The following is a 57,671-nucleotide window of genomic DNA, read 5'->3' as shown; positions in this document are numbered from 1 at the left end:
CTGCGGATTGAATCGCAATTTCGGCAAGTTGCTCGGCATTCGGGTCTGGGTTAATCGCACAATCACCATAGACATAGACTTCATCTGGCAACAACATAAAGAAAATGGATGATACCAGTGAGTAATTCGGAGCGGTCTTAATCAGCTGGAATGCCGGACGCACGGTATTGGCGGTAGTATGGATTGCACCTGAAACGAGACCATCGACCTGATCTAGAGCCAACATCATGGTGCCAAGCACCACAGTATCTTGCAGTTGTGCTTTGGCTTGTAGTGCATCAAGTTTACCTTTACGCAGCTCCACCATTGGCTCGATATATTGATCACGGATAGTGTCTGGATCAATGATTTGTAAATCTGCTGGCAATTGAATACCGCGTGCTTTTGCAACCTCGGCAACCGATTCAGGTTTCGCCAATAAAATACATTGTGCGATACCGCGGGTTTGACAGATGACAGCAGCCTGTACGGTACGAGGCTCATCACCTTCAGGCAGGACGATCCGTTTTTTCGCAGCAATGGATTTTTGTACCAACTCATAGCGGAATGCGGAAGGTGACAGACGAGGGTGCAGATTGTTCTGGGTATGTTGATCCAGCCAGTTGCTGTCTAAATGACTTGATACAAATCGCGTGACTTGCTCGGCACGTTCAGTATCATCAATTGGAATTTCATTACCAAAACGATGCAGTAGTTGTGCTGTTTCCAACGTATCTAACGGTGTATGTAAGATCGGTAAACCGTGTTTAATCGCAGTTTGGCAGAACTCAAGCACATTGTTTGCTGGAGCTGCTTGCTCAGTCAGCACTAAACCCGCTAAGGGCGTACCATTGCTGCTGGCAAGACTAGCAGCCAAGATCGCATCAGTTCGTTGTGATGCGCTAATGATCAGCTCACCTGCAACGAATTTATGCAGTTCAGATTCAATATTCGAAGCGATTAAACTGGTATGCAGAATACGGCGTTGTTTAGCTTCACCTTGATGTAACCACGTGCCTTTGATAATGGATGCGATATCCAAACTACGCGGGACGCTGAGTGTATTACTGAAAGGAACAAGTCCAATAATCGGTAACTCATCAGTTCCCATGAAGCGGTTATAGCGTTGCAATTCTAAGGCAAATGCATCGATTTGCTGATCGAGACGCAGACTTGGATCAAGTGTGAGTGGAATTGCAGCAGTGCCTTCTGGTAGTCCCTTGGTACGCATAAACAGGACACCTGTGGTGCGTGCTGATGCTGCGCCGCCAAACTGGCGTAAATGTGCATCAACTCTTTCTGCTGTTTTACGCGGGTCTGCTAAATCAGCTGTGCTGACCAAAACCACTTGGGCATCGAGTGCTTGCGCAAGTGCGGCATTGATTTCACTGACAAAATGATCTTGTCCATTCGGTACCAATCCTTCAACGATAATCACATCATGATCCGCTGAAATTTGACGATGTAGCGCAACCGCCTCCTCAAGGAGTTCATCGGTTTCACCTAAAGCAATCAACTGAGTTAATCTTTCATAGGTAATGGGTTCAGCGGATGAGTGCTGAAATAAATGACGATATAACGTCGTGGTACGGTCAACAGTGGTATCTGCAATTTGAGAGTAGGGTTTTAAGAAACCGGCATTGATGCCTTTACAGTCAAGCGCGTAAATCATGCCTAGACAGGCTGAAGTCAAGCCAACACCTTCACCTGTCGGGATGAGTAAAATCGTATTCATAGTGACCTTAAAATTATCTAATATTTTGATTAAATCGTGTGTTCAAGCACTTGGCGTGTTTCTTTGGCAATACGACCCTCTTCATCGGTCGGAATCACCCAAATTTGTGGACCTGAACCATTGTCGATACGGCCTTCCGTGCCACGCGGCAATGCATTATTTTTCTCTTTGCTGAACTTTAAACCAAAGTGCGCGAGGTAGCCCAAGGTTTTTTCACGCACATAGGCTGAGTTTTCGCCAATACCACCAGTAAATACTAAACCATCAAGATGCGGTAAACCGCAACTTAAAGCCGATAAAGACTTGGCTAAGCGATAGCAGAACACTTCAATGGCTAGGGTTGCGCCTTCATGGCCATTTTCAGAAGCTTCAACCAGCGTACGCATATCATTAGATAAACCTGATAAGCCCAATAAGCCACTTTCTTTATTTAACATGCTGTCAATTTTTTGAATATCCCAGCCTAAATTACTGGCTAGGAATAAATGCAGGCTTGGGTCGACATCGCCACTACGGGTTCCCATGACGACGCCTTCAAGTGGCGTCATGCCCATTGACGTATCGACACTATGACCATTCCATACGGCACAGGTTGAACTCCCATTACCTAAATGTGCACTGAGCCAGCCGCCGTGATTTTTATGGCCTGCAAGTTCACTGGCACGTTCAGTCACATACGCATGACTGGTACCGTGGAAACCGTAGCGACGCACTTGATGTTCAGTATACAAATATTGTGGCAGGGCATAGCGATAGGCGCGTTCTGGCATGGTTTGGTGGAAGGCAGTATCAAATACAGCAACTTGAGGCAATTGCGGGAACAAGCGCATGGTGGCTTCAATTCCAATCAAATGAGCAGGGTTGTGCAGAGGAGCAAGTGGCGTCGCTGCTTCAATACGCTCAACCAGCTCTGGTGTTAATAGCTCTGCTTTGGTGATATTGCCGCCGTGTACGACGCGGTGTCCAATCGCTTGTGGATTGTAATTGGCTAAACGTGCCAGCAAGGTTTCAAGGGCTTTGGCATGATCTGCATAAGGAATCGAGAGCTCTAATGGTTCGCCACCAAGGGTGACGCCTTTAATGCGGGCGTCGGCTGCCCCTAAATTTTCTGCCAAACCATAAATACGGTCTTCACGATGTTCTGAAATGAGCGCGTATTTGATTGATGATGAACCACAGTTAATTACTAATACAGATATAGCCACGTTTGAACACCTAACAGATTTTAAATTTTATGATGAACACTTTGATCTTGCTGCAACGTATGAGGCAGTGGAATCAAGCGCAATGTTTTAACATGGGATCTCGTATTGGCGAAGATAGACTTTAGCCTATACAACCCGTTTATAAATCAACCTATTCAGTATAGTTTGGAAATGCGTCGTTCTTTTGATTGATCTGTTGCTTTTGTCATTATTTTTTGTATGTAAATATATAAAAACACGATAAAGATCAAATAAATGACCTTTATCGTGTTCTTGTGTCAGAATTCGCTTTTTTGTTATTGGCGGATTTGACCATCACCGAAAACAATCCATTTTTGTGAGGTTAGGCCTTCAAGACCAACGGGGCCACGGGCATGGATTTTATCGGTTGAAATCCCGATTTCTGCACCTAAACCATATTCAAAACCATCTGCAAAGCGGGTTGAGGCATTAATCATCACTGAACTGGAATCCACGCGTGCCAAGAACTCACGTGCTAGACTAAAGTTTTCAGTAATAATGGCATCGGTGTGATGTGAACCATACTTATTGATGTGTTCAATCGCTTCATCCATACCTGTAACCACTTTAATGGCAAGAATTGGACCGAGATATTCGGTATACCAGTCTTCTTCCGTCGCTGTCTTCACAGAGACACCTAAAATACGCTGTGTTTCAGCACAACCACGTAGTTCAACCTGCTTTTCAGCATACAGTTCAGCAATGCGTGGCAAGAACTCTTCCGCAATCGCTTCATCCACCAATAAGGTTTCCATGGCATTACAGACACCATAGCGATGCGTTTTTGAATTGAGTGCGATCGGCAGCGCTTTTTGTAAGTCCGCTTGTGCTTCAATAAACACATGGCAGTTGCCATCTAAATGTTTGATCACAGGAATACGTGCTTCATTGCTGATGCGTTCGATCAAGCTTTTACCGCCACGTGGCACAATCACATCGACAAATTCAGTCATGGTAATCAAATGGCCAACCGCAGCACGGTCAGGGGTATCAATCACTTGAACGGCATGTTCAGGCAAGCCTGAAATTTGTAAGCCATGCTGAATGGCAACGGCAATGGCTTTATTTGATTCAAGGGCTTCTGAACCGCCACGTAAAATAATGGCATTCCCTGATTTTAAGGCTAATGATGCTGCTTCAAGTGTCACGTTCGGTCTTGATTCATAGATCATCCCAATCACACCCAAAGGCACACGCATTTTTCCAAGTTGAATGCCAGATGGACGGTAAGCAAGATCTGTAATCTCACCAATCGGGTCAACTAATGCAATGACGTCTTTTAAACCTTGGAGCATGCCTTTGAAGCGAGCCGGGGTCAGTTCTAAACGATCGAGCAAAGCACTGTCGAGTTGACGTTGACGACCATTGTCCATATCAATTTGATTGGCTGCTAAAATTTGTGCTTGATTATTTTCCAAAGCCGTATAAATTGCAGACAAGGCGTGGTTTTTCAAATGGGTCGACGCACTCGTTAAAACACGAGACGCCTGACGCGCTTGAGTACCAACGTGTTGCATGTAGTCTTGAATAGAGTCTTGCATAGCATTTTGATATTTGCATGTATTTATAAAGATAGTAACAGTCAAATGCTGAACAATGAATAGGCTGAACTGACAATTCAAAAAATTATGAAGCGTTAATTGGCACAAAAGTTTTTATTTTAGTGTGATGAAGATATTGAATATAAAGCCAAGATTACATATTTTGCAAAAGATTAGTGCTTTAAACAAGATAAGTGGTTAAGGAAATGATTGCGTATAAAACGTGCATATGTATAGAATGAAAAAGTATAGGATAAATGTAATACAAATTTTATAAATTTGTTAACTTGCAAGTTGAATTCGCTGAAAATGAGATGCTTGCAACAAAAAAATAAACAAGGATGGAGGAAGGACATGAATTCCATTATCCAAATGGACTCGGATATAAATCATACCTACACAGGCTTTGGTTTTTTCGACATTTACAATAAAAACAGTTTTAAACAGCCAGCGCGTACCACGTGGATCGATGGTTGGAAAATTGAATATATGGCAATTGCAGATCCGAAAACGATCTACAACACGCCGATTGTAATTGTCGGGGGCGCATTTCAAAATTTTAACTCTTATAAGTATTGTGTTGAGCAACTCTTTGAGAGCGGACCCGTTATTCTCATCGATTTACCGTCAATGGGGGCGAATCAACAGATTCGTAATGTTGATACTGGTGAATCTGCTGGAATTCTGGAACTCCCTGAATTATCTAAAATGCTTGGTCAATGGCTGGATATTGTTGGACTGGATAAAGTTTCAATGATGGGCATGTCATTGGGTTCGGTCGTTGCATCTTCATTTGCACACCAACGCCCAGAATTGATTGACCGTATGGTATTGATGGGTGTCATGCAGAAGACACGCAAAAGTTGGCGTATGCTGCTGGAAGAATCATTGCATTTAATGCGTGAAGATCGCATGGATGAGTTTGGTCAAGCTGTGATTTTGTATTTGGTCAATCATGCCAAGCTTGATAAAACCCGCATGTCACCGACCGCTAAGCGTTTATTCTTCAAACAAATGGCAGAATTTAGTTCAACTGAACGTGAGCGTTACGAGATTAACTGCAACCGTTTATTGCGTTTAAGTGATGTGCCAGTACCACAATGTAAAACATTGGTGGCTGCAGGGCAGTATGACAGCTTTACGTTGCCACACGAAAATGCCGATTTTGCTTTGCAATGCCAAGATATGCAGTTTGCTTTGATTGCCAACGCAGATCATGTGCCACAATTGCAGCGCCGTAAAGAAACCATGAATTTGTTCACCTCATTCTTAAAAGGCGAATCCATCGACAATCTAGATGGCATTATCCCGATGACACGTGAGCAAATGCAGAAAATAGAGCGTCGTGGTGAAGAACGTATTGCTGTTTTGCAGCCAGAGACTAAATTGACCCACCGTCATTTAGCGACTGAAGCGGCAGTGAATGTCGTCGATATCACTTTCTTTGGTGTTTATTTAAAACTGAATGACCTTGAACAGCTTGATTTTGTTAGCCAGCATCCACGTGATTTAGCTCTACATTTAGCTGATGAAGAAGGTGAGTTTAAAATTGAATGTTTAACCTTTGATGCAACTGAGCAAGGACTGCGCATCTTGTTTAAACATGGTAGCTTTGATATTGCTGATCGTTTAACACGTTTTATTGAGCGTCAAAAACAAGCTTAATGAGAATCGAAGATTTGAAAAGGGAAGTGGTTATTGGCCATTTCCCTTTTTTATTGAGCTTACGTATTGCTGGCTTGGATGACCCAAACTAAATCACCTAAATGCTGCTGTTTGTTTTCTAAAGCGGTGTGTTCAAAGAATTGCTTCGGTTGTAGAACTTCAACTTGATTAAAGCCTGCTTCATGGAAAAAATGTTCGACTTCGGCAGGTGTTTTAAAATGAAAGCTAAATGCACTACGTGACATCCATTTTAGTAAGCGACTACTGTTCCAGATAATAGTTGCCAATTTATTTTGAGTCGGTTCAGGGTAAATATCTGTTAAATAATGCAGTTCTTTAAAGTTTTGACCATAGGTGGCAATCGCTTGAATCAGTTGCTGCAACATGGGTTTTTCAAAGTAATTGATCAGTCCTTCACTCATAATCACCAGTGGACGTTGAGGATCAAACACCTCAAATACCGCTGCAAAAGCATCGGTAAATAAATCGACAGATAGAACGTCATCCACATCACTTTCGATTTGTTGTAGTGCAGCTTGTTTGGTGGCTGCCATATCAGGTAAATCCAGTTCACGGTAGGTGATGCTTGGATAGTGTTGTCTAAACCACCAACCGCGTGGCGATAGACCACATGCAATTTCAAGCACTTGTAAATCAGGATGTTGCTCAATTAATTCTTTTAAGTGGCTATCCAACATGCTATGGCGTTGTTTTAGTGTGGTACGCATGCTGCCACCAACGTATTTCTCTGCCCAGCTTTCAATTGGATGAACTAAAGCCGCCAGCGTTTTTCCTTTTGCTGTTGCCAGTGCTGGATGTGAGATCCCCATTTGATACCAGATGTAACCTGTATAGTGTGCAGTAAATGAAATATGGCGATGTTTCGAAAGTTGTTGTGTCATCTGTCCTAGACTCTATTTTTCCATAAATTTATCTTTGATATTTTTTATGCCGTAATTTTCATAGCAGAGTCATGCTGTGTTCTCATCTTATTTTAGTCATCAGCCTTCGGCTCGACCTACTTTTCTTTCGGGAAAAGTAGGCAAAACCATTGTCACCCGCAAAACCTGTTCATTTCTTGCATGTGATTAATTTCAACATAGTAGACATAGCATCTATCTTTTTGAAATCACGCAGGTTGCGGATGACTTTACCGAGTATCTAATTGTTGAGAAAATCTTATGCAATAAAGATTTATCAATGATCTTACTAAAGTTAGAATGAATTCTTAAATTCTTCAATGACTTTTCTGACGTTGTGCCAGTTTTCATAGTCTAAAGTCAATGTCGTACCGATTTGGATATTTGGAATTTTACCGCGCATACGCTCTAAACGTTGTTGGTTTGGTAAAGCCAAGGTTTGGATTCCATCCAAGGCAGTACATGCTGCTGCACGGTCATTACAGACTAAGCCCATATCACAACCTGCATTTAAAGCTGCTTGAATACGTGCATCTGCACCGCCTGCAACACACGCAGCTTGCATACTCAAGTCATCAGAGAATAGTACGCCGTCAAATTTAAGTTGTTTACGTAAGATTTCTTGTAACCAAAACGGTGAGAAACCTGCTGGATTTGGATCGACTTGGTCATAGATCACATGAGCAGGCATCAGCGCATCAAGCTGAGGCATCAGCTTAATAAAGCTTTGCATATCTTTGTCATAGATTTCTTGATATGAACGGCTGTCAATTGCTGCGGCAACGTGCGAATCGGCTTTGACTGAACCATGCCCAGGGAAATGTTTGCCTGTAGTTGCCATGCCTGCTTTTTTCATACCACGCATAAAAGCATCTGCAAGTGGTACGATGTCCTGCATATTTTTAGCAAAGCCACGATCACCAATCACATCGCTAACGTCATTGAGGTCTAGAACAGGGGCAAAGCTAAAATCAATGCCGACTGCGAGAACTTCGATTGCCATCAACCAACCACATTGTTCAGCCAATTCAATCGCTTGTCTTGGCTGAGTCAAGTAATGTTCGCCAAGACGTCCCATTGCTGGAAGTAAGGTAAAACCTTGTCTTAAACGTTGTACACGGCCACCTTCTTGATCCACTGCAATCAGGATATCTGGACGGACTTGACGCATATGGTCGGTTAATGCGCGAACTTGTTGTGGGGATTCAATATTTCGTGCAAATAAAATCATGCCACCGACTTGCGGAGCTTGTAATAGTTCAATATCTTCTTGAGTAAGTTCTGTGCCAGCAATATCCAGCATCAACGCGCCGATCATAAGGATTCCGTTTGAATTTTGATGAAAAATTTGATGAAAAAAACGATAGCTAAATTGTGCAATGATTTGCTACATTTTGTCAGTACAGAATATGATAAAACTACATGATATTGATGATAAGTGCTTGTTGGTTATTTATTTATGACGACCAATGAGTTCTACAAGTTGGTAAAGTATCGAATGAAATGTGTTCATATTGACAGTATCAGCGTGTAATAATTGCCATATCCAAGGAAGTACCAAAATTTTATGAAACTTCAAATGATAGCGTGTGCAGTTGCAATTGCGACTGGTGGTTTATTTTTCTCTCATACCATGAATGAGGCATTTGCGGCGACGGAAGCACCTGTCGTTTCAACAGTCATCAAACCATCACAAGAGCAGGCATTGGTCGCACGTCAGTTAGCCACATTGGTTGATCGCCAGCATTATTTAAATATGCGCCTAGACGCAACAACTTCAAACCGTATTTTGAATATGTATTTGGATAGTCTTGATCCAGACCATTCATTATTTCTAAGTGGTGAAGTTGAAGAATATCAAAAGAAATATGGTTCGAATTTTGGTAGCTCATTAAAAGCGGGTAATTTAACAGGCCCTTTTTTGATCCATGGGCAATATCGTGACCGTTTAAAACAATTCTATGAGTTTATGCTGGCAGAATTGAAAAAGCCGCAGAACTTAAACCAAAAAGATGTCTATCTCGATTCCGATCGTGAAAAAGCGCCATATTTCAAAACTGAGGCGGAACAACAAAAACATTGGCAGCAAATGCTAGTGTCGCAGTTGATCAATTTAACCATTAGCAAAGAAGAAGAGCAGGCGAAGCAAAAAGCGTTAAAAGCAGATCCATCGCTTGCCAATGGACAGGATTTAACTGGGCCTGAAGATTTAACCCCAGTTCAGACCTTAACCAAACGCTATACCCGTCAGTTAGAGCGTATTGGTCGTGTGAAAAGTGATGATGTGCTCGATAAAACATTGAATGCGATGTTGGCGACGTATGATCCACATAGTAATTACTATCCACCAATTGATGCGATGGAATTGAATCGCCAAACCACTTTGCAATTGGAAGGGATTGGGGTGTCGATTCGTCCAGAACGTGGCAATGAAGATTACACCAAGATTGAAACCATCGTTGAAGGTGGGCCAGCAAGCAAATCGGGTCAGGTAAAATCAGGTGATCGTATCATTGGTGTCGCTCAAGATGGCGAGAAAATGGTAGACGTGATTGGTTGGCCAAGCTCGGAAATTGTTGGCCTGATTCGTGGTAAACGTGGTACTAAAGTGGTGGTGCGTTTATTGGGTGCTGGTGCATCAATGAGCCAAGCACGTAATGTCACTTTAACCCGCGATATTATTCAAGAAGAAGATGCAGGGGTACGTTCACGTACAGTTGAAATCACGCGTGATGGTAAAAAACATCTATTTGGTGTGCTTGAAATTCCATCTTTCTATTTTGACTATCGCTCACGTCGTGCAGGAACAGAGTATCGCTCTGTCTCTGAAGATACAGCGAAAGCTTTAGATTCACTCAAGGCACAAAAAGTAGAAGGGATCTTGGTCGACTTGCGTAATGATCCAGGTGGTTCTTTGGAAGAAGTGGCACGTATGCTTGGTCAAGTGATCAAGTCTGGGCCAGTGGTACAAATCCGTGATGGTAATGGCAATGTCAATGTGTTCGAAGATACCGATGGCGGCGAGCAAATCTACGCAGGTCCAATGGCAGTGTTGGTCAATCTAGCCTCTGCTTCTGCAAGTGAAATTTACTCTGCGGCAATTCAGGATTATGAGCGCGGAATTATTATTGGTAGTACCACCACAGGTAAAGGGACAGCACAGGTTCAGTTAGATTCGCTGGCTTATGGTCAAGCGACGTTAACCCAGCGTAAGTTCTATCGAATTACCGGTGGAAGTACACAGAATAAAGGTGTGATTCCAGATATCAAACTGGTCGATATCTACAATGAAGAGTTCGGTGAGCGGAAAGCGAAGAATGCTTTGAAGTGGGATACCATTCCAACCGCACCATTTAAACGTGAAGGTTCAGTACAGCCATACGTAGCCAAATTGTCTCAGTCTTCTGAGCAACGTGTTGCGGCAGACTCTCAATTTAAATATTTAGAAGCGCGTAAAGCGATTGCGAAAAAAACCTCTGATCAGAAGAAAGTGGTGTTGGATATTAATCAACGTCGTGCCGAGTTGATTGATCTCGAAAAGCAAACCTTGAATGCTGAGAACCAACGCCGTATAGCAACCAATTTAGCCCCTTATGCAAATTGGGAAAGCTATCAAGCTTCTATTGATGCCTTGGTTGAGTCGCGTGCCAAAATGAAAGCACATTTGCGTCCGCCATTGCCTGAAGAAGAGACTTTCATTAATGAAGCGGCAAATGTACTGTTAGACTATTCGAAGCTGCAAGGTCGTTAAGCCTCACATCATTCGATCAATAAAAAAAGCCCTGTATGTCAGGGCTTTTTTTATGTCTGATTCACTTTAATTGGCACGAATCCAGATTTGACTGCGTCCTAATACAGAGACACCGACATAACCGCGTAGGTGTAAACGTTGCCCATTGGTGCTGAGTTTTGCCGTCAAGCTATACACACGCCCACTATTTGGATCCAAGATTTTCCCACCGGTATAAGTCAGATCTTTTTTATGCTTCAGTTTGGTAATGGCATTTAAACCTAAAATCGGTTTATTGGTATAAGGGGCAGGACAACCAGTACAAAATTCTTTGGGGGTATAGCCTGTACGTGGGGTAATTTTGATGATTTTACCTGTATAAGAACCATCTGCTTCTTGGGTAATTTCAACCTGTCCTTTGGGGGCACCTGTTACATCATCAACGCTTTGCCAGATTCCTGTAATGTCTTGGGCAAAAGTAAAATGACTGAGGGTTAATAGGAAGAAAAAAGAAACCAGTTTTTGCGGGATGTTCATGTGAAAGCCTCCTTGCTGCCATGTATCTCGCTATTATTTCGGATTTCTAATCACAGATTCAATCATTATTTTACAGTTGTAAATTTTTAATAATTGAAGTTTCAACAATTTTTTATACTGATAATGAAAAAGCTTCTTCACTGGATGAAGAAGCTTTTGATACAGAACCGAGATCAAATTGATCAAAGAGAGGTACGCACTAGAGACACATCATCCGCTTTACTCTGCGCGAATCCAGATTTGATTACGGCCCAATGCAGAGACCCCTAAATAGCCACGTAAATGTAAGCGTTTGCCATTTGCACTTAACTTGGCTTTCATACTGTAAATTTTGCCAGTATTTGGATCTAAAATACGACCATTGGTATAGTTTAAACCTTGGCTATATTTCAATCCTGTAACCACATCTAAACCGACGATCGGTTTGTTGGTATAAGGTGCAGGACAATCTACACAGGTTTCTTTTGGTGTATAGCCTGTACGTGGCGTGATTTTAACTACTTTGCCTGCATAAGTTCCATTTGCTTCTTTGCGAATTTCAACTAATGCTTTAGGCGCCCCCGTCTTGTCATCAATACTTTGCCAGAGCCCCGTAATATCCTCTGCAAAAGTAAAACTGCTCACCGCAGATAAAAGTAACGCACCTAATAATTGTTTGCTCATCATTAAAAATCCTTTTAACGTTTAAGCTTACATTATGGAGGATATCTGACAACTAGTTCAATCTTTATGTGATATTTGAGGCAAATATTAAGATAAAGATAGAATAAAGGTCGGTAGCCAAATGGCTGTAAATACACCATTTACTGCCATACCGAAGGCTGCATAACGGCCAGTGACAGGACCACGTTGCCAAGCTTGAGCTGTACCAATCGCATGTGCTGCCAAACCTAAAGCGAGACCCGAAGCGCGTTCATCATGGATATGTTTGAGAATCCATGGCGAGAAAGCTGCACCAATCACACCTGATAAAATGACAATCAGAGTGACCATCATTAATGGCGCATGTAGCAGAGTTGCAATGTTTAAAGCGATCGGTGTGGTCACGGCACGGGTTGCAAAAGCCATAATGGTAGGTTCAGACATATGCAGCAAATAAGCCAGTCCCATGGGTAAGGCAACCGCACTGATGCTGGCAAAGCAAAGAATGCCAATCATCGATTTCAGTGGTAGGTCATCATAGCGCATCGCAGCCAAAGGAATTGCCAAGGCAACGGTCACATAGCCAAGTAGATGATTGAAAACCCCATTGACGTTATCCATGTATTGTTGATAAGGAATACCAAAAATGGCCAAGAAGGCAATCACAATAAACATGCCGAACACAATCAGTGGAACCTGAGGCATTTTTTGATTGAGTGGTTTTGCAATAAGGTAACTAATCAGGGTAATGATGAAGCCATAGATAACCATCGACATAGATCAGCTCCTTATAACCAACGCTTCGCCATTTTGGCATAAATCCATAATGGCAATAATGTACTGAACGTTAAGATAAATAAAAATGCAGGAATTTCTTTGCCCATATGTACCAGCATAATTAATGAACCTGCACAAATGGGGAGAAAGGCAAAGGCACTTTCTTTCAAAATTTTGTTGTTGGTATCAATGAGACGATTAGAGATTTTTCTGAATCTTCTCCAGATTAATAAGGTGAGCAATAAGCCTATAAGTCCAACCAAATTACCCAGCTCAGGGTGACCTAAGGCTTTTGTGATTGCGACAGCCCCTTCACGATAGACGATGATTAATAAAATCGTGGCAAACCAAGCTGTCCAATCAATATGTTTCATTTTCTTTTTACTCTCGTCTATTCGAACGATGGCTGATTGCAATTAAGGTATTGGATGATCGATCTCAAATTCTTCCAAAGGTCGCTGAAATTGGGAAGCTTTTTTTCCAAGAATTTCGTCTAATGGCAAATGTGCCTGTTTAATGAGTTGCTCTAATTTATGTGGAGCAATACATACCGATAAATGCAGGTCGCCTTGCTCATCATAATGTTCAGACTGAATCACATTCAGGGTATAAAGTTGTGTGCGTAGTTTACCGTAAGCAGGTTTGAGCACTAAGTCAAACTGTTGTAACTGCCCCATCAGACATTGTTGTACCGCTTGGCTAAGCAGTTCAAGTCCTTGCCCAGCATGGGCTGAAACATAGACTCGATCAGGTAAGTCCTTTGTCTTATAAATAATTTTGGCAGCATCACCGCTGAGATCAATTTTATTGTAAACATGCAAAATAGGCGCATCAGCACCAATTTCTTTAAGTACAGATTCTACGGCTTCAATCTGTTCAGACATGTTGGGGCTACTGCTATCAATAATGTGTAACAGCAAGGTTGCTTCTAAGGTTTCTTCTAAGGTTGCTTTGAAAGATTCAACCAGATCATGTTGTAAATTACGTACGAAGCCTACGGTATCTGCCAGTACTACCGTACCGACACCATCCCAGTCTAAACGACGTAAGGTTGGATCGAGCGTCGCAAACAGTTGATCGGCAGCATAGACATCACTTTTGGCTAGAATATTAAATAGAGTTGATTTTCCCGCGTTGGTATAGCCGACTAACGAGATGGTTGGAATGGCGGCTTTTTGTCGCGCGGCGCGTCCTTGTAAACGCGTTTGTTGTACTTTAACCAGTTTATCTTTGAGCTGAGTAATCCGCACTCGAATCAAGCGGCGGTCTGTTTCCAGTTGAGATTCACCTGGACCACGTAACCCAATCCCCCCTTTTTGTTGTTCAAGGTTGCCTGTAAAGCCACGAATTAAGCGAGTTGATAAATGTTTGAGCTGAGCCAATTCAACTTGCAATTTACCTTCATGGGTTCGGGCACGTAAGGCGAAAATGTCCAGAATTAAGCCCGTACGGTCAATCACACGGCACTTGAGGATGCGTTCCAAATTTCGTTCTTGAGCAGGGGAGAGGGAATGGTCAAAAATGACCAACTCTGCTTCGAGATATTGGACTAACTCAGCAATCTCCTCGACTTTACCTGAACCAATAAAAAATTTAGGGTCAGGTCTATTGCGTTGCACAGAAATATGTTCAAGGATTTCAGCACCAGCAGATTGAGCGAGCAATCGAAACTCTTCAGCATCAAGATCATCGAGCAGTTGAACAGACACACTGACTAATATTGCCCGTTCACCACTTTGACGCTGCTCAAAATTTTCCACGCTGTTCTGTAATCCTGATACTTAAAGTCTTATTCTAGAATAAACTTCAAGCAAAGGGCAAAGACTTACTCGACTTATATGACATTACGACGTAAAAGCTCTATGAATCCGACCAAGGTTCCCATGTATAAAATTGACCACCCCAAAAACATTCTCAAAGCATAGCCATATGGAATCGTAGTTTGGGATTCAGATGTCGTGGTTTGTGGGTTCATCACATCACCTTATTAATCTATTAATTCGATTTATTTATAATATTTGATCTGATAAATCTTTTAAAATTGAAAAAAATTATGCTCACATTCGTTTTTTGTTATCGTGGAAACTTCTACAAGCTGATATGGTCATGATATAACAGGTGAATTCAATGCATTCGTGCATATATGCGTACGGTTTTAATAATTTATGACTCAACAAGCAACAGCAGTAAATAACACACCATTAAGTTTGTTTTCGAAATTTAGTTTATACAGTAAAAAATTAGCCTCTGGTCTAGAGACGATCGGTGAAGGCTTTTATCTCATTTACCGTCATGGTTTATATAAAGATCCGAATAATCCTGTAAATACACGCTATGTGCAGTATTTCTGTCGTCGCTTATGTGAAGTATTCAATATTGAAGTTCAGGTTCATGGGACGATTCCGCGTGAACCTGCATTATGGGTCAGTAACCATATTTCTTGGTTGGATGTCGCAGTTTTGGGGTCGGGCGCACGGATCTTTTTCTTGGCCAAAGCCGAAGTCGAAAAGTGGCCTATTTTAGGCAATTTGGCAAAAGGTGGCGGTACTCTGTTTATTAAGCGTGGCTCTGGTGATTCAATCCGAATTCGTGAGCAAATTGCAGCGTTTTTAAAACAAGATATTCCTGTTCTATTCTTTCCTGAAGCAACCACGACTGATGGTAGCAAAGTCAAGAAAGTACATGGGCGGTTACTTGGTGCTGCAATCGAAGCGCAACGACCAGTACAGATTTGTGTGATTTGCTATGTCAATCAACAAGGTGAACTGGATTTAGTGGCACCGTTTATTGGAGAGATGACCTTTGCAGAGCATGTACAACGTGTTTTAGAAATGCCGCAAGTGACTGCACATTTAATGACATTGCCTGCCATTCCTGTAGAAGGTCATACGGTTGAGAGTTTAACCAAAGAAGTGGATCGCCAGATGCGAGCAGGTTTGGCACAATTGCAACGGAAAGTACTGACGGTATTGCCAGAAACACTTGAAACTACATAAAACCTTCAATAGGTAACCATGAGATGATTTTCATCCCAGCTCTTTGCCACCATTTCATTTTCGGTTCTTTGGTATAGATCAAAGGACCTTGTGGCGTTTCACGCTGCCAAGTGATGTTCTTGTTGGCATCCAATACCAAGCGATAGGCGTAAGTCTTTAGATTGTGATCCATTGTGGTATGTACGGCTTGTGCCAATGGTGGGCTGTTGAGTAATACCCCAATTTCGGTATTCAAATAAGCCGAGCGTGGATCAAAATTAAATGAGCCAATGAAAACCTGTTTTTCATCTAAGGCCATCAGCTTGGCATGCAGGCTTGAACGGCTTAATCCCTTAAGGTTGACCTTGGCTTTTTTCGCCAAATCTTCGGTATGTTTATCTAAATCATTTTTATCTAAAGCAGGTAAGAATTCATAAAGTTGCACGCCATTTTCAAGTAATTCTTGGCGATATTTACCATAAAATGCATGCACGACGGCAACATCATTGGCTTTGAATGAATTGGTCAACACTCTAACTTCGACACCATCTTGTGCCAAATCACTTAAAATTTTCGTCCCTTTCTTTTCAGGCACAAAATAAGCAGAAATTAAATCGATATTCTTTTCAGGCTGTTCCAAATGATTAATGAGCTGGAAGTTAAGATGCTCTTCTTTTTTGGCTTTTGATTTAATTTTATCGGGTGAGTCCTTAACCACTTCTGCTTTGACCCAATCGAGAGAAATATCACGATCCATGAGAGCATCAACAGCTTGGGAACGACTGGTTAAATCTAAATAGTTTTGTACCGTAACCCGTTTATAGTGCTCATCAAGCTGCTGTTTTAAACTTTCGTAACTCAAGCGATGAGATTTTTCTTTAACCACTTCTTTGACGTCATAGGCATATTCATGATTCCAGTAATCATCAAATGATTGAGAGATATCATTGACTGCGGTGCCAAACAGCATGACATCGACATCAGAAAATTGATAAGTATCACTGACATTGTAATATTGGTTGGTCATATTGCGACCACCAATCAAAGCGACCTGATGATCGGCAATAAAACTCTTATTGTGCATACGACGGTTGATTCGCTTTAAGTCCAATACCATATCAATGGCACGATACTTACGAAAGCGATAAGGATTAAAGAGTTTCACTTCAATATTTGGGTGCTGAGCTAAAGCGAAGAAAATGCCTTCAGTATGTTTCGCATTATTATCATCAATCAGCAATCGAACCCGAACACCACGATCCGCTGCACGAATTAACGCATGCAGTGCCAATGCACCTACTTTGTCATTGTCCCAAATATAGTATTGTAAATCTAAGGTTTTTTCGGCCTTGTCTATCAGGCGAAGGCGGGCTGCCAACGCCTCTAAGGGCTCATATAAAACATGATAGCCTGTCAGGTCAGGATGCTGTTCTTGTAAGGGTTTGATCACTTGCGCTAAGGAGGTTTGTGAGGTGTCAATTTGTGTGGTGGTTTGTATGACAGGTTCAATTTTATGTTTAGGCAAGGTACTGCAACCAGTCGCCGTGAGCGCAATCGTGATATAAATCGCAAGCATATTTTTATTGTAAGCGGTTGTACTTATCTTTGTATGTTTGCTATTTAAATGAGAAAATTGCGTCATAATCGTTACTGATTAAAAGTTGGGCTCGAGTATACCATTTCATCGAAAAAGATAAATATAAGATGAGATGTATGTCCCTAAAGTGAAGTTAAAGAGGGCTGTAATGTCGAATTCAGATACTATCATCATTGGTTTTTACCTTATTTTTGCTGTTCTGGCATTTTGGGCATTTATTCAAGCTTGGGTTCATCAAGCACGGACCGAAACCATTCATCCTTTTAAAGCCTTTGTGCATCTGCTGGCGTTTTATCTGTCTTATTTATTAGTGCCACTTTGGTTTTTTAGCATTTTTGCAGGTTGGGTTGGATATTACAGCTTACATCAAGCTGCATTTATTGGATTGCTCAGTAGTGTACTGATCTATGCTCGTTTTGTAGAACCCCATCAAGTTCATGTTAAATATCATCAATATCGTTTAGATCCTAAACGTGAATTTACCCAGCCAGTTAAAGTGGCTTTAGTTGCAGATATGCATGTTGGGTTATTTTCAGGGCATGAGCGCCAATTAAAAAGCATTGTGAAAAAACTCAATCAAGAACAGCCAGATTTGGTTGTGGTGGCTGGTGATTGGACCTATGAACCTGAAAATCGTTTGGTACAGGAGCTGGAGATTTTAAAGCAAATTCAAGCACCTGTTTATTCGGTACCTGGCAATCACGATGAACAATATCCAGGCCCTCCAATTCAGGCCTTGTTGAGTAAGGCGCTCGAACAAAACAACGTGATAGATATTGAAGGGAAAATTGTTGATTTTGATGAGTTCCGTTTGATCGGAATTGGAGATTTATGGGCAGGGAAGGCGAATATGCGCTTTATGCCAGATTTACCTCAAGACAAGCCTTGGCTGATTTTGTCGCATAACCCAGATACAGTAGATATGGTACCTGAATTACCAACACGGCCATTGATGCTTTCGGGGCACACTCATGGCGGGCAGATCGAGCTGCCATGGATTACCAGTTATATTATGAAGCGGGTGTCTATTTTGGGACACAAGAAAGGTTTCTATACACATGAACATGCGGATGTTTTTGTTACGGTAGGGACGGGGATGGTTGGTGTGCCATTCCGTTTTCGTGTCCCACCAACCATCGATATTATTGAATTGATTTAAATAAAAAAGCCGACTAAATGAAGTCGGCTTTTTTATGAGCTTACAAAAATTAAGGAATGATGATGACATTCACGCGGCGATTGCTGGCACGGTTTTCATCAGAGGTGTTGGGAACAAATGGCTGATGTGAACCACGGCCAACGACAGTTAAGTTATTTTGTTTGAAACCTTGAGCAACAAAGATGGTTGAAACACTTTGAGCACGTTCTTCAGAGAGTTTCTGGTTGTACTCAGGATTACCAATATCATCGGTATGACCTACGATTTTTAATTTCTGTAGGTCATATTTGTTCAATTGAGTTGCCAAACGAACAATTTCTTTTTGATGTTCTGGTTTAATTTCTGCATTATTAAAATCAAATAACAAACGTTCAGGTAGACCAAGTGTCCAGCCTTCATCCGTTAGAACGAAGCCTTCCTTCTTCAGCATTTTGACCTGACGATATTTCAACGGGCCAAAACTTAAGCAGCCAGCCAATGTTAGGCAGAGTAACGCAATAAATGAAATTTTAATGGTGTGAGCGCGCATAACATGTCCTAAATTTCTGGTTTATAAAGAAACCAATGTGGATTTAAACTCTTAGCTTTATACATGGCTTGATCGGCTTGCATAATCAAATCCTCTGGATTCTCTGCAAACTGGGAAAAAGCAACCCCTAAGCTAAAGCCGAAATGAATTGTTTGTCCGTTAAACTCTAAAGGTTGTTCGCAACTTGCGAGCACGCCTTCAGCAATTGTCCTTAAATGATCTGTATGGTGAATTGAATGCAAAATGATCGCAAATTCATCACCGCCTAAACGGGCAATAAAATCTTCATAGCGGACAGAAAGCCTTAAACGAGATGCCATTTCTTTTAAAACAGCATCTCCAGCTAAATGTCCATATTCATCATTAATCACTTTAAACTTATTATTGTCGATAAATAATAAGGCTGAGCTGTGACGGTATTGTGGGTTTTCAAAAATATTAAATAATTCTTGGTAAAAATAATGACGATTCGGCAAGCTGGTGAGCTGATCATGATGCGCCTGGAAAGAAAGCTGTCGATTTTCTTTTTGCAGATGCGTATGCCAAATTTGAATTTCTTCTAAAAGTTCGTTGAATACCGTGTTTAAGTTTTGAAATTCATGGATGTGATTACTGGGGAAGCGTAAATTATAGGCTTTTTGATCACTGACCAATTGTGCGATATGGGTCAAGGGTTTAATCGCTTGCATAATTTGGCGATAAGTAATGTTTACTGACCAAAGTAAAGCAATCACAATAAAAAACATTGAAATCGCAAGACCAATAATAATGGTTTTTAGAAAATGTAGAATATTCTCAGAACTACCATAGAGTACCAGTTCTCCAACTTTCTTTTTATGATGAACGACCATTAATTTAATTGGATCATGTAAAAACCATCGATCCATTAAATCCTGCATCACTGAGGTATGCGCGACTTTTTTGGTACTTTCAGCTAATAATTTTTGCTGAGGGTCATACACATGAATGCTACGGATCGCATGTTCACTTGTATAGTCATCAAGGATTTGATCGATTGCCCCTTTATCTTTAAACACGACTGCAGGTTGCACACGTTCTAAAACAGTTTGACTTAAGAGCTGCAAATTCTGTTTTGCATAGGTTTCCATGGTGAACATCGAAATGGTGGCAAAAGTAAAAGAGCAAATGACAAAAGTAATCGCAAAGATCGCAAATTGTGATTTTCGGAATAATGCGTGTAAGGAGGTAGATTGATATAAGTTTGAAATCACGATGTTTACCCCGCATTCTTCGCTAAGAGTAAAACACGAGGATCAATATGTACTTTGGAATAGCTCAATGCATCCAAGTTCACTTTAAAAGTAGAAAAAGTTTTCTTATTATATAAGCAGAAAATACTTCCAACTTCGCAGGCTGGGTTATTGGTACTTAATGAAAGCAATGAGCGAGACGGATACGCCTGAATTAAATTTTGCTGTTGTTGCGGCGACGTCACTGTGAAATAGGCAACATGACAATCTGTTTTGGGAAAGTCTTTAGCAGTCACAGCCTGAACTTGATACTCATAAGCAAGCTGACGAATATTGGCTTGAAACTGACTTGCTGCATCTTGGTTATCAATCACGCAAATTGTTGGGCGACTGGTGTTCGACCATTTACTATAACTTAATATAGATAAAGCTAACTCATAGAAGTTATGCGTTGAAATGGCATAACAAAGCGGGCTTACGGCAAACAATGCGATAAGCAACAAATGTTGAGCTTTTTTACCACCAAACCGTATTTTCAATCAAAAGTGCCAAAAAATGTGAAGCAAGAGACATATTCTACTGGACTTAATTGTTTAAAAAAAGTTCTTAAACACAAAGAAAAGGCATTAAAAGTAACTGATCAGTTCAAAAAATAGTCGCTTGGATTAATAATTTAAAAGAATTTGAAAAATGGGGTTGCACCCTGTCTGAAATACTGTAGAATGCACATCCATCGGCGGTGATGCAGATAAAAACTTGTTTAGAAACAAGGATTTGGCTTAAGGGTTAAATTTTTGGGTTTGAGAATAAGTTTTGAAAATATCTAAATTACCTGTTGACTTTAAAGAAATTTAGAGTAATATAGCCGACCTAGCTTGATGATGACGAATCATCGAGAAGATCATTAAGAGAATAGAAGAACAACTTGTGTGGATTTTTACTGGTTGATCAATCGAAAATATTTCATTGATTGAATGGTAGAAATTTCTCGAAGTTTATTTGAGCGAATTTTTAGTCAGAAAATTGATGAGCCAAGATTTGTAGCCATAAGCTACTAATGATTTTAAACTGAAGAGTTTGATCATGGCTCAGATTGAACGCTGGCGGCAGGCTTAACACATGCAAGTCGAGCGGAGTGATGGTGCTTGCACTATCACTTAGCGGCGGACGGGTGAGTAATGCTTAGGAATCTGCCATTTAGTGGGGGACAACATTCCGAAAGGAATGCTAATACCGCATACGTCCTACGGGAGAAAGCAGGGGATCTTCGGACCTTGCGCTAAATGATGAGCCTAAGTCGGATTAGCTAGTTGGTGGGGTAAAGGCCTACCAAGGCGACGATCTGTAGCGGGTCTGAGAGGATGATCCGCCACACTGGGACTGAGACACGGCCCAGACTCCTACGGGAGGCAGCAGTGGGGAATATTGGACAATGGGCGGAAGCCTGATCCAGCCATGCCGCGTGTGTGAAGAAGGCCTTTTGGTTGTAAAGCACTTTAAGCGAGGAGGAGGCTACCTAGATTAATACTCTAGGATAGTGGACGTTACTCGCAGAATAAGCACCGGCTAACTCTGTGCCAGCAGCCGCGGTAATACAGAGGGTGCGAGCGTTAATCGGATTTACTGGGCGTAAAGCGTGCGTAGGCGGCTGATTAAGTCGGATGTGAAATCCCTGAGCTTAACTTAGGAATTGCATTCGATACTGGTCAGCTAGAGTATGGGAGAGGATGGTAGAATTCCAGGTGTAGCGGTGAAATGCGTAGAGATCTGGAGGAATACCGATGGCGAAGGCAGCCATCTGGCCTAATACTGACGCTGAGGTACGAAAGCATGGGGAGCAAACAGGATTAGATACCCTGGTAGTCCATGCCGTAAACGATGTCTACTAGCCGTTGGGGCCTTTGAGGCTTTAGTGGCGCAGCTAACGCGATAAGTAGACCGCCTGGGGAGTACGGTCGCAAGACTAAAACTCAAATGAATTGACGGGGGCCCGCACAAGCGGTGGAGCATGTGGTTTAATTCGATGCAACGCGAAGAACCTTACCTGGCCTTGACATACTAGAAACTTTCCAGAGATGGATTGGTGCCTTCGGGAATCTAGATACAGGTGCTGCATGGCTGTCGTCAGCTCGTGTCGTGAGATGTTGGGTTAAGTCCCGCAACGAGCGCAACCCTTTTCCTTATTTGCCAGCGAGTAATGTCGGGAACTTTAAGGATACTGCCAGTGACAAACTGGAGGAAGGCGGGGACGACGTCAAGTCATCATGGCCCTTACGGCCAGGGCTACACACGTGCTACAATGGTCGGTACAAAGGGTTGCTACCTAGCGATAGGATGCTAATCTCAAAAAGCCGATCGTAGTCCGGATTGGAGTCTGCAACTCGACTCCATGAAGTCGGAATCGCTAGTAATCGCGGATCAGAATGCCGCGGTGAATACGTTCCCGGGCCTTGTACACACCGCCCGTCACACCATGGGAGTTTGTTGCACCAGAAGTAGGTAGTCTAACCGCAAGGAGGACGCTTACCACGGTGTGGCCGATGACTGGGGTGAAGTCGTAACAAGGTAGCCGTAGGGGAACCTGCGGCTGGATCACCTCCTTAACGAAAGATTGGTGACCGGTAAGAATCCACAACAAGTTGTTCTTCGAAGATGTATCTGAGGGTCTGTAGCTCAGTTGGTTAGAGCACACGCTTGATAAGCGTGGGGTCACAAGTTCAAGTCTTGTCAGACCCACCAAATCTGATTGCAGTAGCTTAGATTGAAAGATATATCGTTCATTAAATGATAAGCTGGGGACTTAGCTTAGTTGGTAGAGCGCCTGCTTTGCACGCAGGAGGTCAGGAGTTCGACTCTCCTAGTCTCCACCACACATTACGAAGTAATGTAAGAAACTAAAGTTAAATTCCAAAGATAGCTTATAGAATTTAGTAAACAAGAAGATCGCATGGTCTTGGTTTATTAAGTTCTGTGATTTATCACAGTTTACTACGCACCGACGAGGTGGTAGTTAATCATTAACAGATTAGAAAATTGAGTCTGAAATAAATTGTTCAAACTCGATTAGATATAAGCTTAACAAGTAATTGTTAAGAACATATTTAATCTGAGAACTAGCAAATTAACTGAATCAAGCGTTTTGGTATATGAATTAGATTGAAGCTGTACGGTGATTAAATTCACAGGACAACAGATAGTAGCAATTAAGTTTGCAACGATAACACTCACTTGTATGTGTTAACGACTGTTTGGGGTTGTATAGTCAAGTAATTAAGTGCATGTGGTGGATGCCTTGGCAGTCAGAGGCGATGAAAGACGTAATAGCCTGCGATAAGCTCCGGGGAGGCGGCAAATATCCTTTGATCCGGAGATTTCTGAATGGGGGAACCCACCCGCTATAAGGCGGGTATCATAAGCTGAATACATAGGCTTATGAAGCGAACGAGGGGAAGTGAAACATCTCAGTACCCTTAGGAAAAGAAATCAATTGAGATTCCCTTAGTAGCGGCGAGCGAACGGGGAGCAGCCCATTAAGTTGTGTGTGTTCTAGTGGAACGCTCTGGGAAGTGCGAACGTAGAGGGTGATATTCCCGTACACGAAAGGGCACACACAATGATGACGAGTAGGGCGAGGCACGTGAAACCTTGTCTGAATATGGGGGGACCATCCTCCAAGGCTAAATACTCCTGACTGACCGATAGTGAACCAGTACCGTGAGGGAAAGGCGAAAAGAACCCCTGTGAGGGGAGTGAAATAGATCCTGAAACCGCATGCATACAAGCAGTGGGAGCCGACTTGTTCGGTGACTGCGTACCTTTTGTATAATGGGTCAGCGACTTATATTCAGTAGCGAGGTTAACCGAATAGGGGAGCCGTAGAGAAATCGAGTCTTAATAGGGCGTTTAGTTGCTGGGTATAGACCCGAAACCAGGCGATCTATCCATGAGCAGGTTGAAGGTTGGGTAACACTAACTGGAGGACCGAACCCACTGTCGTTGAAAAGCCAGGGGATGACTTGTGGATAGGGGTGAAAGGCTAATCAAGCCTGGTGATAGCTGGTTCTCCCCGAAAGCTATTTAGGTAGCGCCTCGGACGAATACCATTGGGGGTAGAGCACTGTTTCGGCTAGGGGGTCATCCCGACTTACCAAACCGATGCAAACTCCGAATACCAATGAGTACTATCCGGGAGACAGACTGCGGGTGCTAACGTCCGTAGTCAAGAGGAAAACAATCCAGACCGCCAGCTAAGGCCCCAAAATCATAGTTAAGTGGGAAACGATGTGGGAAGGCATAGACAGCTAGGAGGTTGGCTTAGAAGCAGCCACCCTTTAAAGAAAGCGTAATAGCTCACTAGTCGAGTCGGCCTGCGCGGAAGATGTAACGGGGCTAAAACTATGTGCCGAAGCTGCGGATTTACGCATTAGCGTAAGTGGTAGGGGAGCGTTCTGTAAGCCGATGAAGGTGTATTGAGAAGTATGCTGGAGGTATCAGAAGTGCGAATGCTGACGTGAGTAACGACAAAACGGGTGAAAAACCCGTTCGCTGAAAGACCAAGGGTTCCAGTCCAACGTTAATCGGGGCTGGGTGAGTCGACCCCTAAGGCGAGGCCGAGAGGCGTAGTCGATGGGAAATTGGTTAATATTCCAATACTTCTGTGTAATGCGATGAGAGGACGGAGAAGGTTAAGTCAGCCTGGCGTTGGTTGTCCAGGTGGAAGGCAGTAGGCATGCATCTTAGGCAAATCCGGGGTGCTCTATGCTGAGAGCTGATAGCAAGCTGTACTTGTACAGTGAAGTGGCTGATACCATGCTTCCAGGAAAAGTCTCTAAGCTTCAGTTACACAGGAATCGTACCCGAAACCGACACAGGTGGTCAGGTCGAGTAGACCAAAGCGCTTGAGAGAACTCTGCTGAAGGAACTAGGCAAAATGGTACCGTAACTTCGGGAGAAGGTACGCTGCTGACGGTGATGGGACTTGCTCCCTGAGCTATTGGCAGCCACAGAAACCAGGCCGCTGCAACTGTTTATTAAAAACATAGCACTCTGCAAACACGAAAGTGGACGTATAGGGTGTGATGCCTGCCCGGTGCTGGAAGGTTAATTGATGGGGTTAGCGTAAGCGAAGCTCTTGATCGAAGCCCCAGTAAACGGCGGCCGTAACTATAACGGTCCTAAGGTAGCGAAATTCCTTGTCGGGTAAGTTCCGACCTGCACGAATGGCATAATGATGGCGGCGCTGTCTCCAGCAGAGGCTCAGTGAAATCGAATTCGCCGTGAAGATGCGGTGTACCCGCGGCTAGACGGAAAGACCCCGTGAACCTTTACTGCAGCTTGACATTGAACTTTGACCTTACTTGTGTAGGATAGGTGGGAGGCTTTGAAGTTGGAACGCTAGTTCCAATGGAGCCGTCCTTGAAATACCACCCTGGTAATGTTGAGGTTCTAACTCTGCCCCGTAATCCGGGGCGAGGACCATGTCTGGTGGGTAGTTTGACTGGGGCGGTCTCCTCCTAAAGAGTAACGGAGGAGTACGAAGGTGCGCTCAGCGTGGTCGGAAATCACGCGTAGAGTATAAAGGCAAAAGCGCGCTTAACTGCGAGACCCACAAGTCGAGCAGGTACGAAAGTAGGTCTTAGTGATCCGGTGGTTCTGTATGGAAGGGCCATCGCTCAACGGATAAAAGGTACTCTGGGGATAACAGGCTGATACCGCCCAAGAGTTCATATCGACGGCGGTGTTTGGCACCTCGATGTCGGCTCATCTCATCCTGGGGCTGAAGCAGGTCCCAAGGGTATGGCTGTTCGCCATTTAAAGAGGTACGCGAGCTGGGTTTAGAACGTCGTGAGACAGTTCGGTCCCTATCTACCGTGGGCGCTGGAAATTTGAGAGGATCTGCTCCTAGTACGAGAGGACCAGAGTGGACGAACCTCTGGTGTACCGGTTGTGACGCCAGTCGCATCGCCGGGTAGCTATGTTCGGAAGGGATAACCGCTGAAAGCATCTAAGCGGGAAGCCTACCTCAAGATAAGATTTCCCTAGGAATTTATTCCTCTAAAGAGCCGTTCGAGACTAGGACGTTGATAGGTTGGGTGTGGAAGCACGGTGACGTGTGAAGCTGACCAATACTAATTGCTCGTGAGGCTTGACTATACAACACCCAAGCAGTTGTATGTAAAGCTGATAATCGATTCATAAAAGATCAGTTGAACCTGATCTTGAACAAAGAACTTGATTTAGTGATTGCTAAGCAATAAACTTCGACTCAATAATCTAATCCGTTAATAACTCTTTGGATCGTAAGTAAGGCATGTGGTGAATACACTACAAATAAGACCCGAAAGCACCACAACAGTTTGCTGGCGACAATAGCAAGAGTGAACCACCTGATCCCTTCCCGAACTCAGAAGTGAAACCTCTTAGCGCTGATGGTAGTGTGGCACTTGCCATGTGAGAGTAAGTCATCGCCAGCTTTTAAATACTAACACCCCCTCCGCTAACGCAGAGGGGGTGTTTTTTATTGCATAGATGAAAAGAAAAATACCCCTATGATTGAATGGAAAAATGTATAACAAGACTATATGCTGAACAGAAAAATAGGTTGAATTTAAATGATTAATAATAATGTTTCTATTACCTCAGAAGAATTCGTACAGGAATTTAAAGACTTAAGGGATGAGCTCGTTCGGAGCTACTTTACTATTGATTCCGACACATCACGAATTGATTTATTAGAAAAATCTGGAATGAATAATGAACAAATTAATTTAACTGAAAAAATTGTTTCGGAGGCTTTAACCGATGCACTATATACCGTCTTACTAGGTCTTGAGGGCGGTGCATCAATTGGTCAGCATCAAATCATGTATAAGCTATTTGATGAGCAATCAAATGAACTGACTGGCAATATAGAATCCATAGCATGGGAAAAATTTCACAGCGAAAATACATAACAAGGTATTGCTGAGTGCAGTATATGAATATATTTTTGCAATATACACTTAAATGAGTTGAGATTAGAATTCAGTTTTATCCCTATTAGTTATTCTTATGCAATGGGTTGTCGCTGAAACGTATTCTTTTCCCTACGAGGCTCAGATTGCCAAAACTTAATTAGAGGCATCTGAGATTCCAGTACGTATTGAGAATGAACATACTATTAATATGGATTGGCTTTATTCCAATGCATTAGGTGGTGTTCAGTTATTGGTTCCAGAAAGTTATGTAGAGGAAGCAAAGGCGATTCTCGCACAAGATTTTAGCCAAGAATTAGAACAAGAGTTCGGTTCAAGCGAATGCTGTCCCAAGTGTGGAAGTACAGATATAAAGCCCTATACGGAAGGAAAAAGGCCTGCATATTTGGTTTTTTTATTGCTTGGATTCCCTCTATTTTCTTATCAACATGGAACAAAGTGTCAGCACTGTGACCATTTTTGGAATTAGTATTTCTGTTAGAAATAAAAAAGTTGTAAATAAAAAAAATGGTTGGCTTGTTCTAAAAACTAAAGCAGAAGAGCATTCAAGCATGAATATTGTAAAGAATATTTTGTGGGTAGATTGCGGCGCAGCTGGATTCGCAGGCCTCGTCGTCTTGTTTGCGAGTAAGTGGTTCAGCCAGTTGTATCATTTACCTAGGCATGTCGTCATTTTCATTGGTTGCATTAATCTATTGTATGCATGTTATTCATTTACATTAGCGAATTATAGAAAAAGATCTCTTCTGCTTATTAATATTCTTGTGATTGCGAATGTCATTTGGGTTATGGCTTGCTTAATCATGTTGGGCATGTTTTGGGATGAAATGACGATTTTAGCCATGATTCATATTGGTGGAGAAGCTATTTTTGTTGGCACTTTAGCTCGATTGGAATATCAATGGCGGTATCAACTTACATTTCCTTATCGCTAAACAAGTAACCAAACTAACTGGACAGAAGTTAAACAGCTTTGTTTAATAGAGAAGAAAAAGATAAGAAAGGAAAACAAAATGGAATATAAGGGAAGTTGTCACTGTGGAAAAATTTCCTTTGTGGCACAGGGTGAGTTAACCGAGGCTTTGTCATGTAACTGTTCGATTTGTCAGAGAAAGGGTTCTTTATTGTGGTTCTTGCCTACGGATCAAGTCGACATCTCCGTTCAAGAGAACGCATTAGCGAGCTATCAATTTAATAAACATGTGATCGACCATCATTTTTGTAATACCTGTGGTATTCATCCTTATGCAACTGGAATTGATGCAAAAGGCAAGCAGATGTATGCCATTAATATAAGGTGTATTGATGATCTTGATTTGGAAAGCATCAAGATCAACCATTTTGATGGCCGTTCAGTGTAATCATAAAATCTAGAGTATAAAAATGACCAAGAGTAAAAAGTTAGAGCCTGAACAAGCTACAGTGTTACTAGAAATCTTGAAAAAGCGTTTTGAAAAAAATATGCATCGTCACAAAGACTTGAATTGGTCCGATATCGAAGATCGATTACAACAGCAACCAGGAAAGTTATGGTCTCTTAACCAAATGGAAGATACGGGTGGAGAGCCAGATGTGGTTTCGTTTGATATGACAGCATCTGAAATTGTGTTCTATGATTGTGCTGTGGAAACGCCAAAAGGGCGTAGAAGCCTGTGTTATGATCGTGCGGCTTTAGATGCGCGCAAGGAACATAAACCTGAAAACAATGCTATTGAGAATGCTGAGGCTATCGGAATTGAACTGTTAACAGAAGAGCAATATAGGCAGTTACAGTCAGTTGAGCATTTCGATTTAAAAACTTCAAGTTGGGTTAAAACGCCAGAAGATGTGCGTAAATTGGGTGGTGCAATTTTTTGTGATAGCCGTTATGGCCGTGTTTTTACCTATCATAATGGTGCCCAATCTTATTATGCGACCCGTGGATTTCGTGGTCGATTAAAAATATAGTTTCGCTTTTTTATCCTACTTACGCAGTTTTTTTAATTTTTAATTTTGCCAAGCGCTTGCTTGGTTTTTCTGGTTTTGCTACTTTAGTGCTCATTCAATAAACAATGATCAATAATTGCTAGGAAGCAGAATATGCACCTTAATCCTTTATACTATAACGAGCAGCATCTTGAGTTTTCCAAGAGTATCCGACGCTTTATAGAAAAAGAGATTTCACCTTTTATCAATGAATGGGATGAAAGTGAAACCTTTCCGAGAGAACTCTATAAAAAAGCTGCAGACATTGGTTTGTTGGGATTAGGGTTTGAAGAGCAATATGGTGGCATTGCAGGAACAGATGCATTTTATACCCTGTTAGCCTCTATTGAGCTGGCGAAATGTGCATCGGGTGGTTTGGCTGCTTCTTTACTGTCACATACCATTGGTGCACCACCTATCCAGCATTTTGCCAATGAAGAGGTTAAATCTGAAGTACTCCCTCAAATTCTATCGGGTGACAAGATCTCAGCATTGGCGATTACTGAGCCTGGTGGTGGGTCGGATGTAGCCGCACTTAAAACTAAAGCCATACGAGAAGGTGATTATTTTCTGGTGAGTGGAGAAAAGACCTTTATCACCTCAGGGATACGAGCGGATTATTACTCGGTTGCAGTTCGTACTGATCCAAATGCCAAAGGTGCAAATGGTATTTCCATGCTGTTGATTGATGCGCATAGTGAGGGGATCAGCAAAACCAAACTGGACAAAATGGGCTGGTGGGCATCAGATACGGCACATTTACATTTTGACAATGTCAAAGTGCCTGCTAGCCATTTATTAGGTCCTGAAAATATGGGCTTTCTGGTGATTATGAATAACTTCAATATGGAGCGTTTTTTCCTTGCTGCCAGTAGTTATGGCTTTGCTTTGACTTGCTATGAAGAGGCACTGGATTGGGCACAGCAACGCCAAACCTTTGGTAAGCGTTTGGTCGATCATCAGGTGATGCGTCATAAGTTGGTGGATATGGCAACTCGATTGACTGCAACGCGTGCTTTATTGGAGGATACTGCTTATCGCTTGGGCAAGCCTGAATTACAGGGCAGTGAACTGATTGCTCAAATTTGTATGCTTAAGAATGTCGCTACTCAAACCATGCAATTCTGTGCAGATGCCGCGGTACAGACACTCGGGGGCATGGGTTTTATGCGTGGTACTAAATCGGAACGTATTTATCGTGAAGTGAAGGTGAATATGATTGGTGGTGGTGCAGAAGAAATTATGAAGGACTTAATTAGTAAGCAATTGGGTTATTAAATTCACTTGATATTTGATTAAAAGTGCGGTTTAAAAAACCGCACTTTTTTATTTTGAAACTTATTCTAGTTCAGCTAATTCTTCTAAAGAAATTTGACGGATTTCGAAGATGGGTTGTTTTAAAAATGAATTTAGTGCTTTGATATCAATAAATTTTATGTTGTCGAGAGAAATACCTTCGATGCTATCTTTTTCAGCATCATAGCGAATATCAGAAGTCTGCTCGATAAATTGTTTGAATAGCAATGGGCTATCACTTAACTCAGCAAGTGGCTTGTCCATCAAGGCTTCGAACTCATAGTCCATCGCATAAATATTGGATTCCCACGTAACATCACTAAAGTTTTCATCTTGGCTAGAAATAATGCTGCCAGTTTCATAGCCAGAAAAATAGTCTTCTTCTGAGTTGATCCAGAGGACATAGCAAGGTTGTGCCGCATCAATCTCTATGAGTTGATACCAGACAATACCCGAAATTTTGGCAAATTCGAAAGCATCATCTTCATCCAGTTTCGGAATTTCACCATCTTCGATATCAAATTTTTTACCCGTTTTTTCTAATACTAAAGCTTCAAGTTTTTCGTAGATTTCATCATCTACTTCGCCATTGCCGATGTCATAGTTACAAAGTTCATCATAGTATAAGCCTTCAACGACTAAGGTTTTATATGCCTTTTCCGCCTCAGCTTTATCTGTATAAATTTGCTTGATTGCCCCAGTTGAAACGCAGTTGGTCAGATGCCATTCATCATTATAAGCAAAGTCATTTTGACGAATCACGTATTGGATATTGCTCATTTTTATTTCCCCTTAAGTTAAGCAATTTTAGTTTTTAATTCTTGCAGCTTAGCTGCACTAGGCGGCACAGCCATACCATTGTCCATCCAGAGTTCAAAACGCATCGGATTGAAAAAGAAATCAGGACGAATATCAAAATCAATAAACTTGGCTTTACCTTTTCCAATCATGGGAAGAATGGTATTGATAAACCAACTATTGTGGGTGATCAGTAACGACTTTAATTGTCCTGTTACCGATAACGGAGAGAGCAGTGTTGCCGATAGCTTTGGGTCATCAATCACATCAGCATGGAATTTCTCTAAACGCTTTGCCAATCCATCTGTAGGGATATCCTGCATGGCTGCAACAAAATCACCTAAAGTTGGAATAAAGCGGTGATGGAAATCAACCAATAGGTGATCTTTTTCACACAGGTCTTTCACTTCAATGCTATTTCCAGCACTATTTTTGAAGTGATGTCCAAAGATTGGAATAATCACTTCCTGAACACCCCAAAAAGTATGCAGGATACGATGACGATTATCGGTACACAGCATTTTGGTACTATCGATTAAAGCATGAATATCAATATAATCTTCAAGCTCGCCCCCGCGACGTTTCACCGAAATATTGGCGTGTTGTATTGGATTCATTATTACTAATTCTTATAATCATTTGATGTTTAACAACAATAGCAGTTTTCTAATACAACGAATATAGATAAATAGACATGAGCGATAAGCTGTGTCGTGCTTAAATTGGAATCAATTTTTTAGAATGCCTGATATTTCTGATCTGTCCAATCCGAATTTAAAATTGCCCAACGTTCATGATCTTTCCATTCTTTTCCACCGACTCGTAGGTACTGGCGAGAGAAGCCTTCTTTCACAAAACCTGCATTTGATACAAGGCGAATAGAGGTCAGGTTGTCTGGTTGAATATTAGCTTCTAGTCGATGTAGATTCAGTGTTTGAAATGCTTCTTTTAAAACCAATTGTAGTCCATGCCGCATATAGCCATGTCCTGCATAAGGATAAAAGGCTTCATAGCCTAAATAAGCAGAATGGAAGTAACCTCGAACGATATTCGAGATATTAAAGGTGCCAACAATGGCATGATTTTCTTTCAAGCAGACAAAATAACGATGTTCTTGAGCGAGGTAGTGTTCAAAATCAGTCGGTGGATAGGTCCATGGTCGATGTAGATGAATACTATTTGAGTAGGCATGTCTGATTTCAGTTAAATCACTACGTTGAGGCTTACGCAAGTAGACTGGACTCATTTCACCGCCATTTCCCAAACCATTTCAGTCAACTCATCAACTTTGACTTTACCCTCGGGTTTGTACCATGTCACCGTCCAAGAAATCGAGCCACCGAGTAAACGACGCCAGATAAAAGCATCATGTTTCACCTTGCCTTGAGCACGTAATTTTTCAATCACGTCTAACCAAACTTGCTCATATTCATTACGCATTTTTAGAAGGTAGTCTTGTTTTTCTTTTGATAGTGCAAACCATTCATGTACCAGTACGGCCATAGCTGCACCTGTATCACCAGCAATGGAGAGTAATTCAGCTTTGATCAAATGACGTAATTGCTGTTCAGGATCGTTTGAGCGTTCAGCCGCTTCTTTTAAGCGGGCAAAATTATAAATGATGGTCTGTTCCATCACTGTCGCAAGAATCTCATCCTTACTTTTAAAATGATGAAACAGGCTACCTGATTGAATTCCGATAAATTCACCGAGTTGACGAACCGTGGTTTTGTCATAACCCTGCTTATAAAATAGATAGGCTGCACCTTGCAATAAACGCCCACGTGGACTGTCATCAAAACAAACAATTTTGGGGATTTGTTCAATTGAAGTTGCGATCATGTCTTAGTCCTACAGCAATGTGGCAGTATGATAGGTTAATTAGGAAGCTCTACCAAATCATAAACCTTAATTTTTTTATAAAATAAGAATTTGAATTCTATATAGCGCACAGAATAACAAGTATCAGGATTTCTAAGTGTATTGAAATCATTGATTTGCTTTCCTATGTGGGAGTTTTTCCCTCGAATATCAACTTTTGAAAATGTATTGTTAATAATAAAATAATCACTATATGAAAAATCTTTTGAATTTTTAGGTTTGTATTTGACAGTTGTATAGTAGGTCATACAGCCATAGTGAAAATTTTGTTTTTTAACTTCTTGATTGAGGTGATTATTTACAATAATCATCTGAAAATAAAAAATATATATGAAAGGTAAGATAAAGCTTAGAATGAAAAGAATAAAAGCAATGACTTTATTTTTCGGAATATTGGCGAAAAGGATACCTAAACAAAAAATGAGCAAAAAAATAATTAATTCTGCTTTTTCATGGAGAAGAAATGAAACTTCTAGATAGTGGCTTTGAATAAAACTAATTAAAAGCATTTTTTATTTCACATGGCTAGGTAGCATAATTTTTTTAGAAAATTTATTCCAAATAACAAGGTATTAGCAAGAAATATTATTTCTATTTTTATACCATAGCATTATGTACTTTACAAACCAAGCACTTGCTTGGTAATGTTAAGGCGTTTTTAGTAATAACAATGAGAAAGCGCATGACAACTGTCAAACAGGATGACCAGAGGGTAGTCAAAATCGGGTGTGCATCAGGGTTCTGGGGCGATACCAATACCGCTGCTTTTCAGTTGGTACACCTAAGTGATATTGATTATCTAGTCTTTGATTATCTGTCAGAAATCACCATGTCGATTATGGCCAAGGCGATGATGATGGATCCAAGTCATGGTTATGCTTTGGATTTTGTCAGTCGAGTCATGACACCACTGATCAATAAAATTGCTGAGAAAAAAATTAAAGTGATTAGTAATGCAGGTGGGGTAAATCCACTGGCTTGCCGTGATGCATTACAAAAAATGATTGATGAGAAGGGTTTAAATTTAAAAGTTGCAGTGGTACTGGGGGATGATGTACTACCAAAGCATGCCGAATTACTCACCCAAAATATTCAGGAAATGTTTAATGGTGATGCCTTACCTGCACATGTTGCCAGTAGTAATGCCTATCTAGGCGCTGTTGCGATTCGCGATGCACTCGATTTAGGGGCAGATATCGTGATTACAGGTCGTGTGGTCGATTCAGCGGTTGTGCTTGCACCACTGTTGCATGAGTATAAATGGTCACTTGAGGATTATGACAAGTTGGCGCAAGGTGCATTGGCAGGGCATGTGATTGAATGTGGTGCACAGTGTACTGGTGGAAACTTTACTGATTGGCGGTTAGTTCAAGGCTTTGACAATATGGGTTTTCCAATTGTTGAAGTCAGTCAAGATAGCTCCTTTATTGTGACCAAGCCGAAAGGGACGGGTGGATTGGTTTCGACTGCGACTGTAGCAGAGCAGGTCGTTTACGAAATTGGCAATCCGCAAGTCTATCTTTTACCTGATGTGATTGCTGATTTTAGCCAAGTCCATTTAGAACAGGTGGGTGAACATCGAGTCAAGGTAACAGGTGCAACAGGTCGTGCACCCACCCAGCAATATAAAGTCAGTGCAACCTATGCCGATGGCTACCGAGTTTTAGTCAGTTTCTTAATCGCTGGTCGTGAAGCACCAGAAAAAGCCCAAGTGATTGCGGATGCCATTCTGAATAAATGTGAACGCGTATTGGCGTTACGATCAGTCCCACCGTTTAGTGAAAAGTCTGTTGAGATTCTCGGGGTTGAAAGTACTTATGGTACACATGCCCGAATCAAAGACAGCCGTGAAGTGGTGGTTAAAATCGCTGTCAAGCATCTATTTAAAGAGGCTTGTATGTTCTTTGCTTCTGAAATTGCCCAAGCTTCAACAGGCATGGCACCTGCATTGGCAGGAATTGTCGGAGGCCGTCCTAAAGCATCGGCAGTGGTGAAATTATTTTCATTTTTGATTGATAAAGATCAATTAAAGGTAGAAGTTGATTTTGCTGGGCAGCGTTACCCTGTACAGATTCCTACGGGGCAAACGGCATCAGCTGTCGAGCTACATCCGGTTGGTGAAGTGGCAACCTATCAAGGTGATGAAGTTGAAGTGCCTTTGATTGAGGTGGCACATGCACGCAGTGGCGATAAGGGCAATCATAGCAATATAGGGGTGATTGCACGTCAAGCAGAATATTTGCCTTGGATTCGTGCGGCACTGACTGAAGCCAATGTTGCCGCGTATATGCAGCATGTTTTAGACCCAGACAAATCCAAGGTGATCCGTTATGAATTGCCAGAGATGAATGCGCTGAATTTCATGTTGGAAAATGCTTTGGGTGGTGGTGGGATTGCCAGCTTGCGAATCGATCCACAGGGTAAAGCCTTTGCACAGCAATTATTGGATATACCGGTGAAAGTGCCAGCACAACTGTTAGAAAAATAAGTAAGGATATAAACATGGGTTATCAATCAATTTTCAGGACAGATGCATTTTCTGACAAAGTGATTATCGTGACAGGCGGTGGCTCTGGTATTGGCCGTTGTACTGCGCATGAATTGGCATCCTTAGGCGCGCAAGTCGTGATTACGGGACGTAAAGTTGAAAAATTAGAAAAGGCCAGTCAGGAAATTCTAGAAGATAGCGGCAAAGTTCATTTCATCGTCTGTGATAACCGTGATGAAGAACAAGTCAAAAGCATGATTGCCGAAGTCATTGAAAAGTTCGGCAAGCTCGATGGTTTAGTCAATAACGCAGGTGGACAATTTCCTTCTGCGCTTGAAAATATTTCTGCCAACGGTTTTGATGCTGTGGTCCGTAATAACCTGCATTCAACCTTCTATCTGATGCGTGAAGCTTATAATCAATGGATGGCAAAGCATGGTGGCAGCATTGTCAACATGACCGCAGACATGTGGGGCGGTATGCCGGGTATGGGCCATTCAGGTGCAGCACGTTCAGGTGTAGATAACCTGACGAAAACAGCTTCGGTTGAATGGGGTAAGTCTGGGGTTCGCGTCAATGCGGTTGCACCAGGTTGGATTATTTCTTCAGGCATGGATAACTATAGTGGTGATTTTGCCAAAGTGATTATTCCAAGTTTGGCGAGCAATGTCCCATTAAAACGGATGGGTACAGAGTCAGAAATTTCCTCTGCGATTTGTTATTTACTCTCCGATGCCGCTGCTTTTGTCTCAGGGGTAACACTTCGCATCGATGGGGCTGCTTCACAAGGCACGCGTATGTATCCATTGGCAGATGCGACCAATAATGAAGCCTTTAATGGCTTTCATCGTGCTTTCATTCCTGACATATTCAAAACAGATGGAGAATAAATATGAGCATTCTCCAATCTGAAATTGCAGTGGGTAGTGAGCAATATGAGCAAAATCGAGAGGCGTTATTAACGCAGTTGGCTGAAGTTCGGGCCGTGCAGCAAAAAAGCATCGATAAATCTTATGCAGCAAAACCCAAGTTTGATAAGAAAGGCAAAATTTTGCCCCATGAGCGTATTCGACTGTTATTAGATGCGGATTCACCTTTTGTCGAGCTGTGTGGTTTGGTTGGCTACAACATGCATGATGATAAAGATGGCTCCGAGGCAGGTGGTGGGGTTATCGCAGGGATTGGTTTTGTCAGTGGAGTACGTGCGCTGGTCTCTGCCAGTAACAGTGCGATCAAAGGTGGCACCATGTCACCGATGGGGGTACATAAAACCCTGCGCCTGCAAAAGATCGCATTAGAGCAAAAGCTGCCAATGGTCACCTTGACTGAAAGTGGCGGAGCAAACTTGAACTATGCTGCGGAAGTGTTTACCTATGGTGGTATGACCTTTGCCAATCAGGCTCGATTATCTGCTGCGGGAATTCCACAAGTTGCAGTAGTGCATGGTAATGCGACCGCTGGTGGGGCTTATCAGCCGGGTTTGTCAGATTATGTGATCGCCGTACGCAAACAGACTGAAATGTTATTGGCAGGGCCACCGTTGTTATTGGCAGCAACAGGTGAGGTCGCAACAGCTGAAGAGCTGGGTGGGGCAGAAATGCATACTCAAGTCTCAGGCGTGGCGGAATATCTGGTCGAGAATGATGCGGATGGTATTCGTTTGGCGCGTGAGATTTTTGAACATCTGAACTGGAAAGAACAAACCGCGCAATCGAATCAGAATTATAAAGAACCACGTTATGCTGCGGAAGAATTGTTAGGTATTGTTCCTCAAGATCCGAAGCAACCTTTTGATATGAAGGAAATCATTGCACGGATTATTGATGATTCAGACTTTCTGGAATTTAAACAGGAATATGATGCTTTAACGGTCTGTGGCTGGGCAAAGGTGGGGGGGCTGCATATCGGCATCATTACCAATAATGGCCCGATCACGCCGCAGGGGGCGGCTAAAGCAGCACAATTTATTCATCTGTGTGAACAGACCCAACGTCCACTCTTATTCTTGCACAACACCACAGGTTTTATGGTCGGAACGGATGCAGAGCAGAACGGCATTATCAAGCATGGTTCTAAGCTGATTCAGGCAGTCGCCAATGCGACGGTGCCAAAAATCTCGATCGTGGTTGCGGGTTCTTATGGGGCAGGCAACTATGCGATGTGTGGACGCAGTTTGTCGCCACAATTTATCTTTGCATGGCCCAATTCGCATGTGGCAGTAATGGGCGCGGCACAAGCAGGTAAGGTATTGCGTATCGTGGCTGAGGGTAAACAGAAAGCATCAGGGATGGAACCGAATCCACAGATGTTGGATTTCTTGGAACAAAGTACAGCAATGAAACTGGAACAGCAGTCGACGGCTTTATTCAATACCGCAATGCTCCATGACGATGGGATTATCGATCCGAGAGACACCCGGAAAGTACTGATTTTCTTATTACAAACCATTTTTGAAGCACATCAACGTGAGTTAAATCCAACACGATTTGGTGTGTCGAGATTTTAATTTTTAACACCCTCATCCTAGCCTTCTCCCTGAGGGAGAAGGGATTCCCTCGCCCTTTTGGGGAGAGGGTTAGGGAGAGGAGAAAAACAATTTTTAAGGAAAAAAACAATGAAATTTACCGCAGAACATGATGCTTTACGCCGTACCACACGCCAGTTTGTGGAAAATGAATTGAATCCCTTTATTCCTGAATGGGAAGAGGCGGGCCGTTTTCCGATTCATGACGTATTTAAGAAAATGGGGGATTTGGGCTTATTGGGGATTTGTAAGCCTGAGGAGAATGGTGGTTTAGGACTCGATTATTCATACAACCTTGTCGTGGCAGAAGAGTTAGGTCGTGCTGCGTGTGGGGGGGTGCCACTGGCGATTGGCGTGCAAACCGATATGGCAACGCCTGCACTGGCACGTTTTGGCAGCAAAGAACTACGAGATGAGTTTTTAAATCCTGCGATTCGTGGTGAATATGTCGCGTCGATTGCAGTATCCGAAGTGCATGCGGGTTCTGATGTGGCAGCCATTAAAACGACTGCAAAAAAAGATGGCGACGACTATGTGATTAACGGCAGTAAGATGTGGATCACCAACTCATTACAAGCAGATTTCTTCTGTTTACTTGCCAATACCTCTGATGATAAGCCACACGTCAACAAATCCATGATTATTGTGCCGGCAAAAACGGCAGGGATTAGTTTCTCTGAACCCTTAAATAAACTGGGTATGCGCTCAACCACCACTGCACAGGTTTATTTCGATAATGTGCGTGTACCGCAACGCAACCTTGTGGGTGCAGAAGGCATGGGCTTTATGATGCAAATGATGCAGTTCCAAGAAGAGCGGATGTGGGCTTGTGCCAATGCGGTGGGCGGGATGGAAAAAGTCATTCAGCAAACCATTGATTATGCCAAAGAACGTACCACCTTTGGTCAGCCCTTGATTCATAACCAATATGTACATTTCCGTTTTGCTGAGTTGATGACCGAAGTAGAAGCATTGCGCGCCTTAACTTATCAGGCATGTGAACAGCATATTGCAGGTGAGAATGTCACCATGCTGGCCTCAATGGCAAAGTTAAAAGCGGGTCGTTTAAGTCGTGAAGTGGCGGATAGCTGTCTGCAATATTGGGGCGGTAATGGCTTTATGTGGGATAACCCTGCGTCGCAACTATTCCGTGATGGTCGTCTAGGTTCAATTGGCGGCGGTGCAGATGAGATTATGTTGGGGATTATCTGTAAGCTCATGGATATTCTGCCTAAAAAGCAGAAAAACTAGGAGACGAAAGATGGTGCTTTCAACTTCTCTTGCAGACTTGAATATTGATGACAGCATTGAACTAGAGCAACAGGGCAGCATTTTGACCTTATGGCTGAATCGTCCTGAAAGCCGTAATGCCATGAGTTTGAATATGGTCACTGCCATTCAACAGGTGTTTAGCGAGATTGCGAATGACTCTTCAATTCGCGCTGTCATTCTCAGAGGTAAGGGCGGGCATTTCTGTGCAGGTGGCGATATCAAGGATATGGCGGGATTGCGAGTTGAAGCTGCCAATAGCGGTAGCTTACAGCCCTATGTGGATTTTAATCGCCGTTTTGGAGCCATGATTGAACAGGTAGATCAAGCACCCCAGACCGTTGTTGCTGTATTGGAAGGGGCAGTACTTGGTGGCGGCTTTGGTTTAGCCTGTGTTTCGGATATTGCCATCAGCCGTGAGAGTGCCCAGTTTGGTTTGCCAGAAACAGGCTTAGGTATCTTACCTGCGCAAATTGCGCCTTTCGTGGTAAAGCGTATTGGCCTGACTCAAGCCCGCCGTTTGGCTTTATTAGGCCTACGTTTTGATGGTCATGCTGCTTTGAATTTAGGGGTGATTCATCAGTTGGCGCAGAATGACGCTGAACTGGAGCAGCAGCTGGCTGAGACGATTCAACAGATTAAGCGTGCTGCACCTTTGGCTTCTCGTGCTACCAAAGCTTTATTACATCGAACGCTGAATGAACCTTTAACTTCTCTGCTGGATGATGCAGCACAACAATTTGCACAAGCAGTCGGTGGCGCAGAAGGGCAAGAAGGAACGATGGCTTTTATTCAAAAACGTTTGCCAAACTGGACTGAGCAGTAAAAGAGCAAAGTATGACTTTGCGCACCGTATCGGTCAAAACCATATACATACGGTGCTTTGAGGGATTAAATAATGAAATTTTCAAAAGTGTTAGTGGCAAACCGTGGTGAAATCGCCGTTCGTGTCATGCAGACGGCCAAAGCGATGGGTTATCAAACGGTTGCCGTGTATTCAGATGCTGATGCCAATGCACGCCATGTCCAGCTGGCAGATGAGGCGGTTTATATCGGTGCTTCTAAAGTTTCAGAATCCTATTTATCGATTGCCAATATTATTGAAGCCTGCCAAAAGACAGGTGCGGATGCGGTACATCCCGGTTATGGTTTCCTGTCTGAAAATACTGACTTTGCTCAGGCTTGTCTTGATCATGGTATTACCTTTATTGGACCAACAGCTGCTGCGATTGAATTAATGGGTAGTAAGCGCCTGTCTAAAATTGCCATGATTCAAGCTGGAGTACCTTGTGTGCCCGGTTATGAAGGTGATCAGCAGGATATTGATTATCTAGCTGAACAGGCAGAGAAGATTGGTTATCCTCTAATGGTTAAGGCTTCGGCAGGCGGTGGCGGACGTGGCATGCGCTTGGTCCATCAGGCTTCGGATGTATTGGATGCCTTAAAAACAGCACGTTCAGAGGCAGAAAATGCCTTTGGTTCAGGTGAACTGATTTTAGAGAAAGCCGTGATTGCCCCACGCCACGTCGAGATTCAGGTCTTTGGTGATACGCATGGCAATTATGTGTATTTGTTTGAACGTGATTGTTCAATTCAGCGTCGTCACCAAAAGGTGGTCGAAGAAGCCCCTTGTCCTGTGATGACGCTTGAACTTCGTCAGAAAATGGGTGAGGCAGCTGTTGCAGCGGCTAAAGCTTGTGATTATGTGGGGGCAGGTACAGTGGAGTTCTTGCTGGATCAATCGGGTGAGTTCTATTTTCTGGAAATGAATACCCGTTTGCAGGTCGAACATCCTGTCACGGAAATGATTACAGGGCTAGATTTGGTGGAATGGCAGCTTCGTGTTGCCAATGGTGAAACTTTAGCTTTGCAACAGCATGAACTGACCCTGAATGGGCATGCGATTGAAGTCCGTTTATATGCAGAAGATCCGCGGCAGGATTTCTTGCCACAAACAGGTAAAGTGCTTCGTTGGCAACCTGCTGGTGCTGATGGTAGGTTGCCGAATGTCCGTATTGACCACGGCATGTTAGAACAAGGTGAAATTAGTCCGTTCTATGATCCGATGGTGGCCAAAGTCATTGCTTATGGAAAGACCCGTCAGGATGCGATTCGACTGCTCGCTCGCGCCGTTGATGATTGTGTCTTGTTGGGCGTGAATAGTAATAAACAATTTCTGAGCAATTTACTGCGTCATCCGATTATTGTCGCTGGAGATACCAACACCGCATTTATTCAGCAGCATTTTCAGGATGATATGAGTCTACATCAGCAAACATTAAAGATTGAAACGCTTGCAGTGGCAGCAGCACTCTTTACACAACAAAATCAGCAGCGCGTTGCTTGGCAAACGGGTGTTGGCATGCCATTTCCGCTGAAACTGAAATATGCAGACCAACAGTTATTGTTACATGTACAAAATGATCAGCAGCAGGTCAAAGTTGAGTTATGTGACCAACAGGCAACGATCACGATTGTGAATATCAGCGATGTGGATATTGTTTATAGCTGTGAAGGTGTTCGTCGTAAGCTCGCATATGTGTTTGATCAAGATCAGCTGTATTTAGATGCAGACAATGGCAATGTGGTGATTGAAAATATGACCTATGCAGCTCCAGAAGCCGCAGAAGTTGTAGGGGATGGAAAAATCCGTGCGCCGATGGATGGGGCTATCGTGAATCTATTGGTCAATGTTGGTGATCAGGTGGTGAAAGGACAAACCTTATTGGTGCTCGAAGCTATGAAGATTCAGCAACAGATCAAATCCGATGTCGATGGTGTAGTTGAGGAACTGATTGGTCAGGTTGGGCAGCAGGTGAAAAAACGACAATTGCTGTTAAATCTAAATATGGCCTAGTCATCTATAACAGTAACTAAAAAGCGAGGTTTTATGCCTCGCTTTTTAGTAAGCTCAATACAGCTTCTAAGGAATGTTGATGGTTCCCTTGTAATTCCTGCGCTGCAAATTCTGCTAGTGCTTGTTCATGTGCTAATAAATATTGAAGAAATTCTCGTGTCGTTGCATCGGCATGTTGAGTCATTCTCTCAAAGGTTTCCATAAACGGTTGTGTACCTTGTTTGAGTAAATGCATGGCAGCTTTCCACGGTAGTTTTGCCATAGCGATACCGGATGCTTTAGCTTGCAACTTAATGTGTGGTCGAGTTGAAGCAGTATGACTATGCTGCGCTAAGAAATCCTCTAAGCGTTGAAGTGTTTGAGTTTCCAGTTTGGCCAATGTTTGCCATTTTTGTTGCTGTTCGATTGAACGCGTATATTTAGCGGCATTGAGAAAAATCAGTTCGCCCAATATTTCTGATTCGAGTGCAGTATTTAGATCTTGTTGATATTGTGGATAATGCATTCCTTTGATTTCCATGAATAAGAATCGATTGAACAGTGGTAAGTTGACTTATTATAAATAGCATAAAAACTGTGCAAGACAAGCACTTAACCATCTATGTCGGTTATATAGATGGTTGAAGCGAAATCAAGGAAACATTTTTAAGCGCAAATTCTCTAAACGGCTTTGATACTGCTTTTGCCATTCTGTGTCTGAGAGTTGTGCTTTTAATGGCTCCATCTCTTGTTGTAGTTTCTGCAAGGCTTGTTGGTATTGATCGACTTGCTGCTGTTGCTGAGCTTCACGTCGTTCTCTTTGCTGAACCTCTTGGCGTTCCTGTTCTGTCAAATATTGCTGTTGCAATTTCTGCTTTAAACGTTCAGTTTCAGCAGCATTTTGTTGGCCTTGCTGAATCAAATTTAAGGCTTGTTCGTATTGCCCGATTTTGCTTTGTTGTTGAGTCTCATCAGGATACTGTTTTTGTAGCTCTTCAAAGGCTTTTAAACGTTGTTCAGCACTAAGTTTTTGATTCTGAGCCAAATCATTGTAGGCAAAACGATAATCCGCATACTGGCGCTCTTGCCCAAAACCAAGCATTGTCTCTGCTTGTCCTAACGTCTGCTCTCTCAGTTTCCACAAAGCATCAAACCGTTCTTTTGGCGATAAAGTGGTTGATAGTACTGTACTTTGCATACGTTGCTCGTATTGTGGCAGGCGTTTTAACAGGTTCGCGACCAGTTGTGCGAATTTCTGATCTGGGTAATTGGCTAAGGCTTTTGCTAAAGCGGCATTACAGTCAGATACAGGGCAGTTGGCCTTAAAGTCATTGAGAAACTGAGTGATATTGCCAGGTTGTTGTTGTAACTTTTTGAGTTGTTTTAAGAGCGAGTCCTGAAAAATTTCATCCTTGCTTTTATTTGGCATGCTGTCATCACTCATCTGTGTCGATGAATCCTGAGATGATGTGGATTTGGTGTGCTGGATTGCAGCGGAAGAGGCGGTGCTCTTCCAGACTACAATCGCAACCAAGACCACGAGAACAATAACAATTGTCAGCAATAGTCTTTTATTCATACCGCCTTCCGTTTTATGGGTTGTAATTAAATTGTCCCATCACAGGGAAGTGATCTGAGAGATCCCATGTCATGTACAGTGGATCAGCCGTAGTACGCAAGATACGAACATCATTACGCGCCTGAGTGGGTTGGCGATGGTTATTCGATGCTACGATATAGTCCAGATATTCAACGGTTGAACCCCCAGAACCTGCAGCTCCTGCCAATTTATTCACACGTGGGTCAAAGGTCGATGCGGTATAGCCTGTGCTCGTTGCTGCGGTGGCATTCAGATTGGTCAACATGTCTTGATAGTCTTGCGGCCAAAGTAATTTATTCACATTAAAATCGCCACCCATCAATACTGCATCAAAACTTGGAATATTTTGTTGATTGACCAATTGGCGGATTTGTTTGAACTGAACTTGGCGTAGGGCGCGTGCTTCATCGGTATCAAATGAGGCAGTATGCGTTGAAGTCACATGATAAGCCTTGCCATTTTTAATGATTTCGGCATACAGCACACCTTTATCGGCGAAGCAATCGGTGCCTGTACAATCTGGATAAATCAGTTGTGCAGTTTTCGCGATTGGATAACGACTGACAATCACTAGACCGCTGTCAAACAAGTTATAGCCAGAACCGACAGGAATATGGGTTTGATAAGGATATTGTTGTGCCAGTTGATTCAACATGCCTGTACGCGATGATGCAAATGCTTCTTGCATCATAATCACATCATAGCCATTTAGATGATTTGGCAATTCAGCCAAACGTTCACTGATTTTACTCGCGACCATTGGCAGTGCATAAATATTATAAGTCAGGACTTTGAGTTCATCGGCACTGGCTGAAACAGGCTCTTGTACAGTGTTTTGATGAATAGTGTAGTGGAAGTCATCATAACCACCTGTATATTCAGCTTTTACTGCTGCCTGAGCAGATAAACCCGCATAAGTTGTACTGATACGATGTACATCACGGTCCGAATACCACGGAGATGTGGTAGTCGCTGTTTGAATACCGTGCTTAATGTTGCTACCAGACCACGTACCAGTCATGGTTTGTTTTAAGGTCACTTGTGAGTTGCCGCTGCTGAGAACGGTATCAAAGTTATAGGTTTTACCGGATTTGATTCCTGTATAACGGTTGATACGCAGTACCCGTTTGGTCTCGTATGGTGCAAGTTGGGTCGCTTCCTGCGCCCATTCATTGCCTTGCTGTAAGCTTGCCCCAGTTTGATTGACTTGTATTGATACGGTTTGTGGCGTGGTATTGGTCACGAACACATAGGAATCAGCCAAGGTCTGTTGGGTGGAAAAACCACTGATTAATAGCGCGACCCCTGCGCCTAGTTTTAAGCTCTTCAGCTTCATCTTTTATCTCTCCATAGTGCTTAATAATGTCAGAACAAACACAACCGCATATTGTTTAAATTATTCATTTATGAAAATTTTGTGATTGTTATTTGTTCGAAAATTATAATAATGAAAAAATATTGCTAAATCATTTAAATTTATAACCATTCATCTGATGTTTTTAAAAAACAATATTTTATTTAATATTTTTGACTTAAATCGAGATTTTTGGGCAGATAAAGGCTATTTTTTAGTGAAATTGAGCAAAGGTTGATATTCAAAAATGAAAATTGAAAAGTGGTGTATTGAGTATATCGTCAATAAATGAAAAAAATCTGACAAGCCGTTTAGACCTGTCAGATTTTTTGATGTGAAAAATTAAGCTTGGTCGGCGTCGACAATTGCGCTGCTGGTTTGTTTTAAGCTATAGAGTAGTTGCCCCAATAAGACATCTTTATTGCTCAAGGTCACCATCACCATCGGGTGATGTGGGGCTGGAATTGAAGTTAAAATTGCTTTACCGTTCTCTGCATCCAAAGTAATACTCTGGCATCCCGTCAGCTGAATTTCATTGAGAAAGGCCGTCACCATCGCCAAGATCGAACTACTCACAGCGGCAAGTTTGGTGCTGTTATAGGGATTCTTCTTGTAAATTGAGGCAAGTTCAAATCCATCTGTAGAGCAGAGCATAATATAATCTACTCCGCGAATATTGGTTAAAATATCGTTGGCTTGAGCCTTCGCAAATTGGATCAGCTCTTTGGGTGCCGTACGTTGCTGACTGGGAATACTGAACATAATTCTTCTCTTTATAAAGTAATTAATTTGTTGCTTTTAAATTGACTTCTAATGCTGCAATCAGTGATTCAATCATCAGCAAGATATGTTCTTGTTTGCGTGCATCGATAAAAAATAGAGGATAGTGGTAGTCGTTTTGAATCAACCACTCACGATATATGGTGGTGGGCTGTCCTTTATTTTCATCGACATGGGTGATGCCAATGGAAATGTTCTGGGTATAGTCTTTAAAGGTGTCTAAATAGCCTTCAAGTTCTTCAATTGGAACTTTACTGTTGTGATCGACCAGTAAAATAACGCCTAATGCACCTTGGCAAATGACCGGCCAGATAAAATCAAAGCGTGATTGTCCAGGGGTGCCATATAAGCCAACTTTTACACCGTCATCTAATGTAATCTCGCCATAATCAATACCCACGGTAGTTTGCATTTTATTATGGGCCTGACTATCTGTATTGAATGCTTCGGTCGCGAGGACAGGAATTTCTGAAAGCGATTTGATTGCTTCCGTTTTACCTGCGCCCATGCTTCCTGCAAAAACAATTTTGTATTGTTGGAGAATCATATCAATCCTTAAAGCCCAAAGCGGCGTCTAATCTTGCCGAAAAATTTATTTAAAAAGCCTTGTTGTTCAATTGTTTGCTCAGTAGTTTCTGTTTTTAAATAATGACTTTCTGAAGCAGGGATAATGCCACCATTGTCTGAAAGAATGCAGGCAGCGATAAATTGTTGAACCGTTTGTATAGGAAGTTTTAATTGTGTTGCAACTTGGTACAGTTGGGCTCCTTGTATAAAGCAAGCGGCAAGTAATAGGGTGGTTTTCCGCTCTGTGTTTTGCGCTGGCTGTGGCCAATATTCGATTTTGTAGTATTCATTTTCATTTGGTGCCAAGCGTTGGAACTCAAGCGAATGCCAAAATAGATTCCATAACCAATCATTTAGATTGTATTCAACCTTACGCGATACTTTGGTGAAGTTGGAGGTGGTTGCGAACTCATATTTAAAGCTGTGGTTGGTTTGCGTATGGATACGCGTGGGTTCTAACCATGCAATTTGGCTGCGAGTGTCGATGATGGCTAGGGTGCCATGATCATCAAACAGGTGCAGTCTGGCATTTTCAGGATTTAACATGTCAGTTAAATACTTTTCATTGATCGCATTATGGGTCGAAACGGATTCAACTTTGGGCTGTTGTGCTTGTTGATGGGTGAGATAACTTAAAAGGCGAATATGAATCCAGTTTTTTAATGCATCAGTGTGCTGAAAAGGTAAATAAAGCGTGTTGTGTTCTTCTATATGCTGGGTGCCTTCTCCTTTCGATACTTTTAAGCAGGGAAGTTGTTTTTGTTCTAAAATTCGTTGAATACCTTCAGTATCAAAAAAGTTTTCATTTATTAATAATAAGTCGATATTTGGATCGGCAATATTGATCCAGTTAATGCCAAATTCATGAGGTATTGTTTTTCTAAGCTCTATTTTTAATTCATCTGAAACTTTTAAACTTATACCTGAAATTGCGATATTAATGCAATGTCCATTCATAGTATCACTTTAATGTTTTATAAAATATTGGACTGCACAGAATTAGTCTAATAATACTAAAGACTAATAATAGACTGCTTATATAACTCTTAATTTATTTTAAATAAATAAAATAAGAGTATATACAAGTAGCCTAATATATTAAATGTATTTAAATTGAGAGTTAAGCAAAGTCTAACTCTTTTTCAAATGTTTTTAATTCGTGACGAGCCATCGCTAGGTTAGATTTAGTGCGGTCTAATACTAGGTAAAGGAACAGGTTGCCATTGCTTTCTAGTGGGCGGATTAAGTGATATGCCTTACCAAGCGTGATGAGGATATCTTCAATATCATCGTTAAGTTTCAGTGAGTTAGCTACACGGCGTTTTGCACGAATAACTTCGGTATTACCCGCAGCTGCCAATTCTAAGTCGATTGAGCCCCCACCTTGTGTTGCTAGCGCCAAACCACTTTCTGTGTCTACTAAAGCTGCTGCAACGAACCCATCAATATTTGTTAAGCTTTCTAATGAAATTTTAGCCATGATTTTATCTCTACTAATACATCTTTGTTTATGAATTTATATTTGCCACTTCTGTTTTTGATTAGTTTTCAAAAGTAGTTAATCTCATTATAGGAAACTCTTTTATTAAATCAATCATACTTTAAAATAATTGAATTGACTGATTTGCTAATAATTGACAATTTTTGTCAAATAAACAAATAAAAATATTAATTGAGGATTGGATTTTGTTTTTATTGTGATGTTAAGCACATTAATATTTAGGTTTGAAGGTATTTCTTGATTGTAAATAAATGTAAATTATTTTAATTAAAATAAATAAATTAATATTTTAAGCGAAGTTAATTTTTTCGTAAGCCTATGATAAAGAAAGTATATTTACTTTCTTTATCATTTTATTGTGAGTCTTAGGCTGAAATTAATTGGCAATATGAACAATACAAAAAGATCAAAATGACCAATGCCACAAAAGGAGAAACAATATACGCCCAAGCAGGAACTGCAGGCGTTTCAACCTCAACTATTTCCTCATGATCATCATGTGCAGTTGGTTGTGCTTGATGAACCATTTGATTGAATTCTTGCATGGTGGCTTCAAGCGACACTTCTTGCTGTACCACAGGCTTGGAACCGAGTAATTCGGTCAGTTGATTGGTTGACCAGACCCAGTCTTCCGCTTGCCCAGATAAATGTTCAATTTGACCGACTAGAAGTTCTGTCAATCCTGTTTGCCCAAAGCTTCCCGTTTGATCCAGTTGCTTCAATTCGGCCAACTGTAGTGTCAGTACATCAGAGAGGCTGGTTTCCAACTCAGCGGCTTTTAGCGTAGATTGATTATGGGCTGAGGTAGTGAGATGGCGAGCAACCTCTTGAATGTAAAGCGGATCAGCGGTTTGAACTTCTTGATATAGCTTTTGTGGATTTTGTTTCCACAGACTAATCAATTGCCCAAGTGCTAACACGTTCACTTCATCAATATAAGCTTGTTTTTCTTTAGGAGAATATTGATTAAAAAGTTGTGGTTTTTGAATTTTAATTTGTTCAGAAAAATATTGAACTAAGTCAAATGCCATCTTGTCTATCCTCGCTTAATCTAAAATTCTGAGTGAAGGTTTCTTTTTAGTTGGTTCAGCATCTTGCTTACCTTCATCCACTGGAGGAACAGTTGTATTTTCGATTTCTGCATATTCAGAAGCATCGAAGAATAAACCTTGTCCATTTTCTCTTGCATAAATCCCCAATACAGCACGAATAGGCACATAAATCTCTTTTGCAACACCACCAAAGCGAGCCGAAAAGGTGATCGCATCATTGCTCATATGGAATTGATGAATGGCATGTGGCGCAAGATTTAAGACAATTTGTCCATCTTTGACAAATTGTAATGGAACATCGGTATGGGGTTGCGTTGCATCAACCAATAAATAAGGGGTCAGCTGGTTATCGCAAATCCATTCATAAATGGCACGAGCAAGATAGGGGCGTGTAGGCGTAAAAGTTATTTGCTCAGACATAATTGAAAAACTTATTAAATCGTTGAAATCAATTCATTGTAGCTGTTTTTTTCTTGAGCTGTCATTGATTTAATGAAAGATGGTCGGCTAAAGATACGATGACAATACAAGAATATAGGCCGACAGTGCTGTGCAGGTAATTCAATCCCCATACTTTTTAGACGTAGAAAGATTGGGGCCAACATACAATCAAGGATTGAAAATGTTTCTGACATGAAAAATGGGAAATGTTGAAAGAGTGGTGTTAGAGAAATCAGCGTATCTCTCAGTTCTTTCTGAGCCTTTTGTTTTTGTTTAGGGTCTAGCGTATCGGTGTGTCTCAACATGTGATCGGCCAACTTGAACCAATCCTGTTCGAAACGCCAAATATATTGACGTTGTTCCGCTCGCGCCATGGGTGCATCAGCATACAGCTTATTTTGGCGGTAACGATCATCTAAATATTCAGCAATGACATTGGCTGAAAAAAGTTTTAGGTTTTGTTCAATCAACATGGGAAGTTGGTTATAGGGATTAAGGTCCGCTAAATCCTCATCTTCATGGTCGGTAAGAATAAGATGATATTTGATTTGTTTTTCAGCCAGTAAAAAACGGATCCAGTGTGAACGGAAATCGTCTGCATGACTATAAAGCGTAATGCCTTGGACAGGGGTTGGGGGATTTTCTAAAGACATAAGTCCAAAAAATTATGGTTGACTGTTTAGAATACTAAAATTAACGTTGGAAATCACTTAAAGCTGAACAATATGATTGTTACAGAATAGATTTATGATTCAATAAGTTCAAAGAGAGAAAAATACAATGAAGCGATATTATCTGATGACCTTATCTGCAGTACTTATGCTCGGTGGATGTACCAACTTAGCGTCTACTTCAGAGAAGCAGGCAGTCGCATCTTCAGATCATGAGATCGGCGCTGCTGCCGATGCTGTTATTGCGGATGCGGCTGGTGAAGATAATGGGCAACAGTATGGCGGCATCAAAAAACAGTATGTCGTGAAAGGTTGTCAGGTTACTATTTACAATGATGGGCCGATCCAAATGGTGGATGAAAAAACCGACCAACCATGTAATGCACCTATTCCCAAAGATCACCAATTTTCTAAAGTGAGCAAGACCTATACACAGAATGGCTGTAAGGTCACGGAATTTTCTTCTGCCGATGGCACAGGTGATGCAATAATGGACTGTTCTAAAAAGAAATAACCAAGCTAAGCAATAAAAAAACCTCGGAAAATTCCGAGGTTTTTTGTCCAATTCGTAAAACGATTAACGTTTAGAGAATTGAGGACGTTTACGAGCTTTACGTAAACCAAGTTTCTTACGTTCAACTTCACGAGCATCACGAGTAACGAAACCAGCTTGACGAAGAGCAGGTTTTAAGTTTTCGTCAGCAGCGATCAATGCACGAGTAATACCGTGACGGATAGCGCCTGCTTGACCACCGATACCACCACCTTTAACAGTGATGTAAAGGTCAAATTTTTCAGTAACTTCTAAAAGCTCTAAAGGCTGACGCACAACCATACGAGCAGTTTCACGACCGAAATATTGCTCAAGCGTACGGTTGTTAATTACGAGTTTACCTGTACCAGCTGATAAGAAAACACGTGCAGTTGCGGTCTTACGGCGACCTGTACCATAATTAGTAGCCATGTGCTGTATCCCTTAGATGTCCAAAACTTGTGGCTGTTGAGCAGTATGAGGATGCTCAGTACCAGCGTACACTTTCATTTTTTTGATCATTGCATAACCAAGAGGACCTTTTGGTAACATACCTTTAACAGCTTTTTCTAAAACTGCTTCAGGTTTGTGAGCAATTAACTTCTCGAAGTTAGTCTCACGGATACCACCAGGGAAACCAGTATGGCGATAATATTTCTTATCAAGCGCTTTTTTACCAGTCACTTGAACGTGTTCAGCATTGATCACAACGATGTAGTCGCCAGTGTCAACGTGAGGAGTATAAGAAGTTTTGTGCTTACCGCGTAAACGACGAGCGATTTCAGTCGCAAGGCGACCTAAAGTTTTGCCAGAAGCATCAACAACATACCAGTCGTGTTGAACTTCAGCTGGCTTAGCGCTGAGAGTTTTCATTTAAACCACTACCTATTATAGTTGGTTTGGACGGTGAAATCTGTCCAAACAAAAGGAGACCGAATTCTACATGGATTTATAAAAATGCACAAGAAAAAATCAGCTGAAAGGTCAGAAAATGCTGCAATGTGACTGAATTTGTAAGTAAGGCGACCTTTATTGATGGCAACATTATTTGCCTTGTGAGGGGGGCGGATTTGACCTATTATTTTTTTAGCAAACGTTTGAAATAAATAGAAGTATTAAGCTTTTCTGCTGGGGAATTTGATGAAGTTGTCGTTTTCTACAAAAATTGTTGTAGTTACATTATTAATAGGTGTTTGTTCTACACAGACAAATGCACGACGGCTTTATAAGTGGGTGGATCAAACCAGTGTGACCAATTATTCAGAGTTTCAGCCGAAAGAAGGAACCAGCCGAAAATTAGAGGTTTTGGAAAGTCGAGGCAATGATCACGTCGACCCTGCTATGGCGGTAACGGCTGAGATGAAAGCGATCGAGATTCCTGTCGATCAACTCAATCTTCAGGGGCAAGCTGCCAATACAACGGTTCAGCAACCGACGACACAAACTGTGGTGAAACAAGGGGCAATTGCAGCACCCTATACTCGGCCTGTAAGTACTGTCGTTGCAACACCTGTGATAGAGAAGAAGGAATCTCAGATTGCACAGCCCGTTCAGGTTGCAGAAAAGAAAGACGTGGTTAGCAATCCATTGGTAGAAAAAGCCTCAAGTAGTGTTGTGGTCGCTGAGAAAAAAGAAGAAGTCGCTTTGGTACAGCCTGAGAAAAAAGTACAACCAAGGATCAATCCTTGGACACGTAAGGTGGAGTTTGTACCATCGAATTTAGTTCCACAGAACCTACCGAAAGTGTCAGCAACACCTTAAAGTATTTGAATTATTAAAAATGAAGCACTATAGCTGCCCTGAGATTTTCGTTACACTAGATGGGAATCAAAAAAGACTGGCGGTATAGATGCTTCCTTTATATGTCACTTCAGGCGAACCAGCAGGAATTGGTCCTGATATTTGTCTCAGTCTGGCAGAACGTGTAGATGAGCGACCAATTGTTATTCTTGCCGATCTACAGATGTTACAACAGCGTGCCGATTTTTTAGGAATCGATGTTGAATTGATTGCTTATCAAGGACAAGCAGAATCCAGTTTGAAGGGGCAACTTTTTGTTGAGCATGTCCCTCTAGCAAAACCAGTGACTTTAGGTCAGTTAGATTCAGCCAATGCCGCTTATGTACTGGAACAATTACGCCGTTCGGCCGATTATGCAGTGACTGGACAGAGTGTCGGGGTTGCGACAGCGCCAGTGCAAAAGTCGATTATCAATGATGCGGGGATTGCATTTAGTGGGCATACCGAATATTACCAAGAGTTTGCTGGCATTGATCGGGTGGTGATGATGTTGGCCACCAAAACATTACGTGTTGCCTTGGCAACAACACACCTACCTTTGCGGGATGTAGCGGATGCAATTACGCAACAGCGCTTACATCAAGTGATTGATATTCTGATTCATGATTTAAAAACAAAATTTAAAATTGCTCAGCCTCGTATTTTGGTGTGTGGCCTGAACCCACATGCAGGTGAAGATGGCTATTTGGGCCGTGAAGAAATTGAAATGATCAACCCTGTGTTGGAAAGCTATCGAGTGCAAGGTATTGGGATGAGTTTAAGCTTGCCCGCAGATACCTTATTTACCCCTGAAAATCTAAGCAATGCAGATGCAGTTTTAGCGATGTATCACGATCAGGGCTTACCTGTGTTAAAATCACAAGGCTTTGGTGAAGCAGTTAACATTACATTAGGCTTGCCATTTATTCGAACCTCTGTCGATCATGGTACAGCACTTTCTCTTGCAGGCACTGGACAAGCAAAAGCATCGAGCTTGCATGTCGCAGTGGATTTAGCACTTGATTTAGCTCGTCAGTGATTAACGAGTAAATTATTCACGTTGGAATTATTATGTATCAAATTAATGCCCTAAACCCTAAAGATGAAGGGCATCAGGCTCGAAAACGTTTTGGTCAAAACTTCTTACATGATCAACGTGTGATTGCCAAAATTGTACGCTCAGTGAATCCACGTACAGGCGAAAATATTGTTGAAATTGGACCTGGTTTGGCGGCATTAACATCACCATTGATTGGTGAGTGTGATGCTTTGACCGTAGTTGAGCTTGACCGAGATTTGGCAGCGGGGTTACCTGGGCGTGTGCCGCATCCTGAACGTTTGACCATTATTGAAGCCGATGCATTAAAATACGATTTCACGGAACTGTTTAAAGATGGCCGTCCACTGCGCGTAGTTGGAAATTTGCCATATAACATTTCTACGCCTTTGTTATTCCATCTCTTGGAGTTTGGGGACAAAGTCAAAGATATGCATTTTATGTTGCAAAAAGAAGTGGTTGACCGTATTACGGCGACACCAAATACCAAAGAATATGGTCGTCTGTCGGTGATGATTCAGTATTACTGCAAACCAACGTTTTTGTTTGAAGTACCACCAGGATCATTTAATCCGCCACCGAAAGTCACATCGGCAGTATTCCGTTTAGAGCCATACCAAACCAAGCCCATCGTGGCAAAGGATGAGAAAGCCTTGGCGCGTTTGGTTGGGCATGTATTTACCCAGCGCCGTAAAACGCTACGGAATAGTTTGAAAGGCATGTTGGCAGAAGATGGTTTTGAGAAAGCTGGTGTTGATCCGATGGCGCGTCCTGAAACCTTAAGCTTGGCTGATTTTGTTGCACTTTCTGATCAGATGGTGTCTTAATGTCAAAACGCTATAACTATGTCATTGGTGATGTGCAAGGTTGTTTTGAAGCGCTGAAAGCGTTATTAAAAGAAATCCGCTTTGACCCAGATCAAGACTTTTTATGGTTCACAGGTGACTTGGTTGCACGTGGTGAAAACTCTGTCGGTGCATTGCGCTTTATTAAAAAGCTTGCTGATCGCGGTGCTGCAGCAACGGTACTGGGCAATCATGATCTTACGTTGATTGCCTGTGCGCGTGGTTTTAAAAAAGCCAAAGACAAAGATCATACGCAAGAAGTGATTGATGCGATTGATGGTGATGAGCTGATTGATTGGTTGCGAAAACAGCCTTTGAGCCTATCCCCAAATGAACATACTCTGATTACCCATGCTGGCGTACCCTGTATTTGGAGTGCGACAAAAACAGTTGCACTGGCGCAAGAAGTGCAGCAGGTGGTTGGTCATGATGATCTTGCGGTATTAGACAGTTTTCTTGCAGAGATGTATGGGTCTCAACCCGATCTGTGGTCAGATGATTTAACGGGTTTAGCGCGTTTGCGCTGTATTACCAATTATCTGACCCGGATGCGCTTAACCGATGCAGAAGGGCGTTTGGAATTTGATTTTAAAGATGCACTTGATGCACCGATGCCAGCGGGCTTTCAACCGTGGTTTGAGTTTGAAAGTCAGGCGGCACAAACCCATCAATTAATTTTTGGACATTGGGCAGCTTTGCAGGGAAAAACCATTAGTCCTCACATTCAGAATGTGGATGGTGGTTGTGTTTGGGGGCAGCAACTGGTGGCTTTCCGCTTGGAAGATCAGCAGATTTTTGCGGTAGATAATCCTTTAGCTTGAATAAGTGCAATTCGAGTTTGATCTAAATATTTTTATCTAGAGTCTGTTGGAAAAAATTATCTTAGCGGAGTCTGGATAATTTCTCATCGAATTACAGGATTAGCCTGCGGCTCGCCCTACTTTTCTTTTGGGAAAAGTAGGCAAAACCATTGTCATCAGCAAAACCTGTTCATTTTTTGGATTTATTCAAAATATATCGCAGAAACATTATCTTGTGTACATCACGCAGGTTGCTGATGACGTTTCCGAGTATCATATTTCTGATCAGATTTAGGTTGAGTATTTATTGTGTTGTGTACAAATATCCAGTTTCAGATTGGGCATTTTTTATTTTAAGACTGTCAAAAAACTGTCATAGACTGATCATTAAAGTGTCAAATAATGTTTTTAAGCTGAAAGCATGAAAATAACGACACAAATGGATGGCGATATGCAGAGTACATACGCGACATCTCTATTCAAGCAAGAGTTTCCTGAAAATTTTAAATTTTACTTTAAAAGGAAGCAACTCAAAAATAAACAAGATGAATTGTCTGAACTACGTGATCTCGTTCGTCCTCGTCTCCGAATCGCTATTGTGACTGAAACATGGCCACCAGAAATAAATGGTGTGGCTTTGTCGATGATGCAATTGTGCCAAGGTTTACAACGATTAGGGCATAAAATTTTACTGGTACGACCAACCCAAAAAGCAATCTGTACCGAGTTTCATCCTGAGCAAGAATGCTTGGTGATGTCGCAACCCATTCCTAAGTACCCAAGTATTCAATTTGGTTGGCCGCAATATATCAAGGTCTCGAAAGCCTTCGAAAAATTTGCACCAGATGTGGTGCATATTGTGACCGAAGGACCTTTGGGATTGACTGCACTACAAGCAGCAAAGTCGAGAAAAATCGCAGTATCCAGTGGTTTTCATTCAGCATTCCATGATTTTAGTCGCTTCTTTGACTTGGCTTTTTTAGTCAAGCCAATTCAACGCTATTTGACTTGGTTTCATAACAGCACCGATGTGACCTGTGTCCCGAGCCAATATACCGAGCACGCTTTACGTGGTTTCGGTGTGACTTGCCCATTAGTTGTGGTTGGTCGCGGTGTGGATACCGAAAAATTTTCACCTCAGCACCGTTCGCAACAGCTTCGCCAGCAGTGGGGTGTCGATGCCGATACTCGGGTGATGCTATATGTCGGACGTTTATCACCAGAAAAAGAAGTCGATGTGCTGATTAAAAGCTTCCATGCGCTACAAGCGCAACAAGGTAAAAATAGCAAATTTGTGATTGTCGGTGATGGTCCAGATCGTGCTCGGCTCAGCAAAATGGCCCAATCCGAAGATGTTATTTTTATGGGAAGTTTAAGCGGACGCGAGCTGTCAGCAGCTTATGCCAGTGCCGATGTTTTTACCTTTGCTAGCCAAGCCGATACCTTTGGCAACGTGGTGTTAGAGGCGATTGCCAGTGGCTTAGCCGTTGTTGCCTATGATTATGTGTGTGCGCATCAACATGTTCAACCTAATGTGACTGGTTGGCTGAGCCCATTGGGGCAACCAGATCATCTAATTCAATCGATTTGCCAGTTACCTGCGCTACCGCAGTTAAGACAGATGGGTTTGCTGGCCAGTGAAAGTGTGCAACAAAGCAGCTGGCAGTTTCCAGTACAACAATTAGAACAAGCATTATATCAAGTCGCGAGGAGTCTCCCATGACCGCGACTTAAAGTATTCTCATCAGAGGAGAAAAAGTATGAATCTTCAAAATGCAAAAATAAAAATACTTGATTTAGATTTAAAAGGGTGTGTCTACCTCAATCATCTCTCCCATTCGCAGCGAGTCGCTTTATTTTTTAAAACGATCAGTCGTTTGGGGGATGGGCCATTTTGGTATGTCATGTTGTTGTCGGTTTGGGCAATGCAAGGTTTGGCATATGGTCTGCAAATTTTCTACTTGATTGCGGCTGGTTCAGTGGGAACCTTGATCTATAAAATTTTGAAAAATAAAACCACACGTCCAAGACCCTATCAGGTGCATCAAGTAATTGTTTTGGGGGAACGAGCATTAGATCATTTTAGTTTCCCATCAGGTCATACGTTGCATGCAGTGATGGTGACTATCACGTTAGGTTATGTTCAGCCGCTGTTATTGATCTTGATGTTGCCGTTTACCATTCTCGTCGCATTGTCGCGTATGGTATTGGGCCTGCATTATCCAAGTGATGTGATCGTTGGGGCGATGATTGGTGCATCGGTTGCAAGCGGCATTATCTTGTTGGCACCCAGTCTGAATATCGCGTTGTAATGTATTTTATGCTGAATTTCGCAATCGAACACTATCTCTTAAATTACATGATTTGTTAAAGTACGCTCAATCACATACATTTATTTAGGTTGTCATATGGGCTTACGTTGGACAGATACGATTGAT

General features: G+C 42.0%; 55 protein-coding genes, 2 tRNA genes, 3 rRNA genes and 1 pseudogene (2 of these 61 only partly in view). 29 read left to right on the top strand and 32 right to left on the bottom strand.

Annotation, left to right across the window (positions count from 1 at the left end):
- From pta to F887_RS02455, 3 genes are all read right to left on the bottom strand, one after another.
- Positions 1-1,714 carry the 5' portion of a phosphate acetyltransferase gene (gene pta / locus F887_RS02445; protein WP_005296987.1) on the bottom strand. Its footprint begins 422 nt before the window's first position, so 1,714 of the gene's 2,136 nt are visible here — the first part of the coding sequence; the start codon lies at positions 1,712-1,714; the stop codon falls past the left edge of the window.
- A gap of 29 nt (positions 1,715-1,743) precedes the next feature.
- The gene (locus F887_RS02450) at positions 1,744-2,919 is read right to left on the bottom strand and encodes an acetate/propionate family kinase (RefSeq protein ID WP_005296984.1); all 1,176 of its coding nucleotides are present in this window, start codon (positions 2,917-2,919) and stop codon (positions 1,744-1,746) included.
- Positions 2,920-3,215: 296 nt separating this feature from the next.
- Entirely contained in the window at positions 3,216-4,481 is a 1,266-nt protein-coding gene (locus tag F887_RS02455; protein ID WP_005296982.1) for a glutamate-5-semialdehyde dehydrogenase, read from the bottom strand.
- A gap of 354 nt (positions 4,482-4,835) precedes the next feature.
- Here F887_RS02455 and F887_RS02460 point away from each other — a divergent pair, with 354 nt between their 5' ends.
- Complete coding sequence (locus F887_RS02460; RefSeq protein ID WP_005296979.1) at positions 4,836-6,146, top strand: alpha/beta fold hydrolase; 1,311 nt, start codon at positions 4,836-4,838, stop codon at positions 6,144-6,146.
- Between the two features lie 59 nt (positions 6,147-6,205).
- Here the strand turns inward: F887_RS02460 and F887_RS02465 are convergent, their stop codons facing one another.
- Entirely contained in the window at positions 6,206-7,048 is an 843-nt protein-coding gene (locus F887_RS02465; RefSeq protein WP_005296975.1) for a class I SAM-dependent methyltransferase, read from the bottom strand.
- Positions 7,049-7,361: 313 nt separating this feature from the next.
- Positions 7,362-8,384 carry a beta-N-acetylhexosaminidase gene (gene nagZ, locus F887_RS02470; protein ID WP_005296974.1) on the bottom strand — a complete coding sequence of 341 codons (1,023 nt, stop codon included), beginning with the start codon at positions 8,382-8,384 and terminating at the stop codon, positions 7,362-7,364.
- 249 nt (positions 8,385-8,633) lie between these two features.
- Here nagZ and F887_RS02475 point away from each other — a divergent pair, with 249 nt between their 5' ends.
- Positions 8,634-10,817, top strand: a complete 2,184-nt coding sequence (locus F887_RS02475) for a carboxy terminal-processing peptidase (RefSeq protein WP_005296972.1) — start codon at positions 8,634-8,636, stop codon at positions 10,815-10,817.
- Positions 10,818-10,883: 66 nt separating this feature from the next.
- Here F887_RS02475 and F887_RS02480 read toward each other — a convergent pair whose 3' ends face one another.
- The 6 genes from F887_RS02480 to F887_RS18695 form a co-directional block, all read right to left on the bottom strand.
- A complete protein-coding gene (locus F887_RS02480) occupies positions 10,884-11,333 on the bottom strand; it encodes a DUF2147 domain-containing protein (RefSeq protein ID WP_005296970.1) in 450 nt (149 codons plus the stop codon).
- Positions 11,334-11,552: 219 nt separating this feature from the next.
- Positions 11,553-11,996 (bottom strand): DUF2147 domain-containing protein, encoded by a 444-nt coding sequence (locus F887_RS02485; RefSeq protein ID WP_032862993.1) that lies wholly within the window; start codon positions 11,994-11,996, stop codon positions 11,553-11,555.
- 87 nt (positions 11,997-12,083) lie between these two features.
- Complete coding sequence (locus F887_RS02490; RefSeq protein ID WP_005185036.1) at positions 12,084-12,752, bottom strand: LrgB family protein; 669 nt, start codon at positions 12,750-12,752, stop codon at positions 12,084-12,086.
- 11 nt (positions 12,753-12,763) lie between these two features.
- Entirely contained in the window at positions 12,764-13,126 is a 363-nt protein-coding gene (locus F887_RS02495) for a hypothetical protein (protein WP_005296966.1), read from the bottom strand.
- A 42-nt stretch (positions 13,127-13,168) separates the two neighbouring features.
- The gene (hflX, locus tag F887_RS02500) at positions 13,169-14,512 is read right to left on the bottom strand and encodes a ribosome rescue GTPase HflX (protein ID WP_005296963.1); all 1,344 of its coding nucleotides are present in this window, start codon (positions 14,510-14,512) and stop codon (positions 13,169-13,171) included.
- Between the two features lie 74 nt (positions 14,513-14,586).
- Positions 14,587-14,727 carry a hypothetical protein gene (locus tag F887_RS18695; RefSeq protein ID WP_005146968.1) on the bottom strand — a complete coding sequence of 47 codons (141 nt, stop codon included), beginning with the start codon at positions 14,725-14,727 and terminating at the stop codon, positions 14,587-14,589.
- Positions 14,728-14,917: 190 nt separating this feature from the next.
- Here F887_RS18695 and F887_RS02505 point away from each other — a divergent pair, with 190 nt between their 5' ends.
- The gene (locus F887_RS02505; protein ID WP_005296961.1) at positions 14,918-15,748 is read left to right on the top strand and encodes a lysophospholipid acyltransferase family protein; all 831 of its coding nucleotides are present in this window, start codon (positions 14,918-14,920) and stop codon (positions 15,746-15,748) included.
- Here the strand turns inward: F887_RS02505 and F887_RS02510 are convergent.
- Positions 15,741-17,303 (bottom strand): phospholipase D family protein, encoded by a 1,563-nt coding sequence (locus tag F887_RS02510; RefSeq protein ID WP_228129828.1) that lies wholly within the window; start codon positions 17,301-17,303, stop codon positions 15,741-15,743. The two genes, F887_RS02505 and F887_RS02510, sit on opposite strands and share 8 nt — an antisense overlap.
- 169 nt (positions 17,304-17,472) lie before the next feature.
- On the opposite strand from F887_RS02510, the gene F887_RS02515 reads away from it, so the two are divergent.
- Positions 17,473-18,483, top strand: coding sequence for a metallophosphoesterase (locus F887_RS02515; protein WP_005296952.1), 1,011 nt, complete (start codon positions 17,473-17,475; stop codon positions 18,481-18,483).
- Between the two features lie 49 nt (positions 18,484-18,532).
- On the opposite strand, the gene F887_RS02520 is transcribed toward F887_RS02515, so the two are convergent.
- Genes F887_RS02520 through F887_RS02530 form a run of 3 tightly spaced genes read right to left on the bottom strand, consistent with a single transcriptional unit; the run spans position 18,533 to position 20,723 of the window.
- Positions 18,533-19,012 carry an outer membrane lipoprotein YfiB gene (locus F887_RS02520; protein WP_005296950.1) on the bottom strand — a complete coding sequence of 160 codons (480 nt, stop codon included), beginning with the start codon at positions 19,010-19,012 and terminating at the stop codon, positions 18,533-18,535.
- A gap of 8 nt (positions 19,013-19,020) precedes the next feature.
- Positions 19,021-20,244 carry a diguanylate cyclase DgcN/YfiN gene (locus F887_RS02525; RefSeq protein WP_005296947.1) on the bottom strand — a complete coding sequence of 408 codons (1,224 nt, stop codon included), beginning with the start codon at positions 20,242-20,244 and terminating at the stop codon, positions 19,021-19,023.
- Between the two features lie 5 nt (positions 20,245-20,249).
- Positions 20,250-20,723 carry a regulatory sequestration protein YfiR gene (locus F887_RS02530; RefSeq protein ID WP_032863186.1) on the bottom strand — a complete coding sequence of 158 codons (474 nt, stop codon included), beginning with the start codon at positions 20,721-20,723 and terminating at the stop codon, positions 20,250-20,252.
- Between the two features lie 565 nt (positions 20,724-21,288).
- Here F887_RS02530 and F887_RS02535 point away from each other — a divergent pair.
- From F887_RS02535 to F887_RS02575, 11 genes and pseudogenes are all read left to right on the top strand, one after another.
- Positions 21,289-22,826 (top strand): 16S ribosomal RNA (locus F887_RS02535).
- A gap of 59 nt (positions 22,827-22,885) precedes the next feature.
- A tRNA-Ile gene (locus F887_RS02540) sits at positions 22,886-22,962 on the top strand.
- Positions 22,963-23,017: 55 nt separating this feature from the next.
- A tRNA-Ala gene (locus tag F887_RS02545) sits at positions 23,018-23,093 on the top strand.
- A gap of 390 nt (positions 23,094-23,483) precedes the next feature.
- Positions 23,484-26,376 (top strand): 23S ribosomal RNA (locus F887_RS02550).
- Positions 26,377-26,581: 205 nt separating this feature from the next.
- A 5S ribosomal RNA gene (gene rrf, locus F887_RS02555) occupies positions 26,582-26,696 on the top strand.
- The 16S, 23S and 5S rRNA genes sit together here with 2 tRNA genes alongside, the layout of an rRNA operon.
- Before the next feature lie 138 nt (positions 26,697-26,834).
- Positions 26,835-27,176, top strand: a complete 342-nt coding sequence (locus tag F887_RS02560) for a hypothetical protein (RefSeq protein ID WP_005296941.1) — start codon at positions 26,835-26,837, stop codon at positions 27,174-27,176.
- A 97-nt stretch (positions 27,177-27,273) separates the two neighbouring features.
- Positions 27,274-27,666, top strand: a pseudogene (locus tag F887_RS0118060) (DUF2007 domain-containing protein).
- Positions 27,626-28,132, top strand: coding sequence for a hypothetical protein (locus F887_RS0118055; protein WP_005296934.1), 507 nt, complete (start codon positions 27,626-27,628; stop codon positions 28,130-28,132). The pseudogene F887_RS0118060 and the gene F887_RS0118055 overlap by 41 nt, the downstream one beginning before the upstream one ends.
- Positions 28,133-28,210: 78 nt before the next feature.
- Positions 28,211-28,558 carry a GFA family protein gene (locus F887_RS02565; RefSeq protein ID WP_005296931.1) on the top strand — a complete coding sequence of 116 codons (348 nt, stop codon included), beginning with the start codon at positions 28,211-28,213 and terminating at the stop codon, positions 28,556-28,558.
- Positions 28,559-28,580: 22 nt separating this feature from the next.
- On the top strand, positions 28,581-29,144 hold the full coding sequence (locus F887_RS02570; protein ID WP_005296929.1) for a DUF4256 domain-containing protein: 564 nt from the start codon (positions 28,581-28,583) through the stop codon (positions 29,142-29,144).
- A gap of 132 nt (positions 29,145-29,276) precedes the next feature.
- Positions 29,277-30,440 (top strand): acyl-CoA dehydrogenase family protein, encoded by a 1,164-nt coding sequence (locus F887_RS02575; RefSeq protein ID WP_005296927.1) that lies wholly within the window; start codon positions 29,277-29,279, stop codon positions 30,438-30,440.
- 60 nt (positions 30,441-30,500) lie between these two features.
- On the opposite strand, the gene F887_RS02580 is transcribed toward F887_RS02575, so the two are convergent.
- From F887_RS02580 to F887_RS02600, 5 genes are all read right to left on the bottom strand, one after another.
- Positions 30,501-31,238: a hypothetical protein gene (locus F887_RS02580; protein ID WP_005296924.1), complete on the bottom strand. Its 738-nt coding sequence runs from the start codon at positions 31,236-31,238 to the stop codon at positions 30,501-30,503.
- 17 nt (positions 31,239-31,255) lie between these two features.
- On the bottom strand, positions 31,256-31,873 hold the full coding sequence (locus tag F887_RS02585) for a DUF6915 family protein (protein WP_005296921.1): 618 nt from the start codon (positions 31,871-31,873) through the stop codon (positions 31,256-31,258).
- 119 nt (positions 31,874-31,992) lie between these two features.
- Positions 31,993-32,502 carry a GNAT family N-acetyltransferase gene (locus F887_RS02590; protein WP_005296919.1) on the bottom strand — a complete coding sequence of 170 codons (510 nt, stop codon included), beginning with the start codon at positions 32,500-32,502 and terminating at the stop codon, positions 31,993-31,995.
- A complete protein-coding gene (locus F887_RS02595; RefSeq protein ID WP_005296916.1) occupies positions 32,499-33,098 on the bottom strand; it encodes a TetR/AcrR family transcriptional regulator in 600 nt (199 codons plus the stop codon). The genes F887_RS02590 and F887_RS02595 overlap by 4 nt, the downstream gene beginning before the upstream one ends.
- Positions 33,099-33,133: 35 nt before the next feature.
- Positions 33,134-33,646 carry a hypothetical protein gene (locus F887_RS02600; protein WP_005296913.1) on the bottom strand — a complete coding sequence of 171 codons (513 nt, stop codon included), beginning with the start codon at positions 33,644-33,646 and terminating at the stop codon, positions 33,134-33,136.
- Between the two features lie 173 nt (positions 33,647-33,819).
- Between F887_RS02600 and F887_RS02605 the strand changes: the two genes are divergently transcribed.
- The 6 genes from F887_RS02605 to F887_RS02630 all read left to right on the top strand — a co-directional run bounded on the left by F887_RS02605 (position 33,820) and on the right by F887_RS02630 (position 42,275).
- Complete coding sequence (locus F887_RS02605) at positions 33,820-35,625, top strand: acyclic terpene utilization AtuA family protein (RefSeq protein ID WP_005296911.1); 1,806 nt, start codon at positions 33,820-33,822, stop codon at positions 35,623-35,625.
- 14 nt (positions 35,626-35,639) lie between these two features.
- Complete coding sequence (locus F887_RS02610; RefSeq protein WP_005296909.1) at positions 35,640-36,515, top strand: SDR family oxidoreductase; 876 nt, start codon at positions 35,640-35,642, stop codon at positions 36,513-36,515.
- Between the two features lie 2 nt (positions 36,516-36,517).
- Positions 36,518-38,131, top strand: coding sequence for an acyl-CoA carboxylase subunit beta (locus tag F887_RS02615; RefSeq protein ID WP_005296906.1), 1,614 nt, complete (start codon positions 36,518-36,520; stop codon positions 38,129-38,131).
- Positions 38,132-38,239: 108 nt separating this feature from the next.
- Positions 38,240-39,400, top strand: coding sequence for an acyl-CoA dehydrogenase family protein (locus tag F887_RS02620; RefSeq protein WP_005296904.1), 1,161 nt, complete (start codon positions 38,240-38,242; stop codon positions 39,398-39,400).
- Positions 39,401-39,410: 10 nt separating this feature from the next.
- On the top strand, positions 39,411-40,244 hold the full coding sequence (locus tag F887_RS02625; RefSeq protein ID WP_005296902.1) for an enoyl-CoA hydratase/isomerase family protein: 834 nt from the start codon (positions 39,411-39,413) through the stop codon (positions 40,242-40,244).
- Between the two features lie 72 nt (positions 40,245-40,316).
- Complete coding sequence (locus F887_RS02630; protein ID WP_005296900.1) at positions 40,317-42,275, top strand: acetyl/propionyl/methylcrotonyl-CoA carboxylase subunit alpha; 1,959 nt, start codon at positions 40,317-40,319, stop codon at positions 42,273-42,275.
- A gap of 31 nt (positions 42,276-42,306) precedes the next feature.
- Here the strand turns inward: F887_RS02630 and F887_RS02635 are convergent, their stop codons facing one another.
- The 10 genes from F887_RS02635 to F887_RS02680 all read right to left on the bottom strand — a co-directional run bounded on the left by F887_RS02635 (position 42,307) and on the right by F887_RS02680 (position 50,202).
- On the bottom strand, positions 42,307-42,780 hold the full coding sequence (locus F887_RS02635) for a hypothetical protein (protein WP_005296898.1): 474 nt from the start codon (positions 42,778-42,780) through the stop codon (positions 42,307-42,309).
- A gap of 126 nt (positions 42,781-42,906) precedes the next feature.
- Positions 42,907-43,833, bottom strand: coding sequence for a lipase secretion chaperone (locus F887_RS02640; protein WP_005296895.1), 927 nt, complete (start codon positions 43,831-43,833; stop codon positions 42,907-42,909).
- A 13-nt stretch (positions 43,834-43,846) separates the two neighbouring features.
- Positions 43,847-45,190: a sphingomyelin phosphodiesterase gene (locus F887_RS02645; RefSeq protein WP_005296893.1), complete on the bottom strand. Its 1,344-nt coding sequence runs from the start codon at positions 45,188-45,190 to the stop codon at positions 43,847-43,849.
- Between the two features lie 360 nt (positions 45,191-45,550).
- Positions 45,551-45,970: a roadblock/LC7 domain-containing protein gene (locus F887_RS02650; RefSeq protein ID WP_004652554.1), complete on the bottom strand. Its 420-nt coding sequence runs from the start codon at positions 45,968-45,970 to the stop codon at positions 45,551-45,553.
- Between the two features lie 22 nt (positions 45,971-45,992).
- Positions 45,993-46,535 (bottom strand): GTP-binding protein, encoded by a 543-nt coding sequence (locus F887_RS02655; protein ID WP_005296891.1) that lies wholly within the window; start codon positions 46,533-46,535, stop codon positions 45,993-45,995.
- An 8-nt stretch (positions 46,536-46,543) separates the two neighbouring features.
- Positions 46,544-47,512: a hypothetical protein gene (locus F887_RS02660; protein WP_005296888.1), complete on the bottom strand. Its 969-nt coding sequence runs from the start codon at positions 47,510-47,512 to the stop codon at positions 46,544-46,546.
- A 163-nt stretch (positions 47,513-47,675) separates the two neighbouring features.
- Positions 47,676-48,035 (bottom strand): roadblock/LC7 domain-containing protein, encoded by a 360-nt coding sequence (locus F887_RS02665; RefSeq protein WP_005296886.1) that lies wholly within the window; start codon positions 48,033-48,035, stop codon positions 47,676-47,678.
- A 386-nt stretch (positions 48,036-48,421) separates the two neighbouring features.
- Positions 48,422-49,087: a hypothetical protein gene (locus F887_RS02670; RefSeq protein WP_005296883.1), complete on the bottom strand. Its 666-nt coding sequence runs from the start codon at positions 49,085-49,087 to the stop codon at positions 48,422-48,424.
- A gap of 15 nt (positions 49,088-49,102) precedes the next feature.
- Positions 49,103-49,528, bottom strand: coding sequence for a ClpXP protease specificity-enhancing factor (locus tag F887_RS02675; protein ID WP_005296881.1), 426 nt, complete (start codon positions 49,526-49,528; stop codon positions 49,103-49,105).
- A 14-nt stretch (positions 49,529-49,542) separates the two neighbouring features.
- Positions 49,543-50,202, bottom strand: coding sequence for a glutathione S-transferase N-terminal domain-containing protein (locus tag F887_RS02680; RefSeq protein ID WP_005296879.1), 660 nt, complete (start codon positions 50,200-50,202; stop codon positions 49,543-49,545).
- Positions 50,203-50,329: 127 nt separating this feature from the next.
- On the opposite strand from F887_RS02680, the gene F887_RS02685 reads away from it, so the two are divergent.
- Entirely contained in the window at positions 50,330-50,734 is a 405-nt protein-coding gene (locus tag F887_RS02685) for a hypothetical protein (RefSeq protein ID WP_005296877.1), read from the top strand.
- Positions 50,735-50,797: 63 nt separating this feature from the next.
- Here F887_RS02685 and rpsI read toward each other — a convergent pair whose 3' ends face one another.
- Together rpsI and rplM are read right to left on the bottom strand one after the other, a co-directional pair.
- Complete coding sequence (gene rpsI, locus F887_RS02690) at positions 50,798-51,184, bottom strand: 30S ribosomal protein S9 (protein WP_004775642.1); 387 nt, start codon at positions 51,182-51,184, stop codon at positions 50,798-50,800.
- A 12-nt stretch (positions 51,185-51,196) separates the two neighbouring features.
- The gene (gene rplM / locus F887_RS02695; RefSeq protein WP_004802631.1) at positions 51,197-51,625 is read right to left on the bottom strand and encodes a 50S ribosomal protein L13; all 429 of its coding nucleotides are present in this window, start codon (positions 51,623-51,625) and stop codon (positions 51,197-51,199) included.
- A gap of 267 nt (positions 51,626-51,892) precedes the next feature.
- On the opposite strand from rplM, the gene F887_RS02700 reads away from it, so the two are divergent.
- The 7 genes from F887_RS02700 to iscX form a co-directional block, all read left to right on the top strand.
- Positions 51,893-52,513 (top strand): hypothetical protein, encoded by a 621-nt coding sequence (locus F887_RS02700; RefSeq protein ID WP_005296876.1) that lies wholly within the window; start codon positions 51,893-51,895, stop codon positions 52,511-52,513.
- A gap of 88 nt (positions 52,514-52,601) precedes the next feature.
- A complete protein-coding gene (pdxA, locus tag F887_RS02705; RefSeq protein ID WP_005296873.1) occupies positions 52,602-53,570 on the top strand; it encodes a 4-hydroxythreonine-4-phosphate dehydrogenase PdxA in 969 nt (322 codons plus the stop codon).
- A 32-nt stretch (positions 53,571-53,602) separates the two neighbouring features.
- Positions 53,603-54,415, top strand: coding sequence for a 16S rRNA (adenine(1518)-N(6)/adenine(1519)-N(6))-dimethyltransferase RsmA (gene rsmA, locus F887_RS02710; protein ID WP_005296871.1), 813 nt, complete (start codon positions 53,603-53,605; stop codon positions 54,413-54,415).
- Positions 54,415-55,254, top strand: a complete 840-nt coding sequence (locus F887_RS02715) for a symmetrical bis(5'-nucleosyl)-tetraphosphatase (RefSeq protein ID WP_005296870.1) — start codon at positions 54,415-54,417, stop codon at positions 55,252-55,254. Before rsmA ends, F887_RS02715 begins: the two co-directional genes overlap by 1 nt.
- A 430-nt stretch (positions 55,255-55,684) precedes the next feature.
- Positions 55,685-56,956 carry a glycosyltransferase family 4 protein gene (locus tag F887_RS02720; RefSeq protein ID WP_005296868.1) on the top strand — a complete coding sequence of 424 codons (1,272 nt, stop codon included), beginning with the start codon at positions 55,685-55,687 and terminating at the stop codon, positions 56,954-56,956.
- 37 nt (positions 56,957-56,993) lie between these two features.
- Positions 56,994-57,545: a phosphatase PAP2 family protein gene (locus tag F887_RS02725; RefSeq protein WP_005296866.1), complete on the top strand. Its 552-nt coding sequence runs from the start codon at positions 56,994-56,996 to the stop codon at positions 57,543-57,545.
- A gap of 96 nt (positions 57,546-57,641) precedes the next feature.
- Positions 57,642-57,671, top strand: partial view of a Fe-S cluster assembly protein IscX gene (iscX, locus tag F887_RS02730; RefSeq protein ID WP_004652532.1) — the 5' end (the start) only. 171 nt of this gene lie beyond the right edge of the window; the window shows 30 of its 201 coding nt (coding positions 1-30); it begins with the start codon at positions 57,642-57,644; its stop codon lies off the right edge, out of view.

It is taken from the genome of Acinetobacter sp. NIPH 2100 (assembly GCF_000369805.1).
In the GTDB taxonomy this organism is placed as follows: Bacteria; Pseudomonadota; Gammaproteobacteria; order Pseudomonadales; family Moraxellaceae; genus Acinetobacter.
Note: the sequence above shows the minus strand (reverse complement) of the source record. Positions and strands in the feature narration are given on the sequence as shown.

Bases quoted from the DNA above. Each gene is read 5' to 3' on its own strand.
- F887_RS02455 (WP_005296982.1), bottom strand. From the start codon at position 4,481: ATGCAAGACTCTATTCAAGACTACATGCAACACGTTGGTACTCAAGCG.
- F887_RS02460 (WP_005296979.1), top strand. From the start codon at position 4,836: ATGAATTCCATTATCCAAATGGACTCGGATATAAATCATACCTACACA.
- F887_RS02465 (WP_005296975.1), bottom strand. From the start codon at position 7,048: ATGACACAACAACTTTCGAAACATCGCCATATTTCATTTACTGCACAC.
- nagZ (WP_005296974.1), bottom strand. From the start codon at position 8,384: ATGATCGGCGCGTTGATGCTGGATATTGCTGGCACAGAACTTACTCAA.
- F887_RS02475 (WP_005296972.1), top strand. From the start codon at position 8,634: ATGAAACTTCAAATGATAGCGTGTGCAGTTGCAATTGCGACTGGTGGT.
- F887_RS02480 (WP_005296970.1), bottom strand. From the start codon at position 11,333: ATGAACATCCCGCAAAAACTGGTTTCTTTTTTCTTCCTATTAACCCTC.
- F887_RS02485 (WP_032862993.1), bottom strand. From the start codon at position 11,996: ATGAGCAAACAATTATTAGGTGCGTTACTTTTATCTGCGGTGAGCAGT.
- F887_RS02490 (WP_005185036.1), bottom strand. From the start codon at position 12,752: ATGTCGATGGTTATCTATGGCTTCATCATTACCCTGATTAGTTACCTT.
- F887_RS02495 (WP_005296966.1), bottom strand. From the start codon at position 13,126: ATGAAACATATTGATTGGACAGCTTGGTTTGCCACGATTTTATTAATC.
- F887_RS18695 (WP_005146968.1), bottom strand. From the start codon at position 14,727: ATGAACCCACAAACCACGACATCTGAATCCCAAACTACGATTCCATAT.
- F887_RS02505 (WP_005296961.1), top strand. From the start codon at position 14,918: ATGACTCAACAAGCAACAGCAGTAAATAACACACCATTAAGTTTGTTT.
- F887_RS02510 (WP_228129828.1), bottom strand. From the start codon at position 17,303: ATGCTTGCGATTTATATCACGATTGCGCTCACGGCGACTGGTTGCAGT.
- F887_RS02515 (WP_005296952.1), top strand. From the start codon at position 17,473: ATGTCGAATTCAGATACTATCATCATTGGTTTTTACCTTATTTTTGCT.
- F887_RS02520 (WP_005296950.1), bottom strand. From the start codon at position 19,012: ATGCGCGCTCACACCATTAAAATTTCATTTATTGCGTTACTCTGCCTA.
- F887_RS02560 (WP_005296941.1), top strand. From the start codon at position 26,835: ATGATTAATAATAATGTTTCTATTACCTCAGAAGAATTCGTACAGGAA.
- F887_RS0118055 (WP_005296934.1), top strand. From the start codon at position 27,626: ATGGAACAAAGTGTCAGCACTGTGACCATTTTTGGAATTAGTATTTCT.
- F887_RS02565 (WP_005296931.1), top strand. From the start codon at position 28,211: ATGGAATATAAGGGAAGTTGTCACTGTGGAAAAATTTCCTTTGTGGCA.
- F887_RS02570 (WP_005296929.1), top strand. From the start codon at position 28,581: ATGACCAAGAGTAAAAAGTTAGAGCCTGAACAAGCTACAGTGTTACTA.
- F887_RS02575 (WP_005296927.1), top strand. From the start codon at position 29,277: ATGCACCTTAATCCTTTATACTATAACGAGCAGCATCTTGAGTTTTCC.
- F887_RS02580 (WP_005296924.1), bottom strand. From the start codon at position 31,238: ATGAGCAATATCCAATACGTGATTCGTCAAAATGACTTTGCTTATAAT.
- F887_RS02585 (WP_005296921.1), bottom strand. From the start codon at position 31,873: ATGAATCCAATACAACACGCCAATATTTCGGTGAAACGTCGCGGGGGC.
- F887_RS02590 (WP_005296919.1), bottom strand. From the start codon at position 32,502: ATGAGTCCAGTCTACTTGCGTAAGCCTCAACGTAGTGATTTAACTGAA.
- F887_RS02595 (WP_005296916.1), bottom strand. From the start codon at position 33,098: ATGATCGCAACTTCAATTGAACAAATCCCCAAAATTGTTTGTTTTGAT.
- F887_RS02600 (WP_005296913.1), bottom strand. From the start codon at position 33,646: ATGCTTTTAATTAGTTTTATTCAAAGCCACTATCTAGAAGTTTCATTT.
- F887_RS02605 (WP_005296911.1), top strand. From the start codon at position 33,820: ATGACAACTGTCAAACAGGATGACCAGAGGGTAGTCAAAATCGGGTGT.
- F887_RS02610 (WP_005296909.1), top strand. From the start codon at position 35,640: ATGGGTTATCAATCAATTTTCAGGACAGATGCATTTTCTGACAAAGTG.
- F887_RS02615 (WP_005296906.1), top strand. From the start codon at position 36,518: ATGAGCATTCTCCAATCTGAAATTGCAGTGGGTAGTGAGCAATATGAG.
- F887_RS02620 (WP_005296904.1), top strand. From the start codon at position 38,240: ATGAAATTTACCGCAGAACATGATGCTTTACGCCGTACCACACGCCAG.
- F887_RS02625 (WP_005296902.1), top strand. From the start codon at position 39,411: ATGGTGCTTTCAACTTCTCTTGCAGACTTGAATATTGATGACAGCATT.
- F887_RS02630 (WP_005296900.1), top strand. From the start codon at position 40,317: ATGAAATTTTCAAAAGTGTTAGTGGCAAACCGTGGTGAAATCGCCGTT.
- F887_RS02635 (WP_005296898.1), bottom strand. From the start codon at position 42,780: ATGCATTATCCACAATATCAACAAGATCTAAATACTGCACTCGAATCA.
- F887_RS02640 (WP_005296895.1), bottom strand. From the start codon at position 43,833: ATGAATAAAAGACTATTGCTGACAATTGTTATTGTTCTCGTGGTCTTG.
- F887_RS02645 (WP_005296893.1), bottom strand. From the start codon at position 45,190: ATGAAGCTGAAGAGCTTAAAACTAGGCGCAGGGGTCGCGCTATTAATC.
- F887_RS02650 (WP_004652554.1), bottom strand. From the start codon at position 45,970: ATGTTCAGTATTCCCAGTCAGCAACGTACGGCACCCAAAGAGCTGATC.
- F887_RS02655 (WP_005296891.1), bottom strand. From the start codon at position 46,535: ATGATTCTCCAACAATACAAAATTGTTTTTGCAGGAAGCATGGGCGCA.
- F887_RS02660 (WP_005296888.1), bottom strand. From the start codon at position 47,512: ATGAATGGACATTGCATTAATATCGCAATTTCAGGTATAAGTTTAAAA.
- F887_RS02665 (WP_005296886.1), bottom strand. From the start codon at position 48,035: ATGGCTAAAATTTCATTAGAAAGCTTAACAAATATTGATGGGTTCGTT.
- F887_RS02670 (WP_005296883.1), bottom strand. From the start codon at position 49,087: ATGGCATTTGACTTAGTTCAATATTTTTCTGAACAAATTAAAATTCAA.
- F887_RS02675 (WP_005296881.1), bottom strand. From the start codon at position 49,528: ATGTCTGAGCAAATAACTTTTACGCCTACACGCCCCTATCTTGCTCGT.
- F887_RS02680 (WP_005296879.1), bottom strand. From the start codon at position 50,202: ATGTCTTTAGAAAATCCCCCAACCCCTGTCCAAGGCATTACGCTTTAT.
- F887_RS02685 (WP_005296877.1), top strand. From the start codon at position 50,330: ATGAAGCGATATTATCTGATGACCTTATCTGCAGTACTTATGCTCGGT.
- rpsI (WP_004775642.1), bottom strand. From the start codon at position 51,184: ATGGCTACTAATTATGGTACAGGTCGCCGTAAGACCGCAACTGCACGT.
- rplM (WP_004802631.1), bottom strand. From the start codon at position 51,625: ATGAAAACTCTCAGCGCTAAGCCAGCTGAAGTTCAACACGACTGGTAT.
- F887_RS02700 (WP_005296876.1), top strand. From the start codon at position 51,893: ATGAAGTTGTCGTTTTCTACAAAAATTGTTGTAGTTACATTATTAATA.
- pdxA (WP_005296873.1), top strand. From the start codon at position 52,602: ATGCTTCCTTTATATGTCACTTCAGGCGAACCAGCAGGAATTGGTCCT.
- rsmA (WP_005296871.1), top strand. From the start codon at position 53,603: ATGTATCAAATTAATGCCCTAAACCCTAAAGATGAAGGGCATCAGGCT.
- F887_RS02715 (WP_005296870.1), top strand. From the start codon at position 54,415: ATGTCAAAACGCTATAACTATGTCATTGGTGATGTGCAAGGTTGTTTT.
- F887_RS02720 (WP_005296868.1), top strand. From the start codon at position 55,685: ATGCAGAGTACATACGCGACATCTCTATTCAAGCAAGAGTTTCCTGAA.
- F887_RS02725 (WP_005296866.1), top strand. From the start codon at position 56,994: ATGAATCTTCAAAATGCAAAAATAAAAATACTTGATTTAGATTTAAAA.